48 protein-coding genes and 1 riboswitch (1 of these 49 only partly in view) are annotated in these 57671 nt (G+C 61.7%); of the genes, 33 read left to right on the top strand and 15 right to left on the bottom strand.

The features are described 5' to 3' along the window. On the top strand, positions 1 to 193 hold the end of the coding sequence (locus QCE79_RS15505) for a 2-hydroxyacid dehydrogenase (RefSeq protein WP_309845679.1). It extends 755 nt beyond the left edge of the window; 193 of the gene's 948 nt are visible here — the last part of the coding sequence; its start codon lies beyond the left edge, outside the window; it ends in the stop codon at positions 191 to 193. On the opposite strand, the gene QCE79_RS15500 is transcribed toward QCE79_RS15505, so the two are convergent. From QCE79_RS15500 to QCE79_RS15485, 4 genes are all read right to left on the bottom strand, one after another. Continuing rightward, on the bottom strand, positions 194 to 1165 hold the full coding sequence (locus tag QCE79_RS15500) for an amidohydrolase family protein (RefSeq protein ID WP_309845676.1): 972 nt from the start codon (positions 1163 to 1165) through the stop codon (positions 194 to 196). A 37-nt stretch (positions 1166 to 1202) separates the two neighbouring features. Beyond that, a complete protein-coding gene (locus QCE79_RS15495) occupies positions 1203 to 2009 on the bottom strand; it encodes an NAD(P)-dependent oxidoreductase (protein WP_309845674.1) in 807 nt (268 codons plus the stop codon). A gap of 17 nt (positions 2010 to 2026) precedes the next feature. Continuing rightward, on the bottom strand, positions 2027 to 3319 hold the full coding sequence (locus QCE79_RS15490; protein WP_244830629.1) for an MFS transporter: 1293 nt from the start codon (positions 3317 to 3319) through the stop codon (positions 2027 to 2029). 95 nt (positions 3320 to 3414) lie between these two features. Continuing rightward, entirely contained in the window at positions 3415 to 4962 is a 1548-nt protein-coding gene (locus QCE79_RS15485) for an altronate dehydratase family protein (RefSeq protein ID WP_309845671.1), read from the bottom strand. 219 nt (positions 4963 to 5181) lie between these two features. Here QCE79_RS15485 and QCE79_RS15480 point away from each other — a divergent pair, with 219 nt between their 5' ends. Beyond that, positions 5182 to 6120, top strand: coding sequence for an SMP-30/gluconolactonase/LRE family protein (locus QCE79_RS15480; RefSeq protein ID WP_309845670.1), 939 nt, complete (start codon positions 5182 to 5184; stop codon positions 6118 to 6120). Between the two features lie 22 nt (positions 6121 to 6142). Here QCE79_RS15480 and QCE79_RS15475 read toward each other — a convergent pair whose 3' ends face one another. Together QCE79_RS15475 and QCE79_RS15470 are read right to left on the bottom strand one after the other, a co-directional pair. Then, positions 6143 to 7828, bottom strand: coding sequence for a methyl-accepting chemotaxis protein (locus QCE79_RS15475; RefSeq protein WP_309845668.1), 1686 nt, complete (start codon positions 7826 to 7828; stop codon positions 6143 to 6145). A 133-nt stretch (positions 7829 to 7961) separates the two neighbouring features. Continuing rightward, positions 7962 to 10328 (bottom strand): EAL domain-containing protein, encoded by a 2367-nt coding sequence (locus QCE79_RS15470; protein WP_309845667.1) that lies wholly within the window; start codon positions 10326 to 10328, stop codon positions 7962 to 7964. Between the two features lie 420 nt (positions 10329 to 10748). On the opposite strand from QCE79_RS15470, the gene QCE79_RS15465 reads away from it, so the two are divergent. From QCE79_RS15465 to QCE79_RS15395, 15 genes are all read left to right on the top strand, one after another. Then, positions 10749 to 11702, top strand: coding sequence for a DnaJ C-terminal domain-containing protein (locus tag QCE79_RS15465; protein ID WP_250494626.1), 954 nt, complete (start codon positions 10749 to 10751; stop codon positions 11700 to 11702). Positions 11703 to 11708: 6 nt separating this feature from the next. Beyond that, positions 11709 to 12029, top strand: a complete 321-nt coding sequence (locus QCE79_RS15460; protein ID WP_250469456.1) for a chaperone modulator CbpM — start codon at positions 11709 to 11711, stop codon at positions 12027 to 12029. Between the two features lie 188 nt (positions 12030 to 12217). Then, a riboswitch (guanidine-I (ykkC/yxkD leader) is annotated at positions 12218 to 12348 on the top strand. Positions 12349 to 12406: 58 nt separating this feature from the next. Beyond that, positions 12407 to 13483, top strand: coding sequence for a putative urea ABC transporter substrate-binding protein (locus tag QCE79_RS15455; RefSeq protein WP_309845664.1), 1077 nt, complete (start codon positions 12407 to 12409; stop codon positions 13481 to 13483). Positions 13484 to 13507: 24 nt separating this feature from the next. After that, on the top strand, positions 13508 to 14323 hold the full coding sequence (locus QCE79_RS15450) for an ABC transporter permease subunit (RefSeq protein WP_309845661.1): 816 nt from the start codon (positions 13508 to 13510) through the stop codon (positions 14321 to 14323). Further along, positions 14320 to 15111, top strand: coding sequence for an ABC transporter ATP-binding protein (locus tag QCE79_RS15445; RefSeq protein ID WP_309845659.1), 792 nt, complete (start codon positions 14320 to 14322; stop codon positions 15109 to 15111). The genes QCE79_RS15450 and QCE79_RS15445 overlap by 4 nt, the downstream gene beginning before the upstream one ends. A gap of 14 nt (positions 15112 to 15125) precedes the next feature. Beyond that, complete coding sequence (locus tag QCE79_RS15440) at positions 15126 to 15830, top strand: urea amidolyase associated protein UAAP1 (protein ID WP_309845657.1); 705 nt, start codon at positions 15126 to 15128, stop codon at positions 15828 to 15830. A 16-nt stretch (positions 15831 to 15846) separates the two neighbouring features. Beyond that, a complete protein-coding gene (locus QCE79_RS15435; protein ID WP_244830645.1) occupies positions 15847 to 16488 on the top strand; it encodes an urea amidolyase associated protein UAAP2 in 642 nt (213 codons plus the stop codon). Positions 16489 to 16672: 184 nt separating this feature from the next. Next, positions 16673 to 20278: an urea carboxylase gene (gene uca, locus QCE79_RS15430; RefSeq protein WP_309845654.1), complete on the top strand. Its 3606-nt coding sequence runs from the start codon at positions 16673 to 16675 to the stop codon at positions 20276 to 20278. Positions 20279 to 20438: 160 nt separating this feature from the next. Further along, positions 20439 to 21431: a TRAP transporter substrate-binding protein gene (locus tag QCE79_RS15425; RefSeq protein ID WP_309845652.1), complete on the top strand. Its 993-nt coding sequence runs from the start codon at positions 20439 to 20441 to the stop codon at positions 21429 to 21431. A gap of 47 nt (positions 21432 to 21478) precedes the next feature. Then, on the top strand, positions 21479 to 22057 hold the full coding sequence (locus QCE79_RS15420; RefSeq protein WP_250469441.1) for a TRAP transporter small permease subunit: 579 nt from the start codon (positions 21479 to 21481) through the stop codon (positions 22055 to 22057). A gap of 12 nt (positions 22058 to 22069) precedes the next feature. Then, positions 22070 to 23374: a TRAP transporter large permease gene (locus QCE79_RS15415; RefSeq protein ID WP_250469440.1), complete on the top strand. Its 1305-nt coding sequence runs from the start codon at positions 22070 to 22072 to the stop codon at positions 23372 to 23374. A 36-nt stretch (positions 23375 to 23410) separates the two neighbouring features. Next, positions 23411 to 25531: a hydantoinase/oxoprolinase family protein gene (locus QCE79_RS15410; protein ID WP_309845648.1), complete on the top strand. Its 2121-nt coding sequence runs from the start codon at positions 23411 to 23413 to the stop codon at positions 25529 to 25531. Further along, positions 25528 to 27204, top strand: a complete 1677-nt coding sequence (locus QCE79_RS15405) for a hydantoinase B/oxoprolinase family protein (RefSeq protein WP_309845646.1) — start codon at positions 25528 to 25530, stop codon at positions 27202 to 27204. The genes QCE79_RS15410 and QCE79_RS15405 overlap by 4 nt, the downstream gene beginning before the upstream one ends. Before the next feature lie 61 nt (positions 27205 to 27265). Continuing rightward, entirely contained in the window at positions 27266 to 28153 is an 888-nt protein-coding gene (locus QCE79_RS15400) for an alpha/beta fold hydrolase (protein WP_250494616.1), read from the top strand. A 74-nt stretch (positions 28154 to 28227) separates the two neighbouring features. Continuing rightward, positions 28228 to 29190 (top strand): LysR substrate-binding domain-containing protein, encoded by a 963-nt coding sequence (locus QCE79_RS15395; RefSeq protein WP_309845644.1) that lies wholly within the window; start codon positions 28228 to 28230, stop codon positions 29188 to 29190. Here the strand turns inward: QCE79_RS15395 and QCE79_RS15390 are convergent. The 6 genes from QCE79_RS15390 to QCE79_RS15365 form a co-directional block, all read right to left on the bottom strand. Next, on the bottom strand, positions 29173 to 30009 hold the full coding sequence (locus tag QCE79_RS15390; protein WP_309845641.1) for a TIM barrel protein: 837 nt from the start codon (positions 30007 to 30009) through the stop codon (positions 29173 to 29175). The genes QCE79_RS15395 and QCE79_RS15390 overlap by 18 nt on opposite strands. Further along, complete coding sequence (locus QCE79_RS15385) at positions 30006 to 30434, bottom strand: RidA family protein (protein ID WP_244830674.1); 429 nt, start codon at positions 30432 to 30434, stop codon at positions 30006 to 30008. Before QCE79_RS15385 ends, QCE79_RS15390 begins: the two co-directional genes overlap by 4 nt. 13 nt (positions 30435 to 30447) lie before the next feature. Next, complete coding sequence (locus tag QCE79_RS15380; protein ID WP_309845637.1) at positions 30448 to 31155, bottom strand: substrate-binding domain-containing protein; 708 nt, start codon at positions 31153 to 31155, stop codon at positions 30448 to 30450. A gap of 26 nt (positions 31156 to 31181) precedes the next feature. Continuing rightward, positions 31182 to 31850 (bottom strand): aspartate/glutamate racemase family protein, encoded by a 669-nt coding sequence (locus tag QCE79_RS15375; protein WP_250511088.1) that lies wholly within the window; start codon positions 31848 to 31850, stop codon positions 31182 to 31184. A gap of 155 nt (positions 31851 to 32005) precedes the next feature. After that, a complete protein-coding gene (locus QCE79_RS15370; protein ID WP_309845633.1) occupies positions 32006 to 32971 on the bottom strand; it encodes a hypothetical protein in 966 nt (321 codons plus the stop codon). A 163-nt stretch (positions 32972 to 33134) separates the two neighbouring features. Continuing rightward, complete coding sequence (locus QCE79_RS15365) at positions 33135 to 35216, bottom strand: EAL domain-containing protein (RefSeq protein ID WP_309845630.1); 2082 nt, start codon at positions 35214 to 35216, stop codon at positions 33135 to 33137. A 335-nt stretch (positions 35217 to 35551) separates the two neighbouring features. On the opposite strand from QCE79_RS15365, the gene QCE79_RS15360 reads away from it, so the two are divergent. Both QCE79_RS15360 and QCE79_RS15355 read left to right on the top strand, forming a co-directional pair. Next, positions 35552 to 37123, top strand: coding sequence for a methyl-accepting chemotaxis protein (locus tag QCE79_RS15360; RefSeq protein WP_250511085.1), 1572 nt, complete (start codon positions 35552 to 35554; stop codon positions 37121 to 37123). Positions 37124 to 37682: 559 nt separating this feature from the next. Beyond that, positions 37683 to 39011 carry a hypothetical protein gene (locus QCE79_RS15355; RefSeq protein ID WP_309846547.1) on the top strand — a complete coding sequence of 443 codons (1329 nt, stop codon included), beginning with the start codon at positions 37683 to 37685 and terminating at the stop codon, positions 39009 to 39011. A gap of 283 nt (positions 39012 to 39294) precedes the next feature. Here QCE79_RS15355 and QCE79_RS15350 read toward each other — a convergent pair whose 3' ends face one another. Continuing rightward, positions 39295 to 39513, bottom strand: coding sequence for a tautomerase family protein (locus QCE79_RS15350; protein WP_244830680.1), 219 nt, complete (start codon positions 39511 to 39513; stop codon positions 39295 to 39297). A 9-nt stretch (positions 39514 to 39522) separates the two neighbouring features. Continuing rightward, on the bottom strand, positions 39523 to 40470 hold the full coding sequence (locus QCE79_RS15345; RefSeq protein WP_309845626.1) for a dioxygenase: 948 nt from the start codon (positions 40468 to 40470) through the stop codon (positions 39523 to 39525). A gap of 311 nt (positions 40471 to 40781) precedes the next feature. On the opposite strand from QCE79_RS15345, the gene QCE79_RS15340 reads away from it, so the two are divergent. From QCE79_RS15340 to QCE79_RS15325, 4 genes are all read left to right on the top strand, one after another. After that, positions 40782 to 41621 carry an ABC transporter permease subunit gene (locus QCE79_RS15340; RefSeq protein WP_309845623.1) on the top strand — a complete coding sequence of 280 codons (840 nt, stop codon included), beginning with the start codon at positions 40782 to 40784 and terminating at the stop codon, positions 41619 to 41621. Continuing rightward, positions 41618 to 42361 carry an ABC transporter ATP-binding protein gene (locus tag QCE79_RS15335; RefSeq protein WP_244830683.1) on the top strand — a complete coding sequence of 248 codons (744 nt, stop codon included), beginning with the start codon at positions 41618 to 41620 and terminating at the stop codon, positions 42359 to 42361. Before QCE79_RS15340 ends, QCE79_RS15335 begins: the two co-directional genes overlap by 4 nt. Positions 42362 to 42404: 43 nt before the next feature. Then, positions 42405 to 43409, top strand: coding sequence for an NrtA/SsuA/CpmA family ABC transporter substrate-binding protein (locus QCE79_RS15330; protein WP_250511081.1), 1005 nt, complete (start codon positions 42405 to 42407; stop codon positions 43407 to 43409). A gap of 96 nt (positions 43410 to 43505) precedes the next feature. Continuing rightward, a complete protein-coding gene (locus QCE79_RS15325) occupies positions 43506 to 44747 on the top strand; it encodes an acyl-CoA dehydrogenase family protein (protein ID WP_309845618.1) in 1242 nt (413 codons plus the stop codon). 121 nt (positions 44748 to 44868) lie between these two features. On the opposite strand, the gene QCE79_RS15320 is transcribed toward QCE79_RS15325, so the two are convergent. Then, positions 44869 to 45930, bottom strand: coding sequence for an LLM class flavin-dependent oxidoreductase (locus QCE79_RS15320; protein WP_250469421.1), 1062 nt, complete (start codon positions 45928 to 45930; stop codon positions 44869 to 44871). Positions 45931 to 46180: 250 nt separating this feature from the next. On the opposite strand from QCE79_RS15320, the gene QCE79_RS15315 reads away from it, so the two are divergent. From QCE79_RS15315 to QCE79_RS15270, 10 genes are all read left to right on the top strand, one after another. Further along, positions 46181 to 47749, top strand: a complete 1569-nt coding sequence (locus QCE79_RS15315) for an ABC transporter substrate-binding protein (RefSeq protein ID WP_309845614.1) — start codon at positions 46181 to 46183, stop codon at positions 47747 to 47749. Position 47750: 1 nt separating this feature from the next. Next, on the top strand, positions 47751 to 48671 hold the full coding sequence (locus tag QCE79_RS15310) for an ABC transporter permease (protein ID WP_309845612.1): 921 nt from the start codon (positions 47751 to 47753) through the stop codon (positions 48669 to 48671). Next, positions 48668 to 49531, top strand: coding sequence for an ABC transporter permease (locus QCE79_RS15305; protein WP_250469418.1), 864 nt, complete (start codon positions 48668 to 48670; stop codon positions 49529 to 49531). Before QCE79_RS15310 ends, QCE79_RS15305 begins: the two co-directional genes overlap by 4 nt. Further along, complete coding sequence (locus tag QCE79_RS15300; RefSeq protein ID WP_309845607.1) at positions 49528 to 50544, top strand: ABC transporter ATP-binding protein; 1017 nt, start codon at positions 49528 to 49530, stop codon at positions 50542 to 50544. The genes QCE79_RS15305 and QCE79_RS15300 overlap by 4 nt, the downstream gene beginning before the upstream one ends. Then, a complete protein-coding gene (locus tag QCE79_RS15295) occupies positions 50541 to 51530 on the top strand; it encodes an ABC transporter ATP-binding protein (RefSeq protein ID WP_309845605.1) in 990 nt (329 codons plus the stop codon). The genes QCE79_RS15300 and QCE79_RS15295 overlap by 4 nt, the downstream gene beginning before the upstream one ends. Positions 51531 to 51540: 10 nt before the next feature. Beyond that, on the top strand, positions 51541 to 52944 hold the full coding sequence (locus QCE79_RS15290; protein WP_309845602.1) for an LLM class flavin-dependent oxidoreductase: 1404 nt from the start codon (positions 51541 to 51543) through the stop codon (positions 52942 to 52944). Next, positions 52937 to 53776 carry a TauD/TfdA family dioxygenase gene (locus QCE79_RS15285; RefSeq protein ID WP_309845600.1) on the top strand — a complete coding sequence of 280 codons (840 nt, stop codon included), beginning with the start codon at positions 52937 to 52939 and terminating at the stop codon, positions 53774 to 53776. Before QCE79_RS15290 ends, QCE79_RS15285 begins: the two co-directional genes overlap by 8 nt. Positions 53777 to 53793: 17 nt before the next feature. Continuing rightward, positions 53794 to 55158 carry an LLM class flavin-dependent oxidoreductase gene (locus QCE79_RS15280; RefSeq protein WP_404989375.1) on the top strand — a complete coding sequence of 455 codons (1365 nt, stop codon included), beginning with the start codon at positions 53794 to 53796 and terminating at the stop codon, positions 55156 to 55158. Between the two features lie 19 nt (positions 55159 to 55177). Further along, a complete protein-coding gene (locus QCE79_RS15275; RefSeq protein WP_309845596.1) occupies positions 55178 to 56377 on the top strand; it encodes an acyl-CoA dehydrogenase family protein in 1200 nt (399 codons plus the stop codon). A 186-nt stretch (positions 56378 to 56563) separates the two neighbouring features. After that, positions 56564 to 57382, top strand: a complete 819-nt coding sequence (locus QCE79_RS15270; RefSeq protein WP_250494597.1) for an SHOCT domain-containing protein — start codon at positions 56564 to 56566, stop codon at positions 57380 to 57382. Positions 57383 to 57671: the final 289 nt, after the last annotated feature.

Below are 57671 nucleotides of genomic sequence, written 5' to 3'. Positions count from 1 at the left end.
CGCCGCGCTCGATGTCTTCGAGCACGAACCGCTCAACGATTCGCCTTTGCGACAGTTGGACAATGTCGTGCTGAGCCCGCATATCGGCAGCGCGACGCATGAGACGCGGCTTGCAATGGCCAAACTCACCGCCGACAACGTCGTCTCGTTCTTCACGACAGGACGGGCATTGACGCCTGTCCATATCGAATGATTAGAACTGATACAGCGTGGCGGGCGTATCGACGAGAATGCGCTTGCGCGTCGCTTCATCCGGCACGACGTTGGCGAAAAGGTCCGCGAGCAAGGCATCATCGGGAATGCGATTCAACGGCTGCTCCGTCGGATGCGGCCAGTCGCTTCCCCACAGCACGCGCTCCGGCGCGACCCGAGCAAAGCCCGCCGCGAGCGCGACGCTATCCGCATACGAAGGCGGCCCGACCTGCGTCTCGTTGTAGAAGCCGATCAGCTTCACGTACGCCTTCCCGCTCGTCAGCAACTCGGAGACCATCTGAAAAGAAGCCTGATGCACCGCATCGGGTTCCGGCACGTGCGCAAGATGATCGAATACGACCGGACACGGCAAGTCGTACCACGTGCTTCGCGCCTGCATCAAAAACGCAGCGGGTGCGTTCACCTGCACATGCCACCCCATTGGCGCAATACGAGCCGCAAGCGGCTTCACCATATCGAGCGTGGTCGTTCCCGGTGGCGCGAGATTGAAGCGGATACCGCGTACGCCAGCGCGATTCAAGGCTTCGAGTTCCGTCTGAGTCACGCTCGTATTGACGACCGCAATGCCGCGTGCGCGTCCGTTGAAACGCGCGATGGATTCGACGAGCAGACGGTTATCGACGCCATAACTCGACGGCTGGATGATGACATTGCGCGTCGTGCCGATGCGCTTTTGCAGTTGCCGATAATCGTCGACGGTTGCATCGCCGGGCTTGAGCGTCGCTTCGGGCGCCCACGGATAGCGATGATCGTAGATGTGATGATGGCAGTCGGTCGCATCGGGCGGCATCGCGAGCTTCGTGCGCTCGGTGCCGGTGGACCATTTGACTTGCTGCGCGTCACTCTGTACTCGCGTTTCTGCGCAACCGCTCAATGCCAAACCACCCGCTGATGCAACGAGCGCACTCAGCGCCTTCAGCGTCTCGCGACGCTTTCCATTCCACTTCGACAAGGCTGTCTCCTGTTTTATTCGAATGTGCCTGCACGTATTAATCGATGCGCTGTGTGTCTCCCTCGAACTCGCGAAGACAACCGAAGCCGCCATGAAACAGCGCCTCGGTCGCGTCTTCCGCTTCGCTCGATGAGGAGATTTCCAGCGCATGCGTCTGCGCATCGTCCTGCGGTCGATAGCCGAGCGCACGCGCATTCGCATTGCTCCAGCGATTGCGCGCATTGTCGGACACGCCATAAACGATGACGAAGTGATAGTCCGGCGCATCGATAGCGCGACGCGTCAGTTGCACCATGTCGCGATGACTGATCCACGAATAAAGGTGGCGCGGCTCGGTCGGCTTGTCGTCGGGACGAAACGAACCGATGCGCAAACACGCCACCGACATGCCGTACTTGTCGGCATACAAACGCCCGAGCGCTTCGCCGAACGCCTTCGACACACCATAGCGGCTGTCGGGGCGAACCGTGACCGTGTCGTCGATCATCCTGTCGCGCCGATGAAAGCCCACCGCATGATTCGAACTCGCGAACACCACGCGTTTCACGCCCGCCTCGCGCGCCGCCTCGAAGACGTTGTAGCAGCCATCGATGTTCATGTCGCGAATCTTCTGCCACGTGTCCTCGTCGGGAATGCCCGCGAGATGCACGACCACATCGACGCCCTCCATGATCTCGCGCAAGCGCTCGGGACGCGTGATGTCGGCAGTGACGATTTCCTCATGCTCGCCCGCGCTCGCTTGCGGCGCGATGTCGGCAAGGCGTAGCGCGTAACGGCCCGCGAATCCGGCGCGTAGCACGCGGCCGATGAGTCCGGCCGCGCCCGTGATCAAAACCCGTTTCATGCGTTGTCTCTCCGTGTTTATCGCAAGGACTGGCTTGCGATGCCGAGTTCGGATGCGCGGCGGTTATGCACGAAAAGCACCATGGCGATGACGCCGGTGAAATCGATCAGCGCGCCGAACAAGAACGCGCTGTGATAGCCGCCGAAGTATTGGATGAGAACCCCTGTCAGCGCCGGTCCGATGATGCCCGACAGGTTGCTCAAGAAGTGGATGAAGCCACCCACGCCGCCCTGCCGATGCAGCGGCAGAATCTCGTGCTGAATTGCCCAGATGGCCTGGCACGAACCGGTGAGGAACAGGAGCGCCGCCGCGATGAGCGCGACCGCCGCCACGAGCGAAGTGGCCGACGTGATGCACAGCACGGCGACACCGGACAGCGCGAGCGGAATCGTCGCGACGAGCTTGCGCGCCTTCACGGGATCGTCCATGCGACGATAAATCCAGTCGCCTACCAGCCCGCCGCCGAAGTAACCAATGGCGCCGCAAATCCACGGAATGGACGTGATGATGCTCATCTGCTTGAGGTCGAGATGCATCACGTTGGTCAGATAACTCGGCAACCACGAGATGAACACGTACTGTGTGTAGTTCACGGCGAAGAGACCCGCGCCGAGCGCGAGCGTGCTCGGGCGGCGCAGATACGCGCCGAGCGTCATGCCGTCGTCCTCCACGTTCGCGGCTTCGGCAATGGAACGGCTCTCGTCGATCATGCGACGTTCGTCATCGCGCACGCGCGCGTTTTGCGCGGGCTTGTCGGTCACGAAGATGCGCCACACCACGAGCCACAGAAAGCCGAGCACGGCGATCACGATGAACGACGTGCGCCAGTCGAACGCATACGCGATCAGACCGACCACCGGTCCCGCAATGGCATTGCCGAGTGTCTGTCCGGAGAACGTGAAGCCGATCATCGTCGAGGTCTCGTGACGCGGAAACCAGTTCGAGATCGTGCGATTCGTATTAGAGCTCATCGGCCCTTCGCCAATGCCGAAGAACACGCGGCATACGAGCAGCGAGACGAATCCCGTCGCGGCCGCGGTGAGTCCGCAGAACAGCGACCAGATGCCCATGGCGTAAGTGAACACGCGCACGGTGCCCCACTTGTCGGAGAAATAGCCGCCGAGAAAGGAGAAGATGGAATAGCCGATGAAGAAGCTGCTGAAGATGATGCCGAGTTGCGAGGGCGAAAGATCGAGCGTCTTGCCAACGATGGGCGCGACGATGCCGAGCGCCGCGCGATCCATGTAGTTGATCGCGCCTGCCGTGAATAGCAGGCCCGCGACCACATAGCGGTATTTGCCGGTCTTCATATGTCTCCTTGACTGCTTTAGTTATGGAGCGGCCATGAAGCCCTCGGCCGCGAAGGTCCTGCCTTGCCGATGCTGTCGTGTCTAAATCCTCACTCTCAACTCATGATGCCGATCTGCCACGGCACGAATTCGTGATCGCCGAGGCCGAGCAGTTCGCTCTTGCTGCGCTCGCCCGAAGCGGTGGCGAGCAGCGCGTCGAAGATGACCTGCCCCATGCTTTCGATGCTCGCTTCGCCATCGAGAATGGCGCCGCAATTCAGGTCCATGTCCTCGGTGAGACGGCGATACATCGGCGTGTTGGTGGCGAGCTTGATCGATGGCACGGGCTTCGCGCCGAACATGGAACCTCGCCCCGTCGTGAACGCGATGAGGTTCGCGCCACCCGCGATCTGTCCGGTCGCGGAGACGGGATCGAAGCCCGGCGTATCCATGAAAACGAGGCCGTTTTGCGTCACGGGCTCGGCGTAGCGATACACCTCCATGAGCGGCGTGGTGCCGCCTTTCATCGACGACCCGATCGATTTCTCGAAGATGTTGGCGAGGCCGCCGACCTGATTGCCCGGACTCACCTTGCCGTTGATCTGCACATCGCGACCGACCGAATATTCTTCCTTCCACCAGCGGATGCGATCCACAAGTTTCTCGCCCACCGCGCGGCTCACGGCGCGGCGCGTCAGCGTATGTTCGACGCCATAGACCTCGGGCGTTTCCGACAGGATGGCGGTGCCGCCGTGGCGCACGAGAATGTCCATTGCGGCGCCGAGCGCGGGATTCGCGCTGATCGAGGAAAAGCCGTCCGAACCGCCGCATTGCAGGCCGATCTTCAGATGGCTCGCATCGACCGTGCTGCGCGTGACGTCGTTGGCGCGGGGCAGCAACGCCTTCACAGCTTCAATGCCCGCCTCGATGGTTTTGCGCGTGCCGCCGGTTTCCTGCATCGTGAAGGTATGCAGTCGCGAACTTGCGCTCAAATGCTCTTGATCGAGCAGGCCTTGCAACTGATTGCGTTCGCAACCGAGTCCGACGATAAGTGCCGCCGCGAGATTCGCGTGGCGCGCGTAGCCGGCCATCGTGCGGCGCAGCAGTTGCATGGGCTCGCCGCTCATCTCCATGCCGCAGCCGATCGAATGGCTGAACGCCACCACGCCATCCACGTTCGGGTAATCCGCCAGTCGCTCGGGCGTGAACCATTCCGCGATCTTGTGCACGACCGTGGCCGAGCAATTCACGGTGGAGAGAATGCCGATGTAATTGCGCGTCGCCACGCTGCCATCCGCGCGCACGATGCCCTGAAACGTCGCGCGCTTCCCGACAGGCAACTGCTCGACCGCGCGATAGTCCTCGCCATAGGCGTAGTCGCGATCGAAGTCGCGGAACTCGACGTTGTGTCCGTGAACCAGCGTGCCCGGTGCGATATCGGCGGCGGCGAAACCGATCACCACGTTGTATTTGCGGATCGGCTCGCCTTGCCGGATGGCGCGGGCGGCGATCTTGTAGCCTGCCGTGACCTGGCTTCGGCTCACGAAGTCTTCGGCATCCACGCGCGTGCCCATCGCTACATCCGTGCGGGCAATCACGACGTTGTCATTGGAATGAAGACGGATCACCGGGCCGACGACGCGCTTTTCGGACTGCTCGATCATGGGTTTTGTATAAGTTATGCGCCGCGAGTACGCGCCTGATGGACCGCTTCATGAAGTACTGAATGGACCACTCGCTGCGCCAATCATACGGATCGGGGATTTGCTATGGTTTGCTTGAGAAGCAAGAAATTTTTTAGTCCGGCGCGCTAATCTGCGGGCTGAGACACCGGGAGCGCCGGGACCGCCGCCGCGCCGACGCTGATAACAAGGAGACATCTCATGTGGCAACAGACCGAACGCTATCCCGACCCGCGCGTGATTTCGCTCGATCCATCCTTCGACCGCTATCGCGTTGCGTTCTCCGCAGTCGAGCGGCTTGCAACGGGCTTTCGGTTCACGGAAGGTCCGGTCTGGTTCGGCGATGGCCGCTTCCTCTTGTTCAGCGATATCCCGAATAACCGCATGCTGCGCTGGGAGGAGGAAACGGGGGCGGTGAGTGTGTATCGCGCTGCATCGAACCATGCGAATGGCAACACGCGTGACCGGCAAGGACGGCTCATCACGTGTGAACATGGGCGCCGCATCACGCGCACGGAATACGACGGCCGCATGACCGTGCTGATGGATTCGTTCGATGGCAAGCCGCTCAATTCGCCTAACGATGTCGTCGTCAAGTCCGACGGTTCGATCTGGTTCACCGATCCGCCCATGGGCATCTGGGGCCACTATGAAGGCAACAAGGCCGAGCCGGAACTGCCGCATTCGATCTATCGCATCGACGCAAGGACGCTCGAAGCGAGCCTCGTCACGGCGGATCTGAAAGGACCGAACGGTCTGTGTTTTTCGGCCGACGAGAAGCTGCTTTACGTGACCGAATCGCGCGGCGTGCCGAACAAGCTCATCCACGTGTACGACGTGTCGGAGGACGGGCGCGGTATCGGCCGGGGACGCGTGTTTTACGACGCGGGCGTGGGAACGGTGGACGGCATACGCGTCGATGTCGACGGCAACTTGTGGTGCGGCTGGGGCATGGGCAGCGACGAACTCGACGGCGTGATGATTCTTTCGCCTGCGGGCAAGCCGATCGGACGCATCGCCCTGCCCGAGCGATGCGCCAATCTTTGCTTCGGCGGACCGAAGCGCAACCGTCTCTTCATGGCGGCGTCGCAGTCGATCTATTCGGTGTACGTGAACACGCAGGGCGTCGCGAACGTTTAGCGCGAGCGCCCTGTTTCATCGCTTAGAACGTGGCCCAGTCGCCGTCGCCGGCTGCGACCGCGGGTTCTGCGCGCTTCTTCGGCGCGGCAGGCTTGACGGCCTTCACGATCGACGCGGGCGCAGGACGGCGCACCGGCGCTGCGTTCGCACGGCTCGCGGCAACGACAGCCTGGCCCGTGCGAAACACGGCGACGGTCGTGCGCAATTGCTCGGCCTGATCTTCCAGCGACCCAGCGGCTGCCGCCGCTTCTTCGACGAGTGCCGCGTTCTGCTGCGTGACCTCGTCCATCTGCGAGATGGCCTGGTTCACTTGCTCGATACCGCGCGTCTGTTCATGCGATGCCGACGCGATCTCGCCCATGATGTCCGTCACGCGTTGTATCGCCGTGCCGACCTTTTGCATGGTTCCACCCGCGCGGGCAACGAGTTCCGTGCCCGCCTGCACGCGGCCGCCCGACGTTTCGATCAACTCCTTGATCTCCTTCGCGGCACTCGACGAACGCTGCGCGAGGCTGCGCACTTCGCTTGCGACGACGGCAAAGCCGCGACCCTGCTCGCCAGCGCGAGCGGCTTCGACCGCGGCGTTCAACGCAAGGATGTTGGTCTGGAACGCAATGCCTTCGATCATGCCGATGATCTCCGCGATCTTGGCCGAACTCTGCTCGATGCCCGCCATGGTCTCGACGACCTGACCGACGATAGCGCTGCCTTCGTTGGCGACGGCGTTCGCGTTGTCGGCGAGGCCGCTTGCCTGCATCGCGTTCTCGGAGTTCTGCTTGACCGTCGCGGTGAGTTCTTCCATGCTCGCGGCCGTTTCCTGCAGCGAAGCGGCCTGCTGTTCGGTACGCGATGAAAGATCGGTATTGCCCGCTGCAATCTGCTTGCTGGCGCTCGCAATGGCCTCGCTGCTCGTTCGGACAGAGCCGACGGTTGCCGCGAGCTTCTCCTTCATGGCGGCGACGCCGGAGAGCAACTGGCCCATCTCATCGTGGATCTTGATCGTGACCGTGCGTGTCAGATCGCCTGCCGCGATGTGCTCGAAATGCTCGAGTGCATCGGCGAGCGGCGACATGATCGCGCGACGCAGGAAGTACCAACCGAAAGCCGCGCCCGCAATACCCATGACGAGCGAGATGAAGCCAACGGTACGCACGGTTGCGTAGCTGCTGTCGTTTTCCTCGTCCTGGCGGGCTGCGTCGATGAGTTGGAATTCCTTCAGCTTCTTGAAGGCATCGCTCGTGCGATTGTAGGCATCGGGCACGTCTTTCTGTGCATAGCGAATGATCTCGGCCTGATCGCGTTTCTCGATGGCGGCGCCAAAAGCTTCGACTGCCTTGCGCATTTGAGCGCGGCCTTCGACCACGTCCTTCGCGAGGACGTCTTCGTCCGCGCCACGCGGGATGACATCGTACTTCTTGTACCACTCGTCCGAATCGGCCAACGCTTTCTCGGCGCGAGCGCGCAGGTCTTCCCCTCCGGTGCCTTCGCGGTCGAGCGCAAAGCGGTCGAGCAGCACGCGTGCGCGGTTCAGGTACACGTCCGAGACACCCAGCGCGTTGACGGAGGGCAACGTGCTCAGACTCACGTCTCTTGCGGACGCCTTGATGGTCGCCATGCCGTATAGACCGATTCCCACGGACAAGCTGAGCAGCACGCCAAGAAAAATCATGGTGAGCGCGAGCCGCGCCCGGATTGTCAGGCTCTTCATTCGTTTTGCTTCCAGAGTGGTCGTAGGTGGAGACAAGGCGCGATGCTTATCGACGCCTGTTGCAAGCTTGTCCACCTTCTTATCGGCGTGAAGCAGGGAAACTGTAATGAGGATGTAGGTATGACGGCCGCCGTTACGTCACGGCGCCCGCTGCAACGACACCGCTCGGCTCGGGCGCGAGCGTCGAAAGTCCCACGACGAGTTCCGGCGCGACCGGCCGGCTCAGCAAGTAACCTTGCACGAAGTCGCACTGCGCTTGCCGCAGCATGTCCAGTTGCGTTGCGCGCTCGACACCTTCCGCCGTGACGCTCACGCCAAGCGCATGCGACATCTGGATGATGCCGCACACGATGCCGTGCGTCGCGGCATCGCTTTCCAGGCGAGCGACAAACGAACGGTCGATCTTGAGCGTATCCGGCGCGAAATCCGCGAGATAACGCAGACTCGAATAGCCCGTGCCGAAGTCATCGATGGCGATGCGCACGCCGAGTTCCTTCAACGCACAGAGCGTGCGTTGCGCGAGCTCTGCATTCTCCATCAACGCACTCTCGGTCAGTTCCACTTGCAGGCTCGACGGCGGCAGTCCGTGCCGGCGCAAAGCGTTATCCACGACATCGACGATAGCCGTATCGCGCAACTGCCGCGCCGACACGTTCACGGAGACGCTGAGCGCGCTCGCACCGTTTCTGCGCCAGTGCGCAAGCTGCCGAAGCGCGTCTTCCATGACCCACGCGCCGACCTCGATGATGAAGCCGCTCTCTTCCAGAATCGGAATGAACACGCCCGGCGAGACGACACCGCGCGTTGGATGACTCCAACGGATGAGCGCCTCGACACTGCGGACCGCGAGCGAATGCGGCTCGTGAATCGCCTGATAGTGCAGCACGAACTGTCCGTTGGCGAGCGCGGCGGGCAGGTCGCGCTCCAGGTTGAAGTCGACGATACGCTTGCTTGCGTCCTTGTCGGCGAAGCGAAAGCCGTTGCGCCCGGCCTTCTTCGCGGCATACATCGCAATGTCCGCACTCGTGAGCAAGGTCTCGTGATCGGCGCCGTTCTCGGGGAACACTGAAATGCCGATCGACGCGGTGACGAACGCGCCGGCGCGAGGCGCATCGCCTGTTTGTGCGAGCACGCCGAGAATGATTCGCGCGATGCTCGCAAGCCGTTCCTTGTCGCGTGCCTCGTCGATCAGCACGGCAAACTCGTCGCCGCCGAGTCGCGCAAGAAAGGCATCGGCCGGGAGCGCAGCCTGAATCACTTCGCTCAGCGACTTGAGCAGACGGTCGGCTGCCGTATGGCCGAGCGTGTCGTTGAGCACCTTGAAGCGGTCCAGATCGATGAACATCAGCGCGAACACGTTGTCCTCGCGGCAGCGTTCCTCGATGGCCCGCAAAAGCGCAACGCGATTCGCGAGCCCTGTCAGCGAATCCGAGAAAGCCAGCCGGTCCAGTTCCGCGACACGCTCCTGCTCCGCGGTAATGTCCTCGCTGATGCCGATGATGCGCGCCACGCCGCCCGCCGCATCGCGCACGGGATAGCCCGTGCTTTGCACCCAACGCACGCCGCCGCCGGGCCGCTCGATGCGGTATTGCACGCGCCCGCCAATCGCGGTGTCGACGATGCGGCGCATCGCGGCTTCGACTTGCGGACGGTCTTCGGGCAGCACGACATCCATCCACGCTTGCGGACGTTCCAGCAGCGTCGGCGCGTCCACGCCGAACAGGGACGCGCAGCCTTCGCTCAACCGATGGAAGTGGCTGAAATCCGCGCTATACGAGTAGAAACAGAGACCGGCGTGCGCTTCCATCTCGGTCATCAGCGCGTCTTTCGCGCGCAGATCGGCGGCGAGGTCGGCTTCCTGAGTGACATCGAGCGACGCGCACAAAATGCCGTAGACGCCACCCCTACCGTTTTCGATAGGGATCAATCGCGACTGCCATACCTTCGGCTCGCCTGTCGTCGTCGGGCACGCGCCAGTGAAAGACGTGCGCGCGCCTTGCAGCGCGGCGGCGAATGCGCTGCGAGCGGCGATGGCGTCATCGTTCGACCAGAAGCTCAGCCAGTCGGCGCCGGCAAGCTGTTCCGGGCCGCTCGCCTGCATCAACTGCGCGCCATGCTCGGAGATGCGCAACATGCGCCCTTCTTCGTCCAGCAGCTTCAGGCATTCGCGATTCGCGTCCAACAGCGCCCGTGCAAGCGCGCGGGTGGCATTCTCGCGCCCGGCGGCGCGGCATGCACGACCAAGACCGATCGTCAGCACGACGCCGCCGGCAAAGACGCCGACGCACGACGCCGCAACGTTCGACACGGACGCGAGTGGCCAATAAACGAGCGCGAACGCGCCCACCGCACCGAGCATGTGCTGCACGACGCAGGCAGAGGAAAAAGTTGCGCTACGTGCCTGAGTTTTCAGGAAGAACGACAGGAAGCCCTGGTTCTGCGCGGATCGAGTCTCCGACCGTGCGCGGTCGACTGAACCCTGGGTGGAATGATGGGACATGGGCATTGCAAAACCAGGCTTTCGGTGGACGTGGTGGACGAGTCGACCAAGCCTCGTGCTTGATGGAGCCGATCAGGCGATTCCTGGTTTACGACGCACAAATGCAAATGCTTTAGCCCTGTGCGGACGAAGAAATACAAGGTGCGGGCGATGGAGCCTTCAGGGAAGGTGCGAGAACAAGGCTCCAAGCGTGCCTTACCGATACGTGAAGCGCCGGTGCGTCCTCTTCGTCCGAGGGACGCCCGTGCATGTGCTTCGAAACGAGCGTGCGGCCATTCGTCGAGCCGCTTCTGCGCGCTCGAATCGTTCACCCATGACACGCTCCAGCAAACATGCTTGTATATTAACGGGACGCATCGGCGTCTCGAGTACGCGTCGCGTCGGCGAACCGGGACCAATGATCGACCATCCGGGCTAACCATGAAATACAAAGACTACTACGCGGTCATGGGCGTTCCGCGCACGGCGAGCGAAGCGGAAATCAAGACCGCTCACAGAAAACTCGCGCGCAAGTTTCATCCCGACCTCAACAAGGACGCGGACGCCGAAGCGCGCTTCAAGGAAGTGGGCGAGGCATATCAGGTACTCAAGGACCCGGAGAAGCGCGCCGCGTTCGATGCCCTCGGCACCGGGCTCAAAGATGGCGACGAGATCCGTCCGCGTCCCGATGTCGGCGATGGCTTCGAGTATCGCGGTGGCGAAAGTCAGCAAGACGCCGACGACTTCTTCAGCGACCTGTTCGGCGCACGCAGCGGCATGCACGGCGGCGCACGCGCGCGGCATGGGACACGTTCGCGCATGCCCGAGTGGCCTGGCGAGGATCATCATGCAAGCGTCGCGGTCAGCCTGGAAGATACCTACACCGGCGCGCAGCGCACCTTCAGGCTACAAATGCCCGTCATCGACGATGAAGGACGCGTGACGTATCAAACGCGCACGCTCGATGTGACGATACCGAAGGGCATTCTCGACGGCCAGCGCCTGCGCCTCGCGGGTCAGGGAGGCGCCGGTTCGGGCAATGCGCCGCCAGGCGACCTCTATCTGGAAGTGACGGTCGACAAGCACAAGCGCTATACCGTCGACGGCCGCGACGTCACCGTCGAATTGCCGCTTGCGCCATGGGAAGCCGCGCTTGGCGCAGAGGTGGTCGTGCCGACGCCATCCGGCGATGTGACCGTGACCGTTCCGGCCGGGTCTGCCGCCGGACGACGTTTGAGGTTGCGCGGTCGAGGCATTCCCGGCAATCCGCCCGGCGATGTCTACGTCATGCTCGGCATCGTGCTGCCTCCCGCCGATACCGACGCCAGGAAGGCTGCCTATCACGCCATGCGCGATGCGTTCGACTTCGATCCGCGCGCGCACTTTTATGGGTGAACCATCATGAATGAAAACGAGCCGGTTTATCTGCAGGGCGATATCGTCGAGGAGCACGTCGAGTTCACGATGATCGAACTGTGTCGCATCACGGGCGCTTCGGAAGATCAGCTCGCGCTTTGGGTGCAAGAAGGCGCATTCGAGCCGCGAGGTGCGCGTATCGAGGAATGGCGCTTCAGCGGCACGTCGTTGCGCCGCGCCATGACCGCGCAACGACTGACCAGCGATCTCGAACTGAACGCGCAAGGCGTGGCGCTTGCACTCGATCTGCTCGATCAGATCGATGCCTTGCGCTCGCGTCTCGCACGCTACGGCGACCGCGGTTGATACGCATGAGCCTTCGTGCGACCTTTCCCCGAAACGTCGCACGAGCGCTTCGATGGTGCGCCGATCATCCGGATTTGGTGCACACGCATGGCTGAATCATGAAACATGCGCTCATTTGCGATGGCACGCTTATCGCTTATAGCTACAGCAAGGAGCCGGCGCTTCATCCGGTTTAGCACCAACAATTTGCAATAGATAACTAGGGTTCCGATCCGCGTAGCGTCCATGAGGGACGATCCATACGCGCGATGCTGGTCCGAGAGTTGTCGACCTCAAGGTTCTGCGCGAGGTTACACGGCGGGATAAAAGCCCGGGAGAGAACGCGATCGAGAGTCGCGCCGCTCCCCGCCGTCGATAACCCCTTCGAGGTCAACCTCATGCGCAAGCTACCCCGTTTCATCGGCATCGCCGCCCTCTCTCTCGCCGCGTTTGCTTCCACCGCTTCTCCCTCGTTCGCCGCCGGTCGTCAGGACTTCAAGGTCTGCTGGACCATCTATGCGGGCTGGATGCCGTGGGGCGAAGCGAAAACTCAAGGCATCGTTTCCAAGTGGGCCAAGAAATACGGCATCAATGTCGATGTCGTGCAGCTCAACGACTACGTCGAGTCGATCAATCAGTACACGGCCGGCAAGTTCGACGGCTGCGCCATGACCAACATGGACGCACTGACGATTCCCGCCGCGGGCGGCGTGGACTCGACCGCGCTTATCGTCAGCGACTATTCCAACGGCAACGACGGCGTGCTCGTAAAGGGCACTGGCAAGAAGATCGCCGACATCAAGGGTCAGCAGATCAACCTCGTGCAGTTTTCCGTATCGCACTATCTGCTTGCCCGCGCGCTCGAATCCGCCGGCATGAGCGAGCGCGATCTCAAGGTGGTGAACACATCGGATGCCGATATCTCGGCCGCGTTTGCGACACCCGCCGTGAAGCAGGCCGTCACCTGGAATCCCATGCTCGCCGACCTGAAAGCCAAGCCCGATGTGACCGAAGTCTTCGATTCGAGCAAGATTCCCGGCGAGATCATGGACATGATGGTCGTCAACACGAAGACGCTGCAAGAGAACCCCGCACTCGGCAAGGCACTGACGGGCGCATGGTTCGAGATGATGTCGCTGATGCGCGCCAACAGCGCCGACAGCACCGCCGCCCTCAACGCGATGGCGAAGGCATCCGGCACCGATCTGCCGGGCTTCAAGGGCCAGCTCTCGACCACCGCGCTCTTCTACACGCCTAAGTCCGCGCTCGACTTCGCGACGAGTCCCGAACTGCCGCGCACCATGACGCGCGTCGCGAAGTTCTCGTTCGATCACGGTCTGCTCGGTCAAGGCGCGCCGAGCGCGGACGCAATCGGCATGGCGTTCGACAAGGGCGTCGTGGTCGGCAGCAAGAGCAACGTCAAGCTGCGCTTCGATCCGACCTACGTGCGCATGGCCGCCGACGGCAAGCTTTAACGCCTGCGAACCGGAGGCTGCGCGATGCGACTCATCAACCGACACCCGAGCAAGAGCGGCGCCATGCTGCTGCTTTTGATGCCGTTCATCGTGCTGTTGGCGGTGTACTTCACCAGTTCGTCGCTACGGCTCAGGGACAATCCCGGCGACAAGGTGCTGCCAAGCGCGAGCCAGATGAGCGAGGCGATCACTCAGTTCGCCTTCACCGAAGACAAGCGCACGGGCCAATATCTGCTTTGGACCGATACGCTCGCAAGCCTTAAGCGCCTTGGCATCGGGCTTGCGGTGAGTGCGGTGATCGCGCTCATCGCGGGCATCGTGACGGGCAGCATTCCGCTCGTGACCGCAACGCTCTCGCCCTTCATCACTGTCGTCTCGATGATCCCGCCGCTCGCGGTGCTGCCCATTCTCTTCATCGTGTTCGGCCTCGACGAGTTGTCGAAGGTCGTGCTGATCGTGATCGGCATTACGCCCATGATGATCCGCGATCTTCAGCAGCGCGCACGCGAGATTCCCGACGAGTTGTGGGTCAAGGCGCAGACGCTCGGCGCCACGAGCTGGACGCTGATGCTGCGCATGATCCTGCCGCAACTCATGCCGCGCCTGCTTGTCGCACTGCGTCTCGCGCTCTGTTCGGCGTGGCTCTTTCTCATCGCGGCGGAAGCGATCGCATCCGTCGACGGCCTCGGCTACCGCATCTTTCTCGTGCGCCGCTATCTCGCGATGGACGTGATCCTGCCTTACGTCGCGTGGATCACGCTGCTCGCGTGGCTTATCGACGAGAGCCTGCGCCGTATCACGCTGTGGGCGTTTCCCTGGTACGGCGGAGGCGCAAGATGATCGAAGTCCGCAACGTGTGGAAAGAGTACGGCAACCAGGTCGTGCTCGAACGCCTGAATCTCAAGATCGGAAAAGGCGAATTCTGTTCGATGGTCGGTGCGTCGGGCTGCGGCAAGTCCACGTTTCTGCGCCTTCTGCTCGGTCAGGAACGCGCGACACGCGGCGAGATCCTGCTCGATGGCGAACCGCTGCCGGGTGAACCGGACGCGCATCGCGGTGTCGTGTTTCAGCGCTATTCGGTGTTCGAGCATTTGAGCGTGGTGCGCAACGTGATGCTCGGTAACGAGTTGCGCGAGTCGAGGCTCATGGGCCGTCTTTTCGGCGCGCGTCGACAGGCTGCACGCGACGAAGCCGTGGCGATGCTCGAACGCGTCGGTCTTGCCGCCGCGCTCGACAAGTATCCGCATCAGCTTTCAGGCGGCATGCAGCAGCGTCTTGCCATTGCGCAGGCGCTCATGATGAAGCCGCGCATCTTGCTGCTCGACGAACCCTTCGGCGCGCTCGATCCGGGCATCCGCCGCGACATGCACGAACTGCTGCTGAAGCTTTGGCGCGAGTCGGGCCTCACCATCTTCATGGTCACGCACGACTTGAAAGAAGGCTTCACGCTCGGCAGCCGCGTGCTCGTGTTCGACAAGGTACGTGTCGATCCGCAAGCGCCCGGCGCGTATGGCGCGCGTATCACCTACAACATTCCGCTCGACCATAGCCGCGACTCGGCTTCGTCGATCCACGTTGCACGGGCGGCCGTCGAAGGCGCCGCGCGTGCGGAAGCGATACCTGCTTAAAGGAACCCAGGAAGATGGACTCGCTACTCGAAGAAACCGTTCCGGGCGGCGGACATGCGTCGCTGATCGTCAAGCGGGGACAGTCGTTGCGCCTGACCGATATGGATGGCGGCGCGAATGTCAGCATCATGATGTTCAACGCCGCCGAAAAAAGCGAACGCTTGAATTTACCCGATACGCTCAAGTGCCAGCACACGGCCAAACTAAGCGCGGGCCATTGCCTCTACTCCGACATGGGCCGCGTGCTTGCCGCCATCGTCGCGGATACATGCGGGTGGCACGACAGCATCGGCGGGGTATCGAATGCCGGGGAAGTGCATGAGAAGTATGGCGCGGGACGCTATCAGGAACTGCGTAACGGCTTTTATCGCAATGGTGTGGACAACCTGCTTGTCGAGATGGGCAAATGGAATCTCGGCCTCTCCGATCTCTTGATGACGCTGAATCTCTTCAGCCGCGTCGACGTGACGGACCAGGGGGCGCTTACCTTCGTCAGCGGCAATTCGAAGCCCGGCGATTACGTCGAGCTCTATGCGCCGATGAACACGCTCGTCGTGCTCACCGCAATTCAGCATCCGCTCAATCCGAACGCGAACTATGCGCCGCAACCCGTGAAGCTCTCGTTGGCAAATGCGGATCGAGAAGTGGCTGAACTCTGCCGCACTTCGTGCGAGGAAAACGTGCGTGGCTTCATCAACACCGAGCGCTTTTATCTTTGAGCGGAGACCGACAAACATGACGACCTACCTCACCGCCAGCGACCGCCGTGCAGAAGATGCGATCCACCGCGAGACGCTCGGCGCCGGCGAGCCGTGGCTCAAGGAACTGAAGGCCGGACAGACGCTGCGCATTCGCGATATGGAAGGCAATCAGGCTGTCGATACGCTCTTCTACAGCCTCGACAACCCGCGCGAACGTTTCGATCCGCAACGCACCCTGCGCCGCCAGAAGAGCCTCTATCTGACGACGGGAACCGTGCTGTATTCGAACCTCGGCAACCCGATGCTGACCATCGTTGCCGATACATGCGGCCGTCACGACACGCTTGGCGGCGCATGCGCTCAGGAGAGCAATACCGTTCGTTATGCGCTCGAAAAGCGCTACATGCATAGCTGCCGCGACAACTTCCTACGCGCCTGCGCGCACGACGGACGGCTTTCCAAACGCGACCTGAGTCCGAACATCAACTTCTTCATGAACGTGCCGGTGACAGCCGATGGCGGACTCACGTTCGAAGACGGCATCTCCGCGCCCGGCAAATACGTCGAACTGCGCGCGGAGATGAACGTCATCGTGCTCATCTCCAATTGCCCGCAGTTGAACAACCCCTGCAACGCCTACAACCCGACACCCGCGGAGTTACTGATATGGGAATGATGCGAATGAACCGCCTGCGTGAATGGTTCTATCTCGTGATGATGATTCGCGCGGGACGACTCGGCGCCTGTTCGTGCGACTCGCTAAAGTCTCATCGAACGAAAGTCTGAGGACGCTGCCGGGGACGACCCCGGCGTGCATCTTTCAATCGACGGGACGACCCGCCGACGCATCCGCCCCTGTCATGTTCGACAAAGTCCTGATTGCCAATCGCGGTGCCATTGCGTGCCGCATCCTTCGTACCTTGCGTTCGCTCGATATAGCAGGCGTCGCGGTCTATAGCGAAGCCGATCTCGCGAGCCGCCACGTCAGCGAAGCGCCCATCGCGCATTCGCTCGGTCAGGGCGCGGCTTCATCCACGTATCTGGATGTCGCGAAGATCCTCGAGATCGCGCGCCGCGAAAACGTGCAGGCCATCCATCCCGGCTACGGCTTTCTCTCGGAAAACGCGCTATTCGGGGAGGCGTGCGAAGCAGCCGGTATCGCGTTCATAGGACCGACGCCCGCGCAATTGCGCGCCTTCGGGCTCAAGCATACGGCTCGCGCCATTGCGGCCGAGCAAGGCGTGCCGATGCTCGAAGGCACCGGCCTTCTCGAAGACGCCGAAGCCGCGTTGCAGGCGGCTGGGCGCATTGGCTATCCGGTGATGTTGAAAAGCACGGCGGGCGGCGGCGGTATCGGCATGCGCGTGTGCTGGAATGCCGATGAACTCGCCGCGCAGTTCGACGTGGTGAAGCGCCTCGGGCAAAACAACTTCAGCGATGCGGGCGTGTTCATCGAGAAGTACATCGAACGCGCGCGGCATCTCGAAGTGCAGATTTTCGGCGATGGCCGCGGCAACGCGCTTGCACTCGGTGTACGCGATTGCTCGGTGCAGCGGCGTAACCAGAAAGTGCTCGAAGAAACGCCCGCGCCTTCGTTGCCCGATGGCATGGCAGAGGCATTGTGCGAAGCGGCGTTGCGGCTTGCCAGAGCGGTGGCTTATCGTTCGGCGGGGACGGTCGAATTCGTATACGACAGCGGTGCCGCGCAGTTTTATTTTCTCGAAGTGAACACGCGGCTGCAGGTCGAACACGGCGTGACCGAGCAAGTCTGGGGCGTCGATCTCGTTCAGTGGATGATCGAACTCGCGGCAGGCACGCTTGCGTCGCTCGACGAACTCGGCGCCGCGTTGAAGCCGGTTGGTCACGCTATTCAGGCGCGGCTCTACGCCGAAGATCCTGGCCGCGATTTCAAGCCGAGTCCTGGCTTGCTGACCGAGGTCGCGTTTCCCGAAGCGGATGGTAGCGCGCTGCGCATCGACACATGGATCGAAGCCGGCTGCGAAGTGCCGCCCTATTTCGATCCGATGCTCGCGAAGCTGATCGCGTGGAAACCGACACGCGAAGCCGCGCGCCACGCGCTCGCCGAAGCACTCGACGCCACGCGCATCTACGGCGTGGAGACCAATCGCGTGTATCTGCGGCAGATCATCGACGACACGCCGTTCGCTTCGGGCGAGCCGTGGACGCGTTGTCTCAAAGGGCTCAAGTATCGCGCGAGCACCGTCGAGATCGTGAGCGGCGGCACGCAGACCACGGTTCAGGACTTTCCCGGCAGACTCGGGTTTTGGGCGGTCGGCATTCCGCCCTCGGGCCCAATGGATGATCGAGCGTTACGCCTTGGGAACCGGCTTCTCGACAATTCGCCGGATGCGTCCGCGCTCGAAATCACGATGAGCGGTCCCACGTTGCGCTTCAATACGGACGCGGTGATCGCCATCACGGGCGCGGCGTTGAGCGTGACCGTCGATGGCATCGAGCAGCCGATGCACACGACGCTCTTCATTCCGTCAGGCGCGACACTCGCACTTGGTGCCATTCGTGGAGCGGGCGCACGCGCCTATTTGTGCGTGCGTGGCGGCTTCGATGTCGCGCAGTACCTCGGCAGCCGCAGCACGTTCACGCTGGGTCAGTTCGGCGGCCACGGCGGACGTGCGTTGCGCGCGGGCGATGTACTGCATCTGCATCCCTCGATCGATCGCGCACATGGCGTGCGCCTTTCGTTCACGCCCACGCTCGACCCGGTTCGCACACTGCGCGTGATCTATGGTCCGCACGGTGCGCCGGAGTACTTCAGTCCGCAATACATCGAGACCTTTCTCGACACCGAATGGGAAATTCACTTCAATTCGAGCCGTACCGGCGTGCGCCTGATCGGACCGAAACCCGAATGGACGCGCGAGGACGGGGGCGAAGCGGGACTGCATCCGTCGAACATTCACGACAATCCGTATGCGGTCGGCGCGATCGATTTCACTGGCGACATGCCTGTGATTTTGGGTCCCGATGGCCCGAGCCTCGGCGGCTTCGTGTGTCCCGTGACGATCATCGAAGCGGACCTGTGGCAGATCGGGCAGTTGAAGGCGGGCGACAAGGTGCGTTTCGTGCCTGTGCGGATCGATGAGGCGCGCGCGGCGGCACGGGCGCGTCTCGTCGAATTGAAGACGCTTGAGCCGCTTGAAGCACTGCCTGCAAGCGCTGATGAAAGACGCGCGTTGACATCGCCCATCGTGCTGGACATCGGCGCGAATCACGACCGGCTGGTTGCGCGTGTGTCGGGCGATACGCACCTGCTGCTCGAACTCGGCCCCGCGGAACTGGACCTCGTCCTGCGCTTTCGTGGCCATGCGCTGATGCAATCGCTCGAAGCGCTCGAGTTGCCCGGCGTGATCGATCTAACGCCCGGCATCCGCTCGCTGCAGGTTCACTATCAGCCTGAGCGCCTGCCGCTTGCAACGTTGCTCGATACGGTCGCGCAGACGTGGCAACGCGTGTTGTTGCAAAAGGACTTGCGCGCGCCTTCGCGCATCGTGCATTTGCCTTTGTCATGGGACGATCCCGCTTGCCGCCTGGCCATCGACAAGTACATGACCACCGTGCGGCCGGATGCGCCATGGTGCCCGAGCAATCTCGAGTTCATCCGGCGTATCAACGACCTCGAATCGATCGATGACGTCAAGCGCATCGTCTTCGACGCAAGCTATCTCGTGATGGGCTTGGGCGATGTCTATCTCGGCGCGCCAGTTGCAACGCCGCTCGATCCGCGCCATCGGCTGGTGACGACCAAGTACAACCCGGCGCGTACGTGGACCGCGGAGAACTCCGTTGGCATCGGCGGCGCGTATCTTTGCGTCTATGGCATGGAAGGTCCGGGCGGCTATCAGTTCGTCGGGCGCACGTTGCAGATGTGGAACCGTTATCGCGCGATTGCCGATTTCGCGGGCCGTCCGTATCTCTTGCGCTTCTTCGATCAGATCCGCTTCTACGAAGTCCCGGCCGATGAACTGCTGCATATTCGCGAGCATTTTCCGCTTGGACGTTATCCGCTCAAGATCGAGGAGACAGAGCTGTCTCTCTCCGACTACGAGGCGTTTCTGACACGCGAGGCGGCTGGTATCGATGCATTCCGCGCCCGTCAGCAAGCCGCGTTTCAAGCGGAACGCGAGCGTTGGCGTGAAGCGGGACAAGCACAGGAGAGCTTCGAGCCTCCGGTTGTAACCGAATGCGAGACCGTGCCGCTCGAAGACGGTCAGACCGCGGTGGACAGCGAGATCGCGGGCAATCTCTGGCAGGTGCACGTGAAGGCGGGCGAGCGCATTGCGGCAGGCGACGTGATGTTCGTGATCGAATCGATGAAGATGGAGATCGCCGTGTGCGCGCCCTGCGCGGGCATCGTCGCCGATGTTCACGTGGCGCCTGGCACGCCCGTGAAGGCGGGACAGCGCGTGGCGATCATCGGGAACGTCTAAATGTCGTAGCCAAGGAAGCCGCAAGTCCCCGTTGAATTTCATTCAACATGTCATTTTTTTTTTGAACTGGCAGCCCTCCCCCTGCGAATCTAATCTGAACGCGGATTGAGAACACGCGGCTACCCACGCCGCGACCGCATTCACTTCGCAGAGGGTTCAAATGAACGGACTGAAAAGACTAGGTGCTTTCTTCGCGCTGAGCGCCGCATTCACGCTGCAAACTCCTGCGTTTGCCGTCGATTGGGATTTCGCCACCGCGAATGCGCCGGGCAATTACCAGACGAAACTGGACGAGAAGTTCGCGGCTGAAGTGGCCGCCGCCACCAACAACGAAGTGAAGATCAACATTCACGCGGGCGGGCAACTCGGTTTCAAGGGCCCGGAAATGTTGAGCGTGATTCGCGATGGACTCGTGCCCATCGGGTCGTTTCAGTTCGCGCAGCAAGTCGGCATATCGCCGATTCTCGGGGCATCGTCGGTACCGTATCTCGTATCCGGTTTCGATGAGATGAAGACCTTCCGCTCCGTCTCGAAGCCCTACTACGACGCCGAATTCAAGAAGTTCAATCAGAAGCTGCTGCTCACCATTCCCTGGCCCGGCCAGAACGTCTTTTCCAAAGTCGAACTGTCGAACTCGGACACCTTCAGGACCATGAAGATCCGCACGACCGACCGCAACGGCAGCGACTTCTTCCGCAGCCTTGGCGCATCGCCGGCGCAGATTCCCTGGGGTGAAGTCGTGCCCGCGCTGTCGACGGGCGTCATCAATAGCGTGTCGACATCGACATCGTCTGCCGTGGATGGCCAGTTCTGGGACTTCCAAAAGGCGTGCAACGTCGTCAACTGGCAATCGAACTTCGAAGGCGTGTCGGTCAATCTCGACGCCTGGAACAAGCTCAGTGCGAAAAACCAGAAGGCTATCGAAGAGGTCGTCGCACGACTCGAACCCGTGTTCTGGGACGCGGCAAAAGCGGAAGACAGCAAGAACTTCGAGACCCTCAAGGCGAAGGGCATGGAGATCTACACGCCGCCCGCGGCCGTGCGCGACGCCATGGCAGCCAAGGGAAAGCCGAGCTGGACCGCCATCGAGGACGCGGTGCCCGCCGCCAAGCCACTCCTCAAAAGCTATCTGACCGCGGTCGGCAAGCAGTGAGCCGCATCCGTTCTTCGAAAACCACGGTCACAGCGGAGTCAATGCCCATGGAAAACATCGACACAAGCGCGCATGTCGAGAGTTCGAAGGGACGTGCGTTCGTGCAGAAGGCGTTGTTCTCCATCGATATGCTCGCCCGTCTGGATGGCTGGCTCGGCGCCCTCTGCCTCTGCCTGCTATGCCTCTTGATGATTGCCGGCATCGTCGTGCGGACGCTGTCGACCGTGGTGAGCTGGTTGCCCAAGGACATACCCATCGCATGGGAATACAGCTCGTATCTGATGGCCGTGACCTTCACGTTCGGCGCCGCGCTCACGCTTCGCGCAGGCGGCCATATCCGCGTCAGGGTGCTGTTGTCGAACGCATCGCCTCGCGTCGTCAAGGGCCTCGAATGCGTATCGGCGGCGGCGGGCTTCGCGTTCGCGGCGTTCTTCTCGGTCGCCATGACGCACTTCTCGTATCAGGCGTTTCTCACCGACGAACGCTCGCTTGCCAGCAGCACGCCCTTGTGGATACCCAAGGCATTCGTCGCGTTCGGCGCGATGCTGCTTGCGCTGCAGTTACTCGCCCGCCTCGGCCAGTTGTTTCTGGACGAGCCTGTCGAAGACAAGAACCTGATTCATTGAAGGCTGAGACACATGGGAACGATACTCACGACAATGGCCGTGCTGCTGTTCGGCGGCCTGTCCATCGGCATATGGGTTGGATTGACGCTTGCCATTACCGGGTCGCTCGCGCTCTTCATTTTCAGGTCCATTCCGGTCGACCGGCTGATCGCTCAGTACGCATGGAACGTGATGACGACGCAGGAGCTGCTGGCCTTGCCGCTTTTCATCGTCATGGGCGAGATTCTGTTTCGAACGCGCATCTCGACGTCGCTCTTCAAGGGACTTGCGCCGTGGGCGAGCTTGCTGCCTGGAAAGCTCTTGCATTCGAATGTCATCGGATGCTCGATCTTCGCCGCCATCTCTGGCTCGTCGGCGGCGACGACGCAGATCGTGGGCCGCGTCACGCTTGCGGAGCTCAATCGCCGCAACTACGACAAGCGGATATCCATGGGCAGTCTGGCAGGGGCGGGTACGTTGGGCTTTCTCGTGCCGCCATCGAACATCATGATCGTGTATGGCGTGCTGGCGCAGGTTTCCGTACTCAAGCTCTTCGCCGCAGGACTGATACCGGCCATTCTTCTCGCATCGTGCTTCATGGCGTGGATCATGATTCACACCACCTGGAACAAGAGCCTGATTCCCGAGGAAGAAAGTTTCGCGACCATGCCCTGGCGCGAGCGCTTTGCATCGCTCAAACATCTTGCGCCGGTCGCGCTATTGATCGGCGCGGTTCTCGGCAGCATGTACGGCGGGCTCGTCACGCCATCGGAAGCGGCTGCGGCCGGTGTGGTCGGCGCGCTTGCCATCGCGGGCTTTCAAAAGGACCTGAGCGTTGCAAAGCTGAAGGAAGTCGGCCTTGGCGCGGTAAAGACCTGTTCCATGATCGCGCTGATCATTCTCGGCGCATCCATTCTCGGCAGTGCGTCCGCGTTTCTCGGCGTGGGACAGGCGGCCGCCACGTTCGTGCAGGAACTGCACCTGTCGCCGGTTGCGCTGCTGTTCGTGCTGTTCATCGGCTATATCCTGCTCGGCTCGTTTCTCGAAGGCTTTTCGATCATCGTCATTACGTTGCCTATTGTTCTGCCGATGGTTCTCGCAGCCGGATTCAACGCCATCTGGTTCGGCATCTTTCTGGTGATCGCGGTGGAGATCGTTCAGGTTCACCCGCCTATAGGCTTCAATCTCTTCGTGATTCAAGGCATCACGGGAGAGAAGCTCTCCGTTATCACCAAGGCCACGCTGCCCTATCTCGTGCTGCTCATTCTGTTCGGCATTGCATTGATCGTGTTTCCGCAGATCGCGCTCTGGTTGCCGGAACAACTCGGCTTGAAGTGAGCATGCGCTGTCGTATCTCGCTGATAAATGGAAAATATGATGACGTCTAGGTTTGCCATCTCAGTCGATATCGGTGGAACGTTCACCGACTTCGTATTGCTGGACAGCAAGAAGAAAAGTGTCACGACCGCGAAGGTCCTGAGCACGCCCGAACGCTCGGAAGAAGCGATATTTTCCGGCTTCGAGCACTTACGCCGCGATGCGGAACTGGACCTCGCGGATTGCGATGTCTTCCTGCATGCGACGACGGTCATCACCAACGCCGTCATCGAACGCAAGGGGCACGACTTCATTTTGCTGCATACCGAAGGCTTCGGCACGACGCTTGAAACCGGCCGTGAGCATCGTTACAACGTATCGAACTTGAGGCTGGCTTTTCCGAAACCGCTGACCAAACACCGGTTGAAGGTATCGGTACGTGAACGCATTGCCTACACGGGTGATCTCGTGCGGCAACCCGACCAAGCTGAACTCATCGCGGACGTGCGCCGTCTCGTCGAGGAAACGGGCGTGACGAACTTCGCCATCTGTTTTCTGCATGCCTTTCAAAACCCCGCCAACGAGCAGTTGGTGGAAAGCTGGCTTGCAGAAGCCTTCCCCAATGCCGTCATTTCCACATCCAGCGCCGTGGCCCCGCGTTCGGGCGAGTACGAGCGCTGGATGACATGCGCCGTGAATGCGTTCACCAAGCCGTTGCTGAGTCAGTACGTGAAGCGCCTGGAGACGAGAGCCGCCGACGCGGGCTTCAATGGCCGCCTTTTGATGATGACGTCGTCCGGGCTGCCGCTGCCCATCGGTCACTGCGTCAGAGCGCCCGTCCGTTTGATCGAGTCCGGTCCCGCGGCAGGCGTTCTCGCCGCGAGAGAGATCGCCGCACGTAATGCGCTGGAGCCGCAAGACAGCGGTGCCGTGGACGATACCGTGCTCGCCTACGACATGGGCGGCACGACCGCCAAGGGCGCGTTCCTCATCGCCGGCAAGGTCGATGTGCAAGCGGGCCTCGAAGTGGCGCGCGAAGGCGCATTCGAAGCCGGCAGCGGCTTTCCGCTCATCATTCCCGCGCTCGACTTGATCGAGATTGGCGCGGGCGGTGGCAGCATCGCCGAGATCGACGAACGCGGCGCCATCTCCGTCGGACCGAAGAGTGCGGGCGCCGTTCCCGGCCCGGCATGCTATGCGCGCGGCGGACAAGCCGCGACCGTCACCGATGCAAATCTCTTCCTCGGCTTTCTCGGTGAGGCGAACTTTCGCAATAGCGGCATCGACGCCACCCGGGTTGAAGCCAAGCGTGCGATTCAGCAGAACATCGCGGAACCGCTGGACATCTCGGTGGAGCGCGCGGCTATCGGCATTCATCGCACCATCAACGAAAACGTGGCACGCGCGTTTCGCGTGCATGCAGCGGAACTCGGTGTCGACTACCGGCGCGCCACGCTGGTCTGCACCGGCGGTTCGTCGCCCGTGCATGCGTTGCCTATTGCGCAGCTTCTGTCCATCCGGCGCGTCATCTTTCCGTTCGCCGCGGGCGTGGCTTCCGCCATGGGCCAGTTCGCGAGCAGCGAAGGGATCATCCTGCAGCAAACGAGAAGGATGAGTCTCGCCGATGTCACCGATGACGTCATCGCGCAAGAAGTCGCTCGACTCGTGCAGGCCGAGCCATACGCAAGCCAGCTCGTCGATGGCGGCGCGCGGACCATCGTGAAACTCGGCATGCGCTACGAAGGACAAGATTCGGAAGTGACCGTCGAGATATCCGATGAAGGGCGTTATCTGAATGCGGCAAACATTCGCGCCAGATTCCTCGATGCCTACAAGGACATCTTCGGCCTGAACTTTCCGGACTACGGTATCGAGATCAGCACGTGGGTGGTCGAAGTCTCCTTGCCCGAGCATCTCAAGTCCGTGCGCGACTTCAGCTACGACGCGCTCACGCCTTCAGCAAGAATGGAGAAGGGACCCAGGTCCTGCTACATCAGCGACGGCGCAACGGAAGTCTGGACCGAAGTCCCCGTCTTCAACCGATACGCCTTGCCGGTTGGCTGGAAACGCTCCGGCCCCGCGCTGATCGAAGAGAACGACACCACCATCTACGTTCCAGCGTTTGCCGAAGCACGGATTGCATCGACGCTGGATCTCATCGCGGAGCTCAAGTCGTGAATGCTACAGTCAAGATGGACCCGGTCGATGCCGGCATCATCTGGTCCCGTTTCGTCTCGGTTGCGGACGAAATGGTTTCGGCCATGGAACGCACCGCTTTCTCGACGATGGTGCGGGCAAGCGGCGACTTCTCGTGCATGATTTTCGACGCACGCGGCAAGCTGATTGCGCAAGGCGCGACGAGTGTGCCGTCGTTCACGGGAACCGGCCCAAGCACGCTTGCTCATATCCTCGACGTGTTCGACGCGGCCGCTCTGCGCGACGGCGATATCATCGTGACCAACGATCCCTGGATCGGCACGGGTCATACGTTCGATATCAACGTCGTGAAACCCGTGTTCTTCGAAGGACGCATTGCCGGATACTGCCTGACCGTTTCGCATCTTGCCGATGTTGGCGGCGTGGGAATGGGTTCGGTCGCGAAGGACGTCTACGAGGAAGGCTTCTCGCTTCCGCCCGTGAAACTCTTCGAAGCGGGCGTGGAGAATCGCTTCGTGTTCGACTTCATCAGAAACAATGTTCGCACGGTCGATTACGTGTTGGGCGACATCTATTGCAATGTCGCGGCATGCAACGTCGGCGCGCAAGGGCTCGTCAAGATTCTCGTGGAGCACAAGCTGTCCAACACCATCGACGCCGCCGATGCGATCTTCGCGCTCACGCGCAAGTCGATCAACGCGAAGCTCGAACTCATGCCCAAGGGAAGTTATGCGGCGACCATACCCGTCGAGGGCGGAAAGGACTTCCCCGACATCTCGCTCTCCGTCACCGTCACGTTGAGCGACTCCGGCTTCGCGTACGACTTCGACGGAACGGACCCGGTGGTGAATCGCGGCGTCAACGTGCCGATCTGCTATACACGCGCGTTCTGCTACTTCTGCACGAAAGTGCTCGTCGCGCCCAGCATTCCCAACAATCAGGCCATACTCGATTTCGTCACCATAGCGGCGCCCGACAACTGCATTCTCAATGCGCTCAGGCCGAACCCGACCGGTGCGCGGCATGTCTTCGGCCATTTCGTCGGACCGCTCATTTTCAATGCGCTGGCCGAGGCCTTCCCCGACGACGTTCAAGCCGACTCGGGGATGGTGTTCCAGATGAATCTTCGCGGCCAGACGCGCGCGGGAAAGCACTATTCGTCGATCTATTTTTCGGCGGGCGGATACGGCGCGCTAGCAGGTTACGATGGCCGCCCTGCCTTGCCCGCACCGGCCAACATCATCGGCGGCTCGGTTGAATTCTGGGAGCAGCAGATTTGCTGCACCTTCCTCAAGAAAGAGATACTCAGAGACTCGGGCGGGCCCGGCGAGTTTCAAGGCGGCAACGGTCAGATCTTCGCGATCAGGAACGACACGGGTCATCCCATCGAGGCATCGTTCATGGCGTCGCGGACCAAGATAGCCGCGAAAGGATTTGCAGGCGCGGGCGCCGGCGCGCATCGGCTCATCTTCGTGGACGATGTCGAGACCGATCCCAAGGCGCGCGTGCTCATTCCAGACGGCGGTATCGTGGAGATTCGCGACGCGGGCGGCGGCGGATACGGCAACCCGGATTGCAGATCGCTCGATGACATTGCAGCCGACCTCGAAGCCGGGCTGATCAGCGCGCAGTTTGTCGACGACAACTATCCCCGGCAGGCGCGTCAGCTCGCGCGCTCCGTGGGTGCATCGTGAAGCCGGCTTTTTGGCCCGATACAATGCACAACACGCACCTTCACTCAGAAAGAGAACCGACATGTCAGGCGTGATAGACCTTGGCGGCAAGTCCTTCACCAGGCGCTTCGTGCGAAGCGGAGACATCCGCTTTCATATGGTGGATGGTGGCGTCGGCCCGACGGTCGTGCTCGTGGCGGGCTTCCCGCAGACCGCTTATGCGTGGCGTCGCGTGCAACCGCTTCTGGCCGATTCCTACCGCACCATCGCCATCGATTTGCCCGGTCAAGGTTACTCGGACAAGCCCACCACCGGCTACGACACCGAGACCGCCGCCGCGCGCATCAATGGTCTCTTGCGGTCGCTGGGTGTCGAGCGTCACTTCTATGTGGGCCATGACATCGGATCGTGGATTGCTTATCCGTACGCGCATCGCTATGAGGCCGAGCTCGACGGCATCGTGTTCATCGATGGCAACATCCCCGGCATCACGCTCAAGCCCGAAGTATCGGTCACCGCGCCTTCGAACTGGAAGAGCTGGCACTTCTTGTTCAACGCGGTGGACGACTTGCCTGAAGCGCTCATTGCAGGCAAGGAGCGCGTGCTGATCGAATGGTTCTTCAACAAGAAGACCGCCAACGCAATGGCCACGTTCGAGCTTGCCGACATCGACGAATACGTCAAGGCGTATGCGTCGCTCGGCGGCCTGCGCGGCATGCTCGGCTATTATCGGGCCGTCGAAGAGGACATGAAGCAGAACCAGAAGCTCTTTGCCAGCAAGATCAAAAAGCCCGTGCTCGCGCTTGGAGGCGATGTGGGCAGCGCGCCCACCATCCATGAACTGATGAAGCCGCTCTGCGAAGACCTGAGCGGCGGTGTGATCCAAGACTGCGGGCATTACATTCCCGAAGAGCAGCCGCAAGCGCTGGCAGCGGAACTCAAACGCTTCTTCGAGACATGTCTCGGCTGATCGATATCGATGCTGCGAATGTCTTCCGCCCTGCGATGCTTTATCCTTGCCGTCATCGGGACACGGGGGCATAGATGACGGCCGGTTCGAGAAAGAAGGAAAGCGATGAAGCCGAAGCCGTTCCGGACACGCGCCGTGTGCGCTTTCCGCCGCTCAAGTCGCTGATCGCGTTCGAAGCGGCCGCTCGGCACGGCAGCTTCACGCAAGGCGCGGAAGAGATCGGCATTACCACGTCGGCGGTGAGTCATCACATTCAGCAACTCGAAGACTTTCTCGGCGTTCCGCTCTTTCAGCGACATGCCGGGCGCGCGGTGCTGACCGTCGCGGGCCGAACCTATGCGCGCGAACTGGAAAAAGCATTCGGCATGATCGCCACTGCGACGAGTCTTATCGCGCCGCAATCGTGGGGCGGTCATCTGTCGATTGCCGTGCCCAATAGCTTCTCGGTGAAGTGGCTGCAACCGCGTCTGCAAAACTTCCTGAAAGCGAACCCGCTGTTTCGCGTTCGACTTGCGACGCTTCACACACATGAACTCGATGCCAACCGCTACGACATAGCAATTGCGCATGGGCCTCAAACGCCGGGATTGAAGCTTGCCGAGCCATTGCTCATCGAACGGCTCAGGCCGCTTTGCAGTCCGCAACTCGCGGAGGAACTCGGCCTGAAAAGCCCGAAGGATCTGGCTAAGGCCACGCTCATCCACTCCAATAATCCGCTGAACTGGGTCGATTATTTTCGGCGCATAGGCAACCTCGTCGTCAAGCCCGCGCACGACTTGTGGCTCGACCGCTCCGCCATGGCAATCGAAGCTGCGGTAAAGGGCTTGGGCGTGGTGCTGGAAAGCGAGATCCTCGCGGAAGAAGAGTTACGCGATGGCCGGTTGATCGAGCCATTCTCCGACCCGAAGTTCCACGTCGAAAATATCTCTTACTATCTGCTGCGCTCGTCGAGTCTGCGCAATTCGGCCGAAGCGGCCGTGTTTGAAAAATGGCTTCGAGCTGAATTCGAGTTGGCCAATCTAAGAACGATGTTCTGAGTGCTTGCTCAAGCCTGCGGCTTGCGTAAGGGCTTGACGCCAATCGAGTCCGGCGGCAGTCGTTCCACGCGGACGGTACTCGCATCCTATCCAGCCTGAATAGCCGCTATCGGCTATCGCTCGTGCAATCGCGGGCCATGACATGTCGCCCGTGCCCGGTTCGTTTCGTCCTGGTACGTCGGCGACCTGAATGTGCGCCACGTCACGACGATGCATGGCGAACGCATCCAGTACGTCCATGCCGCTCATTGCCGCGTGATAAAAATCGAAGAGCAGTTTGACGTTGCCTTGCGGGATGTCGCGGACGTACGCGCTCGCCTGAGCAAGACTCTTGAGGAAGTAACCCGGCACGTCTTGCTGGTTCAGACATTCGAGCACAAAGGTTACGTTCTGCCCTTCCGCGCGCTTTGCGGCCCACGCGAGATTCGAACGAAAGACGGCTTCGGCCTCGGCTGGCGAGCAGCCGTCCGGCACTCGTCCCGCCATCAAGTGAATCAGGCTGCACTCCAGCGCGTTAGCGTAGTCCAACGCGAGATCGACACCTTCGCGAAAAACATCGACATAGCCCGGAATACAGCCAAAGCCGTTGGAGCCTACGGCCCCTCTTTCGCCCGCCGGCGTGTTGATCAACACTTGTTTCAAGCTCCACTGGCTCAACACGTTGCGAAGCTCGGTGGCATCGTAGCCATATGGCGATGCGTATTCGACTGCCGCGAAGCCATGCAACGCAGCGGCTTCGAATCGCTCAAGAAATGGCAACTCGGTAAAGAGCCATTTGAGATTAGCCGCGAAGCGTACGCGCGAAGACCGTGCAGTCATTTCAACCCCACGATCATTTCGACTTCCACTGCCGCGCCATGCGGAAGCTGCTGCACGCCGATCGCGCTTCGTGCATGCTTGCCGCGTTCTCCGAGCGTTTCGATCAATAGGCGGGACGCGCCATCGATCACCGCGCCCTGTCCGGTGAAATCCGCCGCCGATGCGACGAATCCCGTAATCTTCACGATCTGCGCAATGCGCTCATGTCCGCGGAGCGCGTGCGCGAGTGCATCGAGACATGCTTTTGCACATAACGCTGCCGCTTCTCGTGCGTCTTCAGCCGATAAGTCCGCGCCGACCTTGCCGCTGTATTTGATCGCTCCGTGCTCGCGCGGAAGCTGGCCGCTCACGAATGCGAGATTGCCGAACACCGTAACGGGCGTGATGAGTTGACTGGGCATTTGCTTGTCGTCTGCGCGCTGCATGAATATCGTCTCCTCAAAGAATCGTTAGCCCAAGCCGCTCGTACGCGTGGCGCGCTTTATCGGAGAAAAGGGATTGCAGCAAGGCACATGCATCTTCCGATTGTGCGCGACCCGAAAACATCCCGACATAAAAGTCGGTATGGAACTGAATCTCTTCCGGAAGCGGGCCGATGATCTCGATGCCCGCCACCATGGCCAGTTCGCTCATCTGTTGAATGGCGACGTCCGCCTCGCCACGCACGATGCATTCGCCCGTAAAGCCCTTCTCGATGATGGTCGCGCGCTGATTGACCTGCTCCGCGATGCCCATCTCTTCGATCAAGGTGGCGAAATAAACGCCGCTTGCGCCGGTCTTCGAATATGCGACCGATCGCGCGTTCAACAGGACCTCGCGCAAGTCTTCAACGCTTCTTATCGACCGAGGCACGTCCCGCACAGATGCCGCCACACCCACGCCGGTTCTGACCAACCCGCGCACCGTCGGTACATCCAGTACGTTTTCATCGGCGAGACGCTTCACATAGGCGCGAGTCGCAATCAGCATGTCCGCTCTTTCACCGGCAGACACGCGCTCTTGCAGCACGTTGGTTGGATCGAACATAGCTTGCACGCGGATGCCGCTACTTCGTTCGAACGCTGGAATGACGACATCGACGAGCGCGCTCTTGACCGCGAGCGTGCTCATCATCGAAACGGCTGGCGCGAGCGATGGAGTAGGCATCGTTGAATCCATGACGGTAAAAGACTTCAGCGCGACAAATGCAGGCGCTTCTTGAGATCGGCAACCGCGCTGCGCGGTGCGGAAAATACCGGACAACTCGCGACTGAAGTCACGGCATCGAGTGCCTGAGCGGTTGAGAAATGGGCCAGCATGATCGCGTCGTAGCCATGCAGGCTCGCGGCCTTTTCTGCAACGATACGGTTGTGCGTGTCGCGGTCGCCCGCACGCAGCTTGTCGATTGCATCGTCGACCACGAAGGTGGCCAGCGTAGCTTGCGGGTTCATGTTCGATGCTTCCTCGAAGAACTCCGCCACCATGGTCGGCAGGGCCGGCGCGAACGTTGCGATCATCGCGATGTTTCTGCCTTCTGCAAGCGCATCGGCGAACATGGCGGTGTTCGGCTTGCAAACAGGTATGGGAAGCGCCGCGTCCGCGGCATCGATGGCGGGACCGAAGGCCGAACACGTCGCGAGGACCGCATCCGCGCCGCTTTCGTACCCGTATCGCGCAAGATTCACGAAGCGTGTCTGCAATGAGTCGGGCAGCTCTTTGCTGTCGCCTCTGGCCGAGGTCAGACCGTCGTCGAGAAGATTGGTGAGCCTGGCTTCTGGCCAGTCGCGCAGGAACGCGTCGTGTATCGGCGCGATGGCAACGGGCGTGGCGTGCAACAGCACGATGGAAAGGTCATGTCTCATGGATGTCGATTCGCCGCTGGTCGGCTGCCGGGTCATGCGCCCGGCATCGATTCAAGCGTAGCGAATGACGCGTTGGCATTCCAACGCAAAGAAATCAACACCCGTTGAGTCAGAGTCACGACAGCAGGCTTCATGCGTTAATACAAGCGCGCGACTCACGCCGCCTTGCCGCCCATCACCTGTTCCTGTTCGATCCAGATCTGGCTGTCGGGAAACCAGAACGCGTCAGGCTTTGGCGGTACGGCCAAGGTAGTCGGCAAATCAGGATTGAATATCTTCGACCATGCCGACAAGTAAGAAGGCATCTTTACGAGGTATCCGCACTTCGAAAGCAGCAGGCTCGACACCAACGCTTCGCGCCCGATCTCCAAACCCGGATAACCGCTGAAGTGCACCGGCATGTCGCCTGTGGACAGCAGCTTGGCCGGTGCAACACTGACCGAGCGATTGAACGGCCACGCGCGGAAGAAGTCGATGAACGCCTGCTCATCGCTCGAAACGAAGATGTTTGTCAGAAGCGGATTGAGCGCGAGGGTCTGCTCGACCAGCCGGCAGAAGTCGGCCCAGGGCAAGGTCATCGCTTCGAACTTCTTATCCGTGCCTCGGTAGTGAACACCGAGTGTCGATTGGCCGATATCGAGTTTGGCGCAGGTTGCATCGACTTCATCGCGAAGGGCTGCAACCGGCCGGTAATGCGAGCGAAACAAGTCGCTCGAACTTTGCAACCGCAGACCCGCTTCATGACGTTGCCGCAAGCCGAGTTGCACGAGATCGCGCACGGTAGAGGTTCGCACTCTGCGCGGCAACTTCACATCGCCGGATGCCCGCACGCTTTCAAAGAGCGCCGAGAACCAGTCTATTTTGCCTTCCGGGTCGCCATAGAGACCGCCGCGTGCCGAGATTTGCGGTGTCAGCCGTTTCTCTTCGCAATGCTTGAGGATGAAGAGCACCATCTGCATCACGGAAAAAAAGCCGGAGTTTTCCCTGATCTCGATAGCGAACACATTGCGATTCAGCCGCTGTCGCGCATGCAGCGACAAACGCACTGGAGCGGCGAGAGAATGCTTGAAGCCTTCACTGCGCCGAAAGCGCCTGACACGATCGACCACCGTTCGCAACATGTGCGGTCCCCGACTCGGATTTGTCTTTTGGAATGACCGTATGGTCCAGCGCTACGGTAACTATGACGGGAGAGTAGCACCGTGCAACGTGTAACGGATCGACCCTCGTCGGCGTTCTGTTGGCTAGCTAACGTGATGGGCGGAAAAAGTTACTGGCGAAGTTTCAATGGCGTCCTGTCGATGCGACATCGGCGACGGAAGCGATAAACGCATTGGCCGTCATTGGCTTGCCGAGCAAAAACCCTTGGAGAATGTCGCATCCCAGTTGCGTGAGAAAAGCCTGCTGTGCAGTGGTTTCGACGCCTTCCGCCACGATCCTGAGATTGAGCGTTTGTCCGAGCGCCACGATGGCCGAAACAATCGCCGCGTCTTCCGTACCGTGAGCAAGTTCACGCACGAAGCCACGATCGATCTTGAGTTCGTTGGCGGGCAAGCGCTTGAGATAAAGCAGACTGGAGTAGCCGGTGCCGAAATCATCGATAGAGATCTGCACGCCTTCTTCCCGCAGTCGTTGCAAGACCTTGAGGCTCACTTCGACATCGCGCATGGCCGTCGATTCAGTGATCTCCAGAATCAGCGATTCCGCTGGCAGGCCATTGCGACGAAGCGCGCCGCGAACCGCTCGTACGAGACCCGAGTGAACGAACTGCAATGGCGAAAGATTGATCGCGATGGTCCACTCGCTATGACCGCGATCGTGCCACGCCTTCAATTGCCGGCAGCCTTCGCTCAGCACCCATTCGCCGATAGGAACGATCAACCCTGTCTTCTCCGCCATCGGAATGAAGCGGTTGGGCGCCATCAGTCCGTGCACGGGATGGTTCCAGCGCAATAGCGCTTCCGCGCCCACCGCCGGACCATTTGGCGCCTTGAATTTGGGTTGATAGTGCAAGGCGAGCTCACCGCGCGTCAACGCCACGCGAAGCTCGTGCGCAAGTTGCATCTGCTCGTAAGAGTCCGCATGCATCGACGGTTCGAAGAAACAAAAACCGCTGCGGCCAAGGGCTTTCGCGTGATACATGGCGGTATCGGCATTGCTCAGAAGCTCTTCTTGAGTCGCACCGTCGTCGGGAAAGATCGCAATGCCCACGCTCACGGAAATCTGCACTTCCTCGCCTTCCATGCGAAACGGCTTCTCAATGGTCTCGGTCAAGCTCGCGGCGATTTGCGCGGCCACGGTTGCGTCGTCGACGTTCGAGAGCAGCACGAACTCGTCGCCGCCGACCCGCGCAATGGTGTCGTGTGACCTGACGTTGGCGCGGATGCGCTTCGACACTTCGATCAGCAACAGGTCGCCGACATGATGTCCGAACGCGTCGTTGACCGCCTTGAAGCCATCGAGGTCCATGAACATCAACGTGAAGCGGCGCTTTGCATCGCGCGCGCCATGCACCAGTTGTTCCAGTCTGTCTTCGAGCAAGACGCGATTCGGCAACTCGGTAAGGCTGTCGTGAAGCGCCAGATAGGCAAGTTCCTTGTTCGCCTCCGCGAGCGACGCCGCGAGCACGGCGGTGCGCGATTCGAGCCGCAAGTCCAGAACGGAGATGATCAGCGCGATGGCCAGCACCGAGAGTGTCACGACGATCACCACGACCGCCAGCCATCCGGTATCCGCGCCTTCCTTAGCGGCACCGCATATCGCGCCCGTGGGAAAGCGCGCGGCCGCCATTCCGGTGTAGTGCATGCCGACGATGGCAAAGCCCATCAGGAGCGACGCGCTGCCGCGAAAAAACAAGAGCCGCGACGCCTGCTGACGTAAGCGAAAGGCAATCCAGAGCGCAGCGCCCGAGGCGACGATGGCAATGGCCACCGATACAATGGTGAGCCATGGGTCGTATTCGATCGGCGGCCGCATGCGCATGGCGGCCATGCCCGTGTAGTGCATGCCGGCGATAGCCGGTCCCATCAATAGCGCCCCGATCACGATCCTGAACGCGGGCAGCGTCTTCTGACAGACGAGCCAGAGCGCGAACATCGATGCCGCGACGGCAATTAGAAGCGATGCAAATGTAATCAGCGGGTCGTAGCCCAGCTTGATGGGCAAGCTGAACGCCAGCATGCCGACGAAGTGCATTGCCCAGATTCCGAGTCCCATTGCACAGGAACCGCCGATGAGCCACCAGCGCGCCGCGGACCCCCTGGCTTGCGCGATACGCCCTGCCATGTCGAAAGCCGTGTACGCGGCCAGGATTGCCACGAGAAGCGAGCAGACGACAAGCAAAGGGTTATATGAGTAAGCGAGCATTGAGCGCTATTTTCGCAGGCTTTCGTTGTCGCTCCCGGGTAGAGAACAGCATCGCGGTGACGAATGGAGACCTGTCATCGACAGGAGCCCATATCTTAACCAAGGCATGGACAAATCCGGGCTCTATTCATCCCATTCGTCGAAGAAAGCCTTACCCACCCTGCGACATATCCTGGACAGGGCGATGTAAAACGTTTGCTAACATCGTCATACTTTCGTTCATCTTCATATTTTCCCGACGCTGCCGTAAGCGATGCAAGAAAGAACCCGCGCTCGCCGCGTAAAAGACGGCGAGCGTCAACGACAGCACTGCCATCAAAAAGGAAAAGAACGAGATGAACCTGCAACCCATGCGCATGAAAACGAAGCTTTCCATTGGCTTCGGCCTGCTCACGGCGGCAGTGCTGATCGTCGCCGCGCTCTCAATCGAGACGCTCGGCGAAGCGAACCAGCGCTTTACGTCCTTTGTCAACGGCATCAACGCGCGCGCGCATCTGGCCGAAAGCATTCGCACCGCAGTGGACCGGCGCGCGATCGCCGCACGCAATCTCGTGCTCGTGACGAAGCCCGCCGATCTCGAACTCGAGAAAGCAGCCGTCCTTCAGGCGCATGAAGACGTGCAACGCGATTTGCGCCGCTTCAAGGAAATGGTCGCGAGCGCGCCGGATGTCTCGGCCGAAGTAAAGACGCGCGTTGCGGAGATCGACCGCGTCGAATCGCTTTACGGACCGGTGGCGCTCGCCATCGTCGATCTGGCGCTGAAGGGCCAGCATCAGGCAGCGATTACGAAGATGAACGACGAGTGCCGTCCGCTGCTCGCCGCGCTCATCAAGGCCACGCAAGATTACCTGGACCTGACGAGCCAGCGCGAAGCGAAGCTCGTGCAAGAGTCGGCGGAGGATTACGCGTTCTCGCGCATGCTGCTGATCGCCGCGTGCATCGCGGCGGCCTCGTTGGCCGTGGGCGCGGGGTTCATCATCACGCGCAGCATCTTGCGAGCCTTGGGCGCGGAACCCGATGCACTGAGCCAAGTCGCGCAGCGCGTCGCTTCCGGCGATCTGAGCCCGGTCGCGCACGCGGATAACGCCCCGCAACACAGCGTGCTCGCCTCCATGCGCACGATGCAAGGCAATCTCGTCAGTCTGATCGGCAACGTCCGCTCTTGCGCCGATGGCATCGCCACGGGATCGAGTCAGATCGCCACGGGCAACGTCGATCTGTCAACGCGTACCGAACAACAAGCGGCATCGCTGGAAGAGACGGCGGCGAGCGTCGAAGAGTTGACCTCGACCGTGCGGCAGAACGCCGAGCACGCGCAACAGGCGAATGCGTTGTCGGCGGATGCATCGGCGGTGGCGCAGCAGGGCAATGCCGCCGTGGGGCGCATGGTCGCGACCATGACGGAGATCAGCACGCGCTCGGAGAAGATCGCGGATATCACCGGGATCATCGAAGGCATCGCGTTTCAGACCAACATCCTCGCGTTGAATGCGGCGGTTGAAGCGGCGCGCGCGGGCGAGGAGGGACGCGGCTTTGCCGTGGTCGCTTCGGAAGTGCGCAACCTGGCGCAACGTTCGTCGTCCGCCGCGAAGGAGATCAAGGAGTTGATTGGCGCGTCGGGCGTGCGTATCGCGGAGGGTTCTTCGCTCGCGGGCGAAGCCGGGACGACGATGGCCGAAGTGCTGCAGGCCGTCTCGCGCGTGAGCAGCATCATGGGCGAGATCGCGGCGGCATCGAGCGAACAAAGCCGGGGCATCGAACAATTGAGCCAGGCGATTGCGCAGATGGACCAGGTGACACAACAGAACGCGGCGCTCGTGGAAGAATCGGCGGCGGCTTCGCAATCGCTCGATCAGCAGGGGCGCAAGCTCGTGGATGCGGTGTCGTTCTTCCAGGTCGCAGGTTGATTGTCGGGGCGCGGCGCTTCGGAGCGTTTTCTAGTCGCGCTGCGCCCACCAAAAATACGCTGGTATAACGCAAAAATTGGAAATAGTACGTTCGTACATGGGTACAGGTAATTTGTTCACTCTCGCGCAAAACAACGAAAAATGGGCAAATACTCCTATAAAGCACTGCAGCAGAGTCGCACTATTTTCCTCTTCCATACGGCAACGCCATGCGTTCGTTACTTTTTGCCCGAAAACGTTCGAATTCTCACACGCTTTTTGTAACATTGCGTAAAATCCAACCTATCGTATGAACTTTGAAGAAGGTGGTTGTGAGACACAGACGCGGCGGCTTTGCATCGCGTGTCGAACGAAGTTAGGGCAACACGGCAGGCCGGTGGTTACTGCACGAAGTTCGCTCTTTCCCTGCTACAACGGCCAACTTTGAAGCATCCCAGGTAGGCAAGGCAAACACTGCTGCATCCTCGGCTCATTCGTTAGTCGTCCTTACTTAATAGGACATTGATATCGATCTCTGACCTTAAGGAGTGTTCCGCCAGACCAGCGGAACTGCGAAATGATGATTAATCGACGTAAATTTCTGGCTAGCATGAGCGCGTTGTCCGGGACCTATATGCTTTCCGCATGTGGCGGCGGCGGTAGCGATCTACCGCAAGCGGCAACCAAGGCTTCCGACGATTCCACGCAACTGGATTCCACCGCAAAGGCCGCGGTAGTCACGCCTTCCGCCGATGGCACGACCATCCCGAGCGGTACGTCGATCGTGGACAAGACGGGTGCGGTTTGGACGGTGACCGGCGCCATCGTGTACAAGAACAAGACGGCTGTTTCAATCGCCAATGTCTCGATGCTCCTCTGGTCGGGCGGCAAGATTTACCAGAAGAACACGAGCGGCCAGTTCTACGTGTGGTCGAACAAATGGCTCATCTGCCGTGACCCGCGCATTGCGATGGCAGCGACGCCGGGCATGTTCTTCGGGATGAACGGCCATTACGACTACACCTACACCCCTCCGCAACTCATCGCGATCCTGAAGGGCATGGGCTGCAACATGTATCGGGTGGGCTGCAATTCGACGTCGAAGCAGATCAGCGCCGTCGCCAAGCTGGCATCGGCCTTCAACGGAACGGGTATCAGCATGCTTTGCCTGATTCAGCAAGGTTTGACCGATGCTTCAGGCGCGCTGTATGGCAGCGAAGCCGCCGCTTACGCCGACGCCTACAACACCGGCCTGACGGTTGCGAGCGCGCTCAAGCCTTATGGCGTGACCATGTACGAATGCGGCAATGAGTTGACGCGCCGCTCGCAAACCGTGCTGTATTCGAACCGCGCGGGAACGGACGTAGCCGACTTCAACAACGCAAACTGGCCCGTCATGCGCGGCGTCATGCGCGGTCTCATCGCCGGCGTGAAAGCAGTACAGCCGGACGCGAAGTGCGGCATCAACTTTTGCGTGGCGGACATCGGCGCATCGGATGCATTGTGGGACGGCTTCCAGCCGGATGGCACGAGTGGCTATCCGAAGGTCCGCTGGGACATCACGACGTGGCACAACTACGAAGTGTATGGTGACCTGTTCGACATCGGCTCTGACGGCGCGGGCCCGCATTTCGATCTGCCGCAGTACTGTAAGGCGCGCTACGGCGTACCTTTCATGATCACTGAGTGGAACGCGAACCCCGAGCAGACGGATGCTTATCGCGCGACCTTCGTGCAGTCTCGCCTGCAATCGTTCTACGACGCACGCAAGACGCACAACATTCACTCGGCCATGTACTACGTGCTCGACAGCGGCAATCACACGTTTGGCATCATGATCAACGGTGCGCCGATCACGCCGACGTACAACAGCTATGTGAACTTCACGAGCACGCATGCCGATGTCTGAGCGTCTCTGAACAAAAGCCCACGGTTTGCCGCATCGCGCAAAGCCGTGGGCCTTATTGTTTCAGCTCATCTTTCACGCGTGCCGCATGAACGCGCGCGCTAGCGCATGTCGTCGACAGGCTTGCCATCGAGGCCACGACCGCCACTGAGCGGGCCTTCATAGCCAAGCCCCCAGAAGGTCCCGTTATCGTCGATGCGCATCACGCGATCTCGTTCGATGTGGTGCCGGCGATCTCAGTCGCCCCGACATGGCGTCATCCATCTTCCTATGAACAGTCGCGGCGTCATCGCGACTCTTCTGCCTTGTTCGGGCTTGCGGGCATCTCGTCCTTCGTGCGTTCGCCGACGGCCCAATGCGCGGCGGGCACCGCGGTGGCATACACGCGGATGGTGTCGAGCGGTGCGCCCAGCGTTTCATGGACCGTGCGCGCGACCGCCTTCACGCAGGCCTTGACGGCGGCTTCATCGCGTCCTTCGACGAGGGAAATATGTACGATAGGCATGTCGGTTCCTCAATGTCCGGTGCGTTCGAGCACGGTTTGCTCGGGTCGCGGACCGGTTGTCTTGCCAGTGATAGGCGGCTTCGGTAGCCTGGCTTCGCCGGGTTCGATAACGAAGTGATGATCGAGCGAATACCACGGCCCTTGAACGTCCGCGCCGGGTGCGGTCTCGCCGTCGTGCAGCACATATTGCCCGACGAGCGCGCGCGTCACGCCGAACTGCACATCGGTCTCGAGATTGGGATCATCGCTCGAATAGACCTGCGAAAACTGTGTCTTGAAGCCCGGCTTGTAGATCATGAAATGGATATGCGCAGGCCGCATGTTGTGCCGGCCTTGCGCGCGTAGCAGCGCGCCGACCGGGCCCGACAGCGGAATGGGATAGCCCGCCGGCTTCACGCTGCGAAACGCGATGTGGCCGTTGGCATCGGTAGTGAACTTGCCGCGTAGATTCATATCCGCCTGCGCGGGGTCCTGATTCTCGTAGTAACCATCCGCCGATGTATGCCACACGTCCACCTCGGCGCCTTCCACCGCACGCCCGCTCGAATCGCGCACCCAAGCGTTGACAAAGATAGGCGCGCCCGGCGTCGGCGAGCGCACGATGCTGCCGCCGCTTTCAGTGGGCGGCGAGTCCATGCGCCAGAACGGGCCCATGAGGTTCGCGGTCGTATCGGTCTGACCGCGATCGCCGTTGTTGAGCAGGCACACGAGCGCGGACAGCCCAAGCGATCCGGCGATCAACACGACTTCGTTATGCGATTCGGTGGTCAACTGCCCGAGCTTCGCGATGACCGCGCATGCCTGATGAAACTCCGGCTCGGACAGCCGCGCCTCGCGCGCGAAGCCGTGCAGATGACACACCGCCGCCGACATGATTTCGCGAAAGCGCGCATCCGGCGCGCGGCTCAGTTCGGCAAGCACGGCTTCGGTCACTTCCTGCTGATTGCTGACTATCATTGCTGTCTCCATGGCGGCTCATGCTTCATTGGCAAGCCGGTGCGGCTGTAGTAAACGCATCTGCCCAAGTTCCATTGTCTGCCTCGCAATGGTATCGCGGACGGCGGGAATGCATCGTTCGCTACAACGGGGCAACTGCATTCCAGTCATCGACGAACACGACCTCACAACATCCCCACCCAGACCCTGAAAAGCAAAGCAGAAAAAACCGTTTGTCATTGCAATGCCGCGCGGCTTTTAATAACAGGCTCGCTTGGCGCCAAGTGCGTCGCCGCTCAAGCACCTCTTTCACGGCATTTCATGGAACCGACATGGCGGACCTGACATCCACTCGCAACAGCTATGTCGCATCGAAACGGCAACGCTTCGGCGTGTCGAAAGGCACGTTCTACAAGCTGCTTTCGTGGCTGGTCCCCGCATGTGTCGTGGTGATCTGGGAAGCGGCAACACGCGCAGGACTCATCACGCCGCAAGTGCTTCCGGCGCCCAGCAGCGTTCTTGAAACCGCGCTCGGTCTGATGCGCTCCGGCGATCTCTTCGTTCACCTCGGTGTGTCGCTTCTGCGCGCCGTCACGGGCTTCGTTATTGGCGGGACGGTTGGTCTCGTGCTCGGAATCGCAGTCGGGTTTTCGCCGCTCGCGCAAGCGCTTCTCGATCGCTCCATTCAGATGGTGCGCGCCATTCCCTTCCTTGCCATGCTGCCGCTCGTGATCGTGTGGTTCGGTGTCGGCGAAGTCGCGAAGATCTTTCTGGTCGCGCTCGCCGTGCTGTTTCCCATCTATATCAACACCATGCTCGGCATCCGTCAGATCGATCCCAAGCTGATGGAACTCGCCAAGGTGATCGGCCTCGACTGGACCGCGATCGTGCGACGGATCATTCTTCCCGGCGCCATGCCGTCGATCCTCACGGGCGTGCGCTATGCGCTCGCTCACGCGTGGCTCGCGCTCGTCATTGCCGAGACGCTCGCGACGACCAAGGGAATCGGCTTCCTCGCCATGGACGCCCGCGAATTCCTGCAAACCAATGTCATCGTGCTGACCATCGTCATCTACGCGGTCATCGGCGTGGTGGCGGACGCGTTGGTGCGTCTGCTCGAAGCGCATTTCTTGTCGTGGCACGCGAACTACGCCAAAGGAGCAACCCAGTGACCGAGAGCATCGCCCTGTCGCGCGACTCCGACATCCGCGCGCGCGCCGCCGAACGCGTGAGCCACGCGTCCCTTGCCGTATCGGTGCGAGGTCTGCAGCGGCGCTATGGCAAGCGCGTCGTCATCGATGCACTCGACCTCGATATACGCAAAGGCGAATTCGTCGCGTTGTTAGGCGAAAGCGGCTGCGGAAAGACGACGCTCTTGCGCGCGCTCGCTGGGCTCGACCGGCCGGATGCCGGCGAGATTCGCGCGCCCGAGCGGCCGTCCGTCGTGTTTCAGGAGCATCGGCTGCTGCCTTGGGCGACGTTGTGGGAGAACGTCGCGCTCGGCCATGAAAGCACGGTAGGACGCACGGGCGCCGCGCGCGCGCTGGGCGAAGTCGGACTTTCGGGCCGTGAAGATGACTGGCCTCGGAATCTTTCCGGCGGTCAGGCGCAACGCGTGGCGCTCGCGCGCGCTTTGGTTCGCGACCCCGCGCTCCTGTTGCTCGATGAACCATTCGCGGCGCTCGACGCGCTCACGCGCATCAAGATGCACGGGCTCGTCAAGGAACTCGTCGCGCGTCATCTGCCGGGCGTGCTGATCGTGACGCATGACGTCGATGAAGCGCTCACGCTCGCCGACCGAATCCTCGTGATGCGCGCGGGTCGCATCGCTGCATCGTTTCGGCCCGGCGATCACGCGCCGCTGCAATTGCGGCCGATTCTGCTCGATGAACTGGGCGTCCAGTCTCACTGATCCACCAATCGTTTCCTGCAAAACTCGAAAGGTACCAACAAGAATGATCGAATCCTCGCTGAACCGCCGCCAGTGGTTGCGTGCGGCAGGCGGCCTCGTGGCCGGCGTCGCCGCAAGCAGCCTGATTCCCGCGCGCGCCGCCGAACCGCGCAAGCTGACGCGCAACACGGACACGGTGCGCATAGGTTGGGGTTACGGCAGTCTCCCCGATATCGCGCGGCAACGGGGCGTGTTCGAAAAGACGCTCGCGGCCAAGAACATCAAGGTCGAATGGATCGGTCCGTTTCCGAATCACGCGCCCTCGCTACAGGCCGTGGTCGGCGGCAGCGCGGACTTCGGCTTCTGGGGCTCGACGACACCCGCGCTTGCGTCGATGCTCGCAGGCTCGCCACTCGTCTTCAATGCGTTCGATGTCTATTCGCCGCGCTCGACCGCAATCATCGTCAAGAAGACGAGCGGCATCCATTCGGTGGCGGATCTGGCCGGGCGAAAGGTCGCGGTCAACCGTTCCGGGCTCGGCGAGTTTCTGTTGATCGCAGCGCTGGAAAAGAATCACATCGACCGCGGCAAGGTTGAATTCGTCTATCTGAATCCACCCGACGCAGCGCCCGCCTTCGCGCAAGGCAAGGTCGATGCATGGTCGATGTGGTCGCCCGCCGTGGACATTGCGCGCAACGCCAACGACGCAAAGGACATCTTCAACGAAGGACGCGATCTGGATTTTCTGATCGACTACAGCTCGCTCGTGACGCGCCGCAAGTTCACCGAGGAAAACTCCGAGCTGATTCGCGCGGTCATCGACGCGTATTACGTCGAAGGCGCATGGCAGTCGAGTCATTCCAACGAATCCGAAAAACTCGTGCAGGGTGAAGCGAAATATCCCGATCAGGTGCGCGATTATCTGGCGAGTCTCAAGCGCGTGAATCAATTTCATGAACCCGATGACGCTGCCTTTATGGCGCAGCTTCAACGCGCCGCCGACTGGCTCGCGGAACGCAAGATCATCAATTCGCGCATCAAGGTGGCCGACTACAGCATCAAGGTCTGACGAGGCGAGCCATGAACATGCGATACACACTGGCCTGCGATCACGGCCGCAATCTGCCGAACGCGTGGTCGCGCAACTTCGCACGAGAGCGATCCCATGTCTGATACAAAGAACATCGACCCTACCGCGCCGAAACTGGTCTCGCCGCTGTCAGCAAGGCTCGGTTTCGCGGAAATCATCGCGGACATTGCATCGACTGCGGCTGCACGCGAGCTTGCGCATCGTCTGCCGCACGAGGAGATCGCAAGGCTCAAGGCGGCGGGCTTCGGCCGCTCGCGTCTGCCCGTCGATGCGGGTGGCCTCGGCTTGTCCTTGAGCGAACTGTTCGTCGTCGCGCGTGATGTCGCGGCGGCGGATTCGAACATCGCGCACGCGTTTCGTAACCATCTCTGGCAAATCGAGGCAGCGCTCAGGCGGCGCGACCTTCCGTTTCATGCGCACGTTCTCGACCTCGCAAGGCAGAACAAGACCGTCGGATTGAGCTTCACGCAGACCGATGTGACTGCCGCTGGCGCGCGACCGACGCAGGTCCTGAGTCGTTTGGAATGGGACGCAAGCCGCGATGTCTACGTCGGCTCCGGCGACAAGGTTTATGCCACGGGCAACCTCTACAACGATGCCTTCATCGGCCTTGCCGTGGAAAGTCGCGCGGGTCGCAACGTGCAATACGTGCTCGATCGCGGCGAAGGCGTGGACAACGCCGACGACTGGCAAGGCTTCGGCCAGCGCTTGACAGGTTCGGGCACGGCCAGGTTTCGCGCCGTGATGGTGCCGGCCGCGCATGTCTATCCGACTGACCCGCCAAGGTCGGATGAAGCCGCGCCTTGGGGATACACCTTCCATCAGGTTTATCTGACCAACTGCATCGCGGGCATCGTGCGGCGCGTGGCGCTGGATGCCGTCGAGGTGCTTCGTTCGCGCGGCCGCAACTTCTATCATGGCGAGGCCGCGCATCCGGCAGACGAACCGGTGTTGCAGACCCTGCTCGGGCGCATCCGTGCTTATGCGGCGAGTGTCGAGGCGACGGCGGACCACGCGGTCGCGGCGCTGCAGCGTGCATCGGAAGGCTATGGCACGCGCGATGAATACGACACCACGCTCGCAGCCACGTTCGCGGCGGCCGAAGCGAAGGTCGTCATCGACGATCTCGCGCCGCAAATCGCGTCGTGGCTGATCGATCTGGGATCAGGCTCGGTCGTCTCGCGCACGGGCGCTCTCGACCGGCACTGGCGCAACATCAAGGTGATCGCGTCGCATAATCCGCGGCTCTACAAGGAGCGCTTGCTTGGCCAGAACTTGCTGAACGGACAACTGCCGCCGACGGGCGCGTTTTTCTGATCTCGGGCTGCGGCGTTCTCGCTCACCAAGCGGGAGCGCGCTGCGCGGCCCCAGCGGCGCACGTCCGCCAAAGCGCGCCGCAGCGCTCCTTACGCATAAACAGAAGCGCTACCCCTTCGTTTTACGCAGCAAGCAATCGACGCACGCGCGGCACGACCTCTTCCGCAAAGCCGCGCATATCGATTTCGAACGGCTGGAACTGCAGCATGAAGAGTTCGATTCCCGCCCGGTGAAAGTCCGCCACGCGCCGCGCGACCGTATCGTAATCGCCGACGAGACCCGCCGCCGTGCCGCCGTTCGATCCCACGCGCGCCGTCTTCGCGAAGGTCTTGTGCATGACCGTGTTTGGATCGGTATTGGCCTTCTGCTGTTCGCGCAGCGGCTTGTCGAGTTCCGCCAACGCAAAGAGATGGTCGAGATGCGCCTCAGCCTGCGCCTGCGTCTCACGCGCGATCACGAAGGCCGACAAGCCGAAACGCAAGGCATCGGCGCCAGCGGGACGCACGCGCGCACCGACATCGGCGATCAGGCGTGCAACATCTTCAGGCGGCTGGCCGTTGATGAACCACACGTCTCCATGCGCGGCCACGAGCGAGCGCGCCGGTTCCGATTCGCCGCCGACATAGAAGCGCGGCCGCGCGCGAAATGGATCGGCGGGACGCAAGCGGTATTCGTCGATACGAAAGTTGTCGCCATGATGATTCACGACCTCGCCGCGCAAGAGCTTGTCGAGCACGGCTATCCACTCGCGGCCATAGGCATAGCGTTCGTCATGCTCCGGAAAACCGATACCGGCGCGCTCCAGCTCCGGACGATTCCACGCATTCACCAGATTGATGGCAAAGCGCCCGCCGCTGATGTGCTCGATCTGCTGCGCCATCTTCGCGAGCACCACCGGATGATAGAGATAAGGCTTGATCGCCGTGATGATCTCGATGCGCGAGGTCAGCGCCGCGAGCGCAGCCGATGCCGTCCACGCTTCGAGCTGATCGAGCGAGGGATCGTGCGGATTGATCGTGTGCTGGGCGACGAGCACCGAGTCGTATCCGAGACGCTCGGCTTCGAGCACGAGTGCCTTGTTGCGCGCCCATGATGCGTCATAAGGTTCTGCGGGGTCCTGCAGCGCCGCGCGGCTGCCGTGCACGAGCGCCCAGACGCCGAAGCGTGGAAAGTTGGAAGGCATCGATTCGATACGCGAGAAGACGCAATGAAGGAATCACATGCTAACGCCGCACGCGTGCGCGCTTTCGAATTTCTGAAGATAAGCAACTGCGCGAAACGCATTAAGCGAGCATGACTTTCGTTCATGCCCGGCGCAGAAAACCTCACGAGCGCAGGGCTCATATGCATATTCGATTTGCTCGCTTCGCAATAGGCCGGGCGCGCGTCATCATTGCTTACTCACCTGCACGCTCCCTACCTAGCTCCCATCCATGCGCACGTTTTCGTCGGTCCTTCGCGGACTGGTCTTCGCCGCCGCTTTGTCCGGCGCGTTCATCGAACCTTCACTGGCGGCGAGCACGGCTCCCGCCGTCGATCGCGATACGGTCGTGATCGGCGTCGAGAAGGAGTTCTACAACCTCGACGGACTCGTGGCTGTCAGCGGCGATTCGCTGCGCTACGGATGGCAGATTTACGACACGCTCTATGGCTTCGACCTGAAGGGCGATCTCGTGCCGCGTCTCGCCACGAGCGTGAAAGTATCCGACGATGCGCGCGTCTTCACCTACAAGCTGCGTCCCAACGTCAAGTTCCACAACGGCGCAACGCTCACGTCGCGCGACGTGAAGGCATCGCTGGAACATGTGCTCGATCCACGCAGCAAGAGCACGCGCCGTCCGTTCTTCGCGCCGGTGATCGACTCGGTGGAAACGCCCGATGACCTCACCGTCGTCTTCAAGCTCAAGGCGCCGGACGGCGCCTTCGCGAACAAGATCGCGGGGTATCTGTATATCGTGCCCGCCGACTATCTCGCGAGTCTGCCGAATCCGGATGCCTTCGCGCAGAAGCCGGTGTCGCTCGGGCCGTACAGGTTCAAGTCGCTCGCGCCCGGCGGCAGCGAACTCGTTCTGGAGCGCTTCGACGACTACTGGGGCGAAAAACCCCGCGTGAAGACGCTGATCTTTCGCGCGATCACCGAGCCCGCGAGCCGTGTCAATGCGGTGCTGCGCGGTGAAGTGGATATTTCCGTCGCGCTGCCCTTCTCCGACTATGGTCGGCTCAAGAAGGAAAGCGGGCTGGACGTGATCGAAAGCCGCGTCGCGTCGCCGGTGTACGTGCGCGTCTACACGACCGACAAGAACTCGCCGTTCTCTAACGTCAAGGTGCGCCAGGCGCTGAGCTATGCGCTCGATACGCAAGCCATCATCAAGAGCGTGCTCTATGGCGTGGGCGAGCCGCTCGGCACGATGATCTCCAACTACTATCCGTACGGCGCGGATCGTTCGATCAAGCCGTATGCCTACGACCCGACAAAGGCGAAAGCGCTGCTTGCCGAAGCGGGCTATCCGAAGGGCTTCGAGACCACGCTCAACATCCAGGGCGACATGCCGCAAGGCGTGGCCGAAGCGATCGCCGCGTACTGGGGGCAAGTGGGCGTGAAGGTCAAGCTCAACCGCCTCACCTATGCCACCTTCCAGCGCCTGAACAATACGCACACGTCCGGGCCGCTCGCACTGAGTCAGTTCACCAATGCGCTGTATGACCCGGTGCATCCGGTGGGCGGCGCGTTTGCATCGAATGGAAGCTGGTCCGACTATTCGAACCCGAAGGTCGATGCGCTGCTCGCCGATGCCTCACGCGTCAGCGATACCAAGAAGCGCGGCGAGATCTTCCAGCAGGTCGGACGCGAACTGCACGACGACGCCGCTGCGTTCTTCATCTCCGAATTCACCTACGTGTATGCGAAGAAGAAGACGTTGCAATGGCAACCGCAGCAAGGCGGCGGCTTCCTGAACTTCCGCTCGGTGCAATGGGCCGCGCCGACCGTGGCGGGGAACTGAGATGATCGCCTACGGTCTGCGGCGGGTGGGCTCGGCCTTGATCACGGTCTGGCTGATGTCGGTCCTGATCTTCGTGCTGGTGCGCATGGTGGGCGACCCCGCTTACTTGCTGATGCCGCCCGAAGCCACCGAAGCGGACCGGCAGCTCTTTCGCGAGCAACTCGGTCTTGCCGATCCCGTGCCCGTGCAGTACGCGCGTTTCTTGAGCGGCATCCTCCACGGCGACATGGGCAACTCGTTTCACTTCGGCGCGCCGGCGCTCACCATGGCGCTCAGCCGGCTTGCATCCAGTCTGCTGCTCGTGGGCGTGTCGCTGGCGGTGGCGCTCGCGCTCGGGTTGACGCTCGGCGTCGTCTCGGCGGTGCGGCGCGGATCTCTCTTCGATCGGGCGGCGTCGTTTTTTGCGGTACTCGGTCAGGCCGCGCCGCCGTTCTTCGTCGCGCTGCTGCTCATCCGTCTTTTCTCCGTGCAATTGGGCTGGCTACCGACCGGCGGCCACGGCTCGTGGCGTCATCTGATCCTGCCCGTCGCCGCGCTCTCGTGGTATTCGGCGGCGGGCATCGCGCGGCTCACGCGCGCGAACATGCTGAGCGTGCTCGAAGCCGATTACATCCGCATGGCACGCATCAAGGGCTTGCCGGAGCGCGTCGTGATCGTGACGCACGCGCTGCGCAACGCGGCGCTGCCGATTGTCGCGTTCACGGCTTCGCAGTTCGGCGTGTTGATAGGCGGCGCAGTGGCGATCGAGACCGTGTTTTCGTGGCCGGGCTTCGGCAGCCTCATGGTAGAGGCCATCAGCACGCTCGATTTCACGGTGGTGCAAGCGGCCGTGATCGTGTCCGTGCTGCTGTTCGTCTCGATCAATCTCGCAGTCGATGTGCTCTATGCGCTCATCGACCCACGCATCCGGTATCGACAATGAGCGCGCGTTTTCCCTCCAATAGCGGCGAGCACGCATGGGGCCGCCTGACATGGCTGGATAGCGGCGTCGCGATCAACGCCGGCGTGCTGGTGCTGATCGTCGCGGGCTCCGTGCTCGCGCCGTGGCTCACGCGCGTCGATCCCAATGCCATCGACCTCGCGGCGACGCTTCAGGCGCCTGGCATGCATCACTGGTTCGGCACGGATCAGATGGGTCGCGACGTCTTCACGCGCACACTCCATGGCGGACGCATCTCGCTTTCCATCGCCTTCTGCGCGGTGCTGCTGGCGGGCTTTTTCGGCGCGCTGGCGGGGCTCTTGTCGGCATATGTCGGCGGACGTTTCGATGCCGCGCTCATGCGTGTCGTCGATGCCCAGTACGCGCTGCCACCCGTGTTCCTCGCCATGCTGATCGTCGGCATATGCGGGCCGAGCATGACCAACATCGTCATCGTGGTGACGCTCGCGAACTGGGGGCGCTTCGCGCGCATCATCCGCGCCGAGGCATTGAGTCTACGCGAACGCGATTTCATCCTGATCGCGAAACTGGCCGGCGCCACGCCACTTCATGTGGTCCTGCGTCATCTGCTGCCGAACGTGCGCAATACGTTCATCGTCTTGCTGACGCTCGACATCGGGCTCGTCATCTTCATGGAAGCAGCGTTGAGCTTCGTCGGACTCGGCGTGCAGCCGCCCGATCCTTCGTGGGGCGGCATGATCGCCGAGGGCCGCAACTATCTCGATACGGCGTGGTGGCTCTCCGCGCTGCCGGGCCTCGTGCTGATTGCGACGGTTCTATGCAGCAACCGCATCGGCGAGAGTCTGCAACGCGGCGAACGCGCCGGGGAGGACTGGCGATGAGCAACGAGCCCGTGCTCGCAATCGACGATCTCGTGGTCGAAGCGCCCGGCGCGAACGGACGCGTGCGACTCGTCGACGGCGTGAGCTTTTCCGTGCACGCGGGCCGCACGCTGGGTCTCGTCGGCGAATCGGGTTCGGGCAAGAGCGTGACGTGTTTGTCCGTGCTTGGTTTGCCGCCGCGCGGCGTGCGCTTGAAGTCGGGCCGCATTCTGCTTGATGGCGTCGACTTGCGCGACAAGACACCCGCCGAACTGAACGCGCTGCGTGGCCGGGATATCGGCATGATTCTGCAAGACCCGATGACCTCGCTCAATCCGCTTCTGACCATCGGCCGGCAGATCACGGAGATGTTTCGTTATCGGGAGGGCGTGACCGGCCGCGCCGAACGCGAGGCGCGCGCCATCGAATTATTGCGGCGCGTACGCATTCCCGCGCCCGAGAGCCGGCTCAAGAGCTATCCGCATCAGTTCAGCGGCGGCATGCGCCAGCGCGTGGCAATCGCCATGAATCTCGCGTGTAATCCGCGCCTTCTAATCGCCGATGAACCGACCACCGCGCTCGACATCACCGTGCGCCTGCAGATACTCGACCTGTTGCGCGAGGTGCAAGCCGAACGCGGGACGGCGATCGTGCTCGTCACACACGATCTGCATCTCGTGCGCGGCTATTGCGACGACGTCGCGGTGATGTATGCGGGGCGCATCATCGAGCAGGGTCCGGTGGAAGAAGTGTTCGCGCGGCCGCGCCATCCTTATACGAAAGGGCTGCTCGGCGCGGTGCCGCGACTGTTCAGCTTGCAGCATCGGCTGACGGTGATTCCCGGACATCCGCCCTTGCCTGGCAGCATTGCAGAAGGTTGCCGCTTCGCGCCGCGTTGCCCGCGCGCGCAAGCCGATTGCCTGAGCACTTATCCCGCGACGCACTCGCTCGATGCCGGCCGCGAAGTCGCGTGCTGGCATCCGCAAGAGTACGACGTCACCGCGCATCCTCTTCTTGCGACGGCCACGACATGAGCGCTTCCGACACGCAAGTCTCAGCGATAGAAGTGGCGCGCGTCGCCAAAAGGTTCCCGGTGCGCGGCGGACTTTTCGCGCGTCCGAAGATGCTGCGCGCCGTGGAAGACGCATCGTTCGTACTGCCGCTTGGCGGCACTTTCGGACTCGTCGGCGAATCGGGATCGGGCAAGTCCACGCTGGCGAAGATCATCCTCGGCGCGGACGATGCAAGCCAGGGCAACGTCTTCTTCGGCGAACGCGTCTTCGGTAAGCACACGCAGGCGAAGGACGTCCGCTGGCGGCAACGCGCCGTGCAAGCCGTCTTGCAAGACCCGTTCGGCTCGCTCGATCCGCACATGACGATCAGCGACATCGTGCTGGAACCGCTGCGTATTCAGCGCAGCGGGCTTGCTCGCGCGGTACTCGACAAGCGTCTCGACGAACTCCTCGCGCAAGTCGGCCTGCCTGCGGAATTCAAACGGCGGCGCCCCGGCGAGTTGAGCGGCGGCCAGCGTCAGCGCGTGGCCATTGCGCGCGCGCTCGTGCTGGAACCGGAGATTCTCGTGCTGGACGAGCCGGTTTCCGCGCTCGATGTGTCCATTCAGGCGCAAGTGCTCAACCTGCTGAAAGACCTGCAGGATGCGCTCGGCCTGTCCTATCTGCTGATTTCGCACGACCTCGCCGTGGTCGCGTTCATGAGCAGCCATATCGGCGTGCTCTATCTCGGACGCTTCATGGAACGAGGCACGCGCGAGGATATCGTCGAGCGCGCGGCGCATCCGTACACGCATGCGCTGATCGCCGCGTCCGCGCCGGATTCGTTCGCTGTCGAGCCTATTGGTGGCGAGATTCCATCGCCGTTAGCGCCGCCTTCCGGCTGTGTCTTTCATACGCGCTGCCCCGCTGTGCGCGACGTCTGCCGCACGGAAGCGCCGCCCGATTATCAGTTGTCCGCGACGCATCGCGTGATGTGTCATTTTCCCATCGCATCGAAGCAGACATAGGACGCACGCCATGTCGAAGGAAATCCGCATCAACGCGTTTCTGGCCTTCGCGCCGACGCACCTTTCGCCTGGGCTATGGGCGCATCCGCGCGACCACGCGCTCGACTACAACTCGCTCTCGCTCTGGACTGATCTCGCGAAGACGGCGGAACGCGGTGGCTACGACGCGCTCTTCTTCGCCGATGGCATCAGCCAGTACGACGTCTATGGCGGCTCGAACGCCGCGGGCGTGCGCTGGGGCCTGCAGTTCCCGCGCCTCGATCCGCTCTTGCTGGTTTCCGCGATGGCGCAGGTCACCGAGCATCTCGGCTTCGCGGTGACGAGCAGCGTGAGCTACGAAGCCCCGTTCCTCTTCGCGCGGCGCATGTCCACGCTCGATCATCTGACGCGCGGGCGCATTGGCTGGAACATCGTGACGAGTTTCGGGCAGAGCGGCGCGCGGGCGATAGGACAGGACGGCGCGCGGCCGCACGACGAGCGTTACGATCTCGCCGACGAATACATGGAGATCGTGTACCGCCTGTGGGAAGAAAGCTGGGAAGACGGCGCGGCGGTACGCGATACCGAGACCCGCGTTTTCGCCGATCCGGCGCGCGTTCACGAGATTCGCCATGAAGGAAGATTCTTCTCGATGCAGGGCACGCATTACTCGGAGCCTTCCCCGCAACGCACACCGCTTTTGTATCAGGCAGGCACGTCCGGTCGCGGCAAGGACTTCGCCGCGCGTCATGCCGAATGCGTGTTCCTGAGCTCGCCGACCGCGCATCTGGTCGCGCGCGATGTCGCCGATGTGCGCGCACGGGCCGCCGCGCTCGGCCGCGATCCCGCTTCGGTGTTGTTCTTCGCGCTTGCCACCGTGATCGTCGCGCCGACCGCCGAAGAGGCGCAGGCGAAGTGGCAGGACATTCAGCGCCACGTGAGTCTGGAAGGCGCGCTTGCATTGTTCTCGCGCTGGAGCGGTATCGACCTGTCGAAGTACAGCCCCGACGATCCGTTGCGCTACGTGAAGAGCGAGGGCATGCAGTCGGCGATAGAAGCATTCACCGTGGCCGATCCCGGGCGCGTGTGGACCATAGGCGAACTCGCGATTTTCAATGCCATTGGCGGCAAGGGACCGGTGTTCATCGGTTCGCCCACCGAAGTCGCCGATGCACTCGAAACCTGGATGGCGCAAACCGGCATCGACGGCTTCAATCTCAGTCACGCGCTGTTGCCCGGCACGCACGAAGATTTCGTCGATCTCGTCGTGCCCGAACTGCGACGTCGCGGCGTCTATAAACCGGCCTATCGCGCAGGCACCTTGCGCGAAAAACTCTATGGCGAGGGCGCGGCGCACCTTGCCGCGCCGCATCCCGCCGCATCGTTCCGAAGCGCTCACAGCGTTTCGCCCATCGAGGACGAAAGCCATGCTTGATACCGCATACGAGACCATCACCGTCGAGCCGCTCACGCGTCATATTGGCGCGCAGATTGGCGGCATCGACCTGACGCAGCCGCTTTCCACGCAGCAGGTGGCCGACGTGCGCCGCGCGCTGCTCGCGCATCAGGTGATCTTCTTTCGCGATCAGCCGATCACTCTGGACCAGCATCTCGCGCTCGGCCGGCATTTCGGCACGTTGCACGTGCATCCGAATAGTCCCGGTCCCGAAGGTTACCCGGAGATCCTGACGATCCACGCAGATGCCGGCAGCAAACGCGTCGCGGGTGACCACTGGCACTCGGACGTGTCTTGCGACGAGGCGCCGCCGATGGGCAGCATCCTGCATCTGCATACGCTGCCATCGCATGGCGGCGACACGCTCTTTTCCAGTTCCTACGCGGTGTATGAATCGCTGTCGCCCGGCTTTCGATCCTATCTCGAAGGACTGACCGCCACGCACGATGGCGAGCCGACTTATCGGCAGCGCAATCGCCTGCGCGGTATCGACGACACGGGCAAGCGCTTTCCGAAGGCATCGCATCCGGTGATACGCACGCATCCGGAAACGGGACGTCGTGGCGTATTCGTCAATTCGAACTTCACGACGCACATCGATGGCGTGTCCGAGGCGGAGAGCGAAGGCATTCTGCGCCTGCTCTATGCACGCTTCGCCGCGCCCGAGTTCCAGGTGCGCTTTCGCTGGCAGCCGCATTCCATCGCCTTCTGGGACAACCGCGCGGTTCAGCATCTCGCCGTGTGGGATTACTACCCGGAAGTGCGCTCGGGTTTTCGCGTAACGATCAACGGTGACAAGCCTTTCCTATGAGCCACGACGCACAGCACATCAAGAAGGAAATCCGCGTCAATGCATTCGCCTTGCACAGCCCCGTGCATCATTCGCCAGGCATGTGGCGGCATCCGCGCGACCGCTCGCTCGAATACAACACGCTCGATTACTGGGTCGATCTGGCGAAGACGCTGGAGCGCGGGCTGATCGATTCGCTCTTCATGGCCGACAGCATCGGCGTGAACGACGTGCACGGCGGCAACATCGATACGGCCTTGCGTCACGGAGCGCAGGTGCCGAAGCAGGACCCGATCATGTCGCTCTCCGCGATGGCCTACGCCACGCGCGATCTCGGCCTGTGCGTCACGAGCAACGCCAATCACGAGCCGCCGTATGTGTTCGCGCGCCGCATGTCCACGCTCGATCACCTGACGCGCGGACGCATCGGCTGGAACATCGTCACGGGCTTCGCACAGAGTAGCGTGAGAGTGCTCGGCAAGGACGGCGTCGCCTCGCGCGACGAGCGCTATGATATCGCCGACGAGTATATGGATGTCGTCTACAAGCTATGGGAAAGCAGCTGGGAAGACGGCGCGAGCGTGCGCGACCGCGACACCGGCATCTTCGCCGATCCGTCGAAGGTGCATCGCGTCGATCATCACGGCAAGTACTTCAAGGTGCAGGGCATCCACATGACCGAGCCTTCGCCGCAGCGCACGCCGGTGCTGTTCCAGGCGGGATCGTCGGCGCGCGGGCAGCGCTTCGCGGGACGTCACGCCGAAGGCATCTATCTGAGCGGGCCGAGCAAGAAGGTGCTGACGCCCGTGGTGTCGGGCACGCGTGCGGAAGCGGACAAGGCGGGACGCGACGGCCGCGACATTCAGTTCTTCACGATGGCGACCATCGTCACCGGCCGCACCTCGCGCGAGGCGCGCGACAAATACGAGGATTATCGCCGCTACGTGACGCCCGAAGCCGCGCTGGCGATGTTTTCCGGCTGGACGGGCATCGACTTCTCGACTTACGACCCCGACGAGCCGATCCGCTACATGCAGCTCGATGCGGGCACGTCCTCGGCGCTTGAAGGCTTCACACGGCTCGATCCGGAACGCGTTTGGACTGTGCGCGAACTCGCGTTGCATAACGCCATCGGCGGACGCGGTCCGGTGTTCATCGGCGCACCGGACGAAGTGGCGGATGCACTCGAAGGCTGGGTCGATGAAACCGATATCGACGGCTTCAATCTGAGCTATGCCGTGACGCCGGAAGCCTACGAGGACTTCGCGGAATTGATCGTCCCCGAGTTGCAGGCGCGCGGCCGCTACAAGACGCGCTATGCGCCGGGCAGCCTGCGCGAGAAGCTCGGCGGGCAAAGCAGCTTCCTGAACGCGCGTCATCCCGGCGCCGCGTTTCGCCGCTAACACCTTCCACGACTTCACCATGAGCACTTCCAGACGACTCTCCGACGCACTCGCCGCCCTGCCCGCACTCGCCGACGAAATCGGCGCCGATGCCGCCCAGCGCGAGCTGCGCCGGGAACTGCCGTTCGCGGCCTTCGACGCGTTCCGCCGTTCGGGCCTCGGCGCGTTGCGCATACCCGCCGAACGCGGCGGCCTGGGCGGCTCGCTCGAAGACGCTATTCACGTCGTCACGACGCTCGCGGCGGCCGAGTCGAACGTCGCGCATGCGTTGCGCGTGCATTTCGATGTCGCCGAATCCATGCGTCTTGCACCGCACACGCCGTTTCACGAACGGCAAGTGCGCCGTATCGTCGAAGGCGGGTTGTTCGGCGGCGCATCGGGCGAACAGGGCACGGCGCGCGCGGGCGAAATCGAAACGGCATTGCGGCGCGAGGGCGACCACTTCCGCGTCACGGGCAAGAAGTACTACACGACCGGCACGGCGTACGCCGACTTCGTGCGCACCAATCTGGTCGATGAAAACGGCAAGGGCGTGACGGCCATCATTCCGGTACGCACGGAAGGACTCGAAGTGCTCGACGACTGGGACGGCATGGGTCAGCGCATGACGGCAAGCGGCAGCGTGGTGTTCGACAACGTGAAGGTGGACGCAAGCGAAGTGATCGAGAAAGGCTATCCGTCGCTCGTCGGCCGGCACGGCGGCGCGTATCGGCAGTTGCACCTCGTCGCGGTGGCGGCGGGGATCGTGCGCAATGTCGTGTCCGATGCGCGCGGCTATGTCACGGGACATGGGCGGCCGGTCATGCACTCCACCGCGGCCACGGCCCGCGAGGACGTGTTCATTCAGCAGGTGGTGGGCGAACTATCGGCGTTGAGTCACACGATCGATGTGCTGGTGCGGGACAACGCGCGCACGCTCGATGTGTCGTCGAACGCCATCCGCAATGCCGATCCGGCCGCGGATGAACTCGTGCTGCAAAGCGCGCTCGCCACGGCGCGCACGCAGATCATCGTCGGCAAGCTGGCCTTGCAGGCGGGCGAGCGTCTCTTCGATGCGGGCGGCGCGTCCGCGACTTCGCGCAAGCATAACTTCGATCGGCACTGGCGCAATCTGCGCACGATCTTCAGCCATAACCCCCTGCATCATAAGGCGAAGGTCGTGGGCGACTACGTGCTCAATGGCGTGAAGACGCATTTGGTGGAGGGCCGGACGTTTTAGGCGCGCGTCGCTTGTTGTGTGCAAACGGGGTAGACCGGTAGTTGCATTTCGCCGCGATGCCACCGGAAGTAGCGGCACTTTTAGTCATGCGCGGCACCGCTTTGGTCGCAAGAGGTTGAAGCCAGCGCAAACCACGCCCGACTCTCCCGCGTGATAAGGTCACAGGAAACCTTGGGAGCGAACATCATGCAAAAATTGACTCCGGCTGGCGAGCAAATCATCGGAGAAATTGCCCGGCGACACGGCTTCAGCACCGATGCCGTGATGAGCATGCTCGAATCCGTGATTCGGGGAAACGGCGGCATGGCGCAATTCAGCCACCCTGAGTTCGGAGGTTCCGGCCAGTGGATGCTGGGTGGCATGACCATGGTCTCGGACCTGTTCAACAACCATCTGAAGGGTCAGGTGAACGGCTTGTGCTCCGAGCTTTCTGGCCTGATCGCCAGTCAGCCCGACCTGATTCGCAGCGGCAGTTTTCAGTCGCAGAGCCAGGGCGTGCAGCATCAGCATCACGATGGTGATGGTCATCGACAGCAGACTGCAGCCGGCCCCGTCGGCTCGGTGAGTCTCTTCGTTCCCGCCGATACGAGCAACTCCGGCAATTGGTGGCCCACCGATCTAGGCTGGCCGAATAGCACCGGCGCACAGAACGGCATGCGCTACGCGTTCTTCTCTCAAGCCAAACGCCTTGCGATAGAAGTGAACGGAAAGACGACGCTTTACGACACGCTCGATCACGAGATCGGCGGCTTCTCGCAGCAGCAGTCGCACGGTGCGTCTCTTACGTTTGGAAGCCAGCACGGTTTGGTCGATGTCGGGAGCCTTCCTGTTGTCTCCTCAAGCGGGGGTTTGCCTGTGCAGGAGGCGCCGGTGAGTGCTCGGTCATCGGCGGCAGAGTCGGATGTATTTGCCACCATCGAGAAGCTCGCTCAATTGCACGCTAAAGGAATTCTTAGCGATGAAGAGTACGCTTCGAAGAAGGCGGAGTTGTTGGGACGGTTGTGAGCGTCGGGCGGTGTTTGTTGATTGGAGAGTACGTGGTGGGGACGGAGCCACGGGGTTGGTCGTTGAGTACGTGAGTGCGGTCCCGCTTCCTGCCTTGATGCAATTCGTTGAGCGCAACGCGTGGTTGGTCAGGCGCGTAATCGTCGACTATGCGCTTCAGTTGATTCAACGGTTTCGCATCGATACGTCGGAACCTGTCCGCATTTTTGTGTGCGAGGCGGTTAGCGGAGTCACCCGCGTGCGTTGGTAAAACGCTCTCCAAACAGGATGGCAAACTGGTTCATTGCGG

The organism is Caballeronia sp. LZ003 (assembly GCF_031451465.1).
Classification (GTDB): domain Bacteria; phylum Pseudomonadota; class Gammaproteobacteria; order Burkholderiales; family Burkholderiaceae; genus Caballeronia.
This window is presented reverse-complemented; position numbering and strand designations above follow the sequence as displayed.

Excerpts from the sequence above, each read along its gene's own strand:
- QCE79_RS15375 (WP_250511088.1), bottom strand. The coding sequence starts at position 31,850 with ATGAGACATGACCTTTCCATCGTGCTGTTGCACGCCACGCCCGTTGCC.
- QCE79_RS15285 (WP_309845600.1), top strand. The coding sequence starts at position 52,937 with ATGCTTGATACCGCATACGAGACCATCACCGTCGAGCCGCTCACGCGT.
- QCE79_RS15295 (WP_309845605.1), top strand. The coding sequence starts at position 50,541 with ATGAGCGCTTCCGACACGCAAGTCTCAGCGATAGAAGTGGCGCGCGTC.
- QCE79_RS15410 (WP_309845648.1), top strand. The coding sequence starts at position 23,411 with ATGATGACGTCTAGGTTTGCCATCTCAGTCGATATCGGTGGAACGTTC.
- QCE79_RS15355 (WP_309846547.1), top strand. The coding sequence starts at position 37,683 with ATGATTAATCGACGTAAATTTCTGGCTAGCATGAGCGCGTTGTCCGGG.
- QCE79_RS15360 (WP_250511085.1), top strand. The coding sequence starts at position 35,552 with ATGAACCTGCAACCCATGCGCATGAAAACGAAGCTTTCCATTGGCTTC.
- QCE79_RS15400 (WP_250494616.1), top strand. The coding sequence starts at position 27,266 with ATGTCAGGCGTGATAGACCTTGGCGGCAAGTCCTTCACCAGGCGCTTC.
- QCE79_RS15420 (WP_250469441.1), top strand. The coding sequence starts at position 21,479 with ATGGAAAACATCGACACAAGCGCGCATGTCGAGAGTTCGAAGGGACGT.
- QCE79_RS15395 (WP_309845644.1), top strand. The coding sequence starts at position 28,228 with ATGACGGCCGGTTCGAGAAAGAAGGAAAGCGATGAAGCCGAAGCCGTT.
- QCE79_RS15450 (WP_309845661.1), top strand. The coding sequence starts at position 13,508 with ATGCGACTCATCAACCGACACCCGAGCAAGAGCGGCGCCATGCTGCTG.
- QCE79_RS15385 (WP_244830674.1), bottom strand. The coding sequence starts at position 30,434 with ATGCAGCGCGCAGACGACAAGCAAATGCCCAGTCAACTCATCACGCCC.
- QCE79_RS15465 (WP_250494626.1), top strand. The coding sequence starts at position 10,749 with ATGAAATACAAAGACTACTACGCGGTCATGGGCGTTCCGCGCACGGCG.
- QCE79_RS15415 (WP_250469440.1), top strand. The coding sequence starts at position 22,070 with ATGGGAACGATACTCACGACAATGGCCGTGCTGCTGTTCGGCGGCCTG.
- QCE79_RS15310 (WP_309845612.1), top strand. The coding sequence starts at position 47,751 with ATGATCGCCTACGGTCTGCGGCGGGTGGGCTCGGCCTTGATCACGGTC.
- QCE79_RS15305 (WP_250469418.1), top strand. The coding sequence starts at position 48,668 with ATGAGCGCGCGTTTTCCCTCCAATAGCGGCGAGCACGCATGGGGCCGC.
- QCE79_RS15345 (WP_309845626.1), bottom strand. The coding sequence starts at position 40,470 with ATGATAGTCAGCAATCAGCAGGAAGTGACCGAAGCCGTGCTTGCCGAA.
- QCE79_RS15470 (WP_309845667.1), bottom strand. The coding sequence starts at position 10,328 with ATGTCCCATCATTCCACCCAGGGTTCAGTCGACCGCGCACGGTCGGAG.
- QCE79_RS15380 (WP_309845637.1), bottom strand. The coding sequence starts at position 31,155 with ATGCCTACTCCATCGCTCGCGCCAGCCGTTTCGATGATGAGCACGCTC.
- QCE79_RS15340 (WP_309845623.1), top strand. The coding sequence starts at position 40,782 with ATGGCGGACCTGACATCCACTCGCAACAGCTATGTCGCATCGAAACGG.
- QCE79_RS15300 (WP_309845607.1), top strand. The coding sequence starts at position 49,528 with ATGAGCAACGAGCCCGTGCTCGCAATCGACGATCTCGTGGTCGAAGCG.
- QCE79_RS15370 (WP_309845633.1), bottom strand. The coding sequence starts at position 32,971 with ATGTTGCGAACGGTGGTCGATCGTGTCAGGCGCTTTCGGCGCAGTGAA.
- QCE79_RS15275 (WP_309845596.1), top strand. The coding sequence starts at position 55,178 with ATGAGCACTTCCAGACGACTCTCCGACGCACTCGCCGCCCTGCCCGCA.
- QCE79_RS15365 (WP_309845630.1), bottom strand. The coding sequence starts at position 35,216 with ATGCTCGCTTACTCATATAACCCTTTGCTTGTCGTCTGCTCGCTTCTC.
- QCE79_RS15475 (WP_309845668.1), bottom strand. The coding sequence starts at position 7,828 with ATGAAGAGCCTGACAATCCGGGCGCGGCTCGCGCTCACCATGATTTTT.
- QCE79_RS15290 (WP_309845602.1), top strand. The coding sequence starts at position 51,541 with ATGTCGAAGGAAATCCGCATCAACGCGTTTCTGGCCTTCGCGCCGACG.
- QCE79_RS15495 (WP_309845674.1), bottom strand. The coding sequence starts at position 2,009 with ATGAAACGGGTTTTGATCACGGGCGCGGCCGGACTCATCGGCCGCGTG.
- QCE79_RS15460 (WP_250469456.1), top strand. The coding sequence starts at position 11,709 with ATGAATGAAAACGAGCCGGTTTATCTGCAGGGCGATATCGTCGAGGAG.
- QCE79_RS15455 (WP_309845664.1), top strand. The coding sequence starts at position 12,407 with ATGCGCAAGCTACCCCGTTTCATCGGCATCGCCGCCCTCTCTCTCGCC.
- QCE79_RS15315 (WP_309845614.1), top strand. The coding sequence starts at position 46,181 with ATGCGCACGTTTTCGTCGGTCCTTCGCGGACTGGTCTTCGCCGCCGCT.
- QCE79_RS15490 (WP_244830629.1), bottom strand. The coding sequence starts at position 3,319 with ATGAAGACCGGCAAATACCGCTATGTGGTCGCGGGCCTGCTATTCACG.
- QCE79_RS15390 (WP_309845641.1), bottom strand. The coding sequence starts at position 30,009 with ATGACTGCACGGTCTTCGCGCGTACGCTTCGCGGCTAATCTCAAATGG.
- QCE79_RS15445 (WP_309845659.1), top strand. The coding sequence starts at position 14,320 with ATGATCGAAGTCCGCAACGTGTGGAAAGAGTACGGCAACCAGGTCGTG.
- QCE79_RS15350 (WP_244830680.1), bottom strand. The coding sequence starts at position 39,513 with ATGCCTATCGTACATATTTCCCTCGTCGAAGGACGCGATGAAGCCGCC.
- QCE79_RS15330 (WP_250511081.1), top strand. The coding sequence starts at position 42,405 with ATGATCGAATCCTCGCTGAACCGCCGCCAGTGGTTGCGTGCGGCAGGC.
- QCE79_RS15435 (WP_244830645.1), top strand. The coding sequence starts at position 15,847 with ATGACGACCTACCTCACCGCCAGCGACCGCCGTGCAGAAGATGCGATC.
- QCE79_RS15485 (WP_309845671.1), bottom strand. The coding sequence starts at position 4,962 with ATGATCGAGCAGTCCGAAAAGCGCGTCGTCGGCCCGGTGATCCGTCTT.
- QCE79_RS15270 (WP_250494597.1), top strand. The coding sequence starts at position 56,564 with ATGCAAAAATTGACTCCGGCTGGCGAGCAAATCATCGGAGAAATTGCC.
- QCE79_RS15325 (WP_309845618.1), top strand. The coding sequence starts at position 43,506 with ATGTCTGATACAAAGAACATCGACCCTACCGCGCCGAAACTGGTCTCG.
- QCE79_RS15320 (WP_250469421.1), bottom strand. The coding sequence starts at position 45,930 with ATGCCTTCCAACTTTCCACGCTTCGGCGTCTGGGCGCTCGTGCACGGC.
- QCE79_RS15425 (WP_309845652.1), top strand. The coding sequence starts at position 20,439 with ATGAACGGACTGAAAAGACTAGGTGCTTTCTTCGCGCTGAGCGCCGCA.
- uca (WP_309845654.1), top strand. The coding sequence starts at position 16,673 with ATGTTCGACAAAGTCCTGATTGCCAATCGCGGTGCCATTGCGTGCCGC.
- QCE79_RS15440 (WP_309845657.1), top strand. The coding sequence starts at position 15,126 with ATGGACTCGCTACTCGAAGAAACCGTTCCGGGCGGCGGACATGCGTCG.
- QCE79_RS15480 (WP_309845670.1), top strand. The coding sequence starts at position 5,182 with ATGTGGCAACAGACCGAACGCTATCCCGACCCGCGCGTGATTTCGCTC.